Below are 49746 nucleotides of genomic sequence, written 5' to 3' on the forward strand. Positions count from 1 at the left end.
TGTATTAGGCACGCCGCCAGCGTTCGTCCTGAGCCAGGATCAAACTCTCCAATAAAGATCAAACAAAATTTGATCGACCGTCATATTATTGGTCCATCTCCTTGCGGAGCGGATAATAATATGACGAATAATGAAAAGAGCGATTCGCTCATTTTGAAACAAACTGACAAGAACATAAATGTTCTTTTTAAAAATTTCACATCATCCATTTGTTCAGTTTTCAAGGAACTTATTAATGTTTGCTGTCAAACAATGTCGTTTGCGGCAGAACATTAGTTTATCATGTTATCACTATCAATGTCAACTCTTTTTTAATCTTCTTTTGTTTAATGCTAAGTTGATTGGTTAATCAATTACTTGAAGCGACAGGTGATAATATATCATGCCATTCGACAAGATGCAAGTTTTTTTCACAATTTCTTTTGCAGTTATAAGTTAGTTGCTTTTCCAACATACTCAATCTAAGTTGAATTAAATCCTCTTTCATTACAAGAAGGTTATCAAGTAGCTCCATTCTATTACATACGATCATCCTTTAGTTGCACAAACTACATCTATTCTTATTCGCATACTTCTACTATCTTTTTTAGTTGCAAATAGTACATCTAGATTAGTGGTGAATGCCAGTTTCATTGCTTTTGCTACTTATTAGATGTTCTTTCTGCAACTATTTCCGCTAATCTACCTATTTCAGCAGATATAAGTGACCTTTATGCAACTATCCAAGAGGTGCGGGTGCGGGTGCGGGTGCGGGTGCGGGTGCGGGTGCGGGTGCGGGTGCGGGTACGGGTGGGGGCTGGTGTTGGGGCTGGTGTTGGGGCTGGTGTTGGGGCTGGTGCTGGTGCTGTTGCTGTTGCTGGTGTTGGGGCTGGTGTTGGGGCTGGTGCTGGTGCGATTGGTGCGGGTAGTATTGTAGGTTACTACCCGTTCTAATGGACCTTTTAATTCTTCACTCTCGGTTTGCTGAACCATCTAACTCTATTGATGTGATGCTGCTTACTTCTGCTACTTCTAGTATGTCTCATGGCGATACTTCTGCTCTGTCTCATGCTGTTATTACTGTTGCGCCTATTAGCTAGCCTCACCGGAGTCACCAGAACTATTGCCACTTGTGTCTCATGTCGCTACTTTACTTCTAGCGCGTCTCATAGTGCTAGCGGTGATTCAATGTGGACACTCCCTATCCTTAACCAAAAAAGGACCTAGACCAAGGTCCAGACCCTTCCCCACTTGTTAGAGTAGAAGTTAGAATGTTTTATTCATCTAATCCAAGCAATCGGATAAATTCATCTTCGTCTTCAATAACTTGAATGCCAAGGTTCTGAGCTTTAGCAAGTTTACTGCCTGCTTTCTCGCCTGCAACGACAAGGTGGGTCTTGGTAGACACACTTCCTGTTACTTTAGCACCTAGCGCCTCCAACCGTTCTGCGGCTTCATCACGAGTCAACTTATGGAGCGTGCCTGTCAAGACAACTGTCTTCCCATTAAAGAAGGAGTCTGTAATTACGACTTGCACTTGTTCAGGCGCTTTCGCTTGTACACCTAATGCCAACATCCGATCAATGCCCCCTCGCATACGTGGATCGGCGAAGAAGTTCACGATACTCTCAGCGACGATTGCCCCAACATCAGGCAGAATCACTAGCTGGTCTACGGTTGCATCCATGACAAGCGTTAGATCTCTGTAATGTTCTGCTAACATTCGTGTCGTGGCTTTACCCGTGTTCGGAATACCTAAGGCGAATAGGAATGACGCAAGATCACGCCCTTTGCTCTTCTCCAACGCTTGCAAAAGATTATTCGCCTTCTTGTCCCCAAAACGCTCTAGGTTCACTAAATCCTCATATGCTAACGTGTACAGATCAGCCGGCTCCCGCACACCAAGCTCACTATATAGTAGTTCTGCTGTCATTACACTGAATGTATCAATATCCATTGCATCGCGAGATGCGAAATGAGTGATACGGCCAATCAACTGTGGTTTACAGTTGAGACGATTGTTACAGAAGAGATGTGCACCTTTTTGCTCTAGAGGGAACTCACAGGATGGGCAATAGGTAGGGAACACGATCTCTTCTCCGTCATTCTCTTCGGTCACTTTACCAAGGATCTCAGGGATGACATCATTTGATCGACGAATAAATACTCTAGCCCCTAAAGCATACTTCAAGTTCTTCCGTTCAATATCGCCGATATTGTTCAACGTACAGTTCTGAACCGTAACTCCAGCAAGCTCAACCGCTTCTACCCGCGCGACAGGTGTTATTTTACCCGTACGACCGACTTCCCATGACACTGATTCCAATATTGTCGTCGTCTCTTCCGCTTCGAACTTATAGGCTACAGCCCAACGTGGGAACTTATCCGTGTATCCTAATACTTCTCTTGTGCGCATATCTACAATTTTAATGACGGCCCCATCAATCAGGTAATCAAGAGAAGAACGGCGTTCCACTATTCTCGCTAACTCCTGTGTGACATCATCAAAATCATCGAAATAAGCGATAAACGGATTCACTTTGAATTGATTATCTTTTAGGAAACCCATCATTTCTCGATGATCCTTAAATTCAATAGCATCGCTATAACCTATATTATAGAAGAAAGCACTTAGCCGACGTTGCGCTGTTGCCATAGGATTCAAGTTCCGAAGCGCACCTGCTGCTGCATTACGCGCATTCTTCAGTGGCTCAGCCGCTTGCAAGTTATATTGACTCAAGACGGATAGATTCATTATGCCTTCCCCTTGCACTTCAATCGTACCTTCTGTGTAAGGAATCGTCAGAGGAACGGACTTGATTGTCTTCACTTGTGCAAGAATTCCTTCACCCGTTACTCCATTCCCTCTAGTCGCTGCCTGTACTAACTTGCCATTCGTATACGTCAAATTGAGCGTTAATCCATCGAACTTCAGCTCCACGGCGTAACACAACTCCGGTAATGCATCATCGGGATGATTCTTGTTATATTCAGTTACTAGCTTCATAGCTCGATTATGCCAATTGCGAAGTTGCTCGATATTCTGCGCCTTATCCAGACTCCAGAGCGAAGCCAAATGGCGATGTGGGGCGAACCCTTCAAGTAATTGCGCACCGACTCTTTGCGTTGGTGAATCCGGATGTGTGATACCTGTATCCTTCTCAAGTTGAACCAACTGATCATATAAAGCATCATATTCCTTGTCACTTATGAGAGGTGTGTCCATCGTGTAATAATGATAATTATGCTGGTTAATCTCGGCTACGAGCAGATCCATAGGTTGAAGCGAATCCATAACAGCGTATCTCCCCTTCAATATATACTTCGTCATGACAAGATCAAAGTGCAATTTATATTATGTCTATCCCTCGACTTTGGTAATGGGTGCGAATCCTGCTAGTAACCGTTTGACACCCACAGGTGCTGGAAAAGCAATCTGTAGTTCCGTGTCATTCCCTGTGCCCTTCACAGCGACAACCGTTCCAATTCCCCATTTGCCATGGGATACTTTCTCGCCTGCTTTTAGCAAGGACAGATCGGATGAAGTACCCGCTTCTGCATTAGCTTTCATGGATGTTGTTACCGTTACACGATTCTCAGCTTTGGCGGTAGATCCACTAAGAGATGAGTTGGACGACGTTGATCGACCGAAGTTACTTCCTCCGCTACGCCCACCATAAGCACCACCACTGCTACCACCACGCTGATAGCGATCACGAGCCATGACTGTATCTTCTTTTAACTCATCTGGAATCTCATCTAGGAATCGAGAAGGCTGATTCGCCGTCGTTCGTCCGAACAACGTTCGTATCTGTGCACAAGACAGGAATAATTGCTTCTCCGCACGTGTAATACCAACATAGGCCAGACGACGCTCTTCTTCCAATTCTTCATTATCACTAAATGCACGGCTGTGTGGGAACACGCCCTCTTCCATTCCTACAATGAATACCACTGGATACTCCAGACCCTTAGCGCTATGCATCGTCATGAGCGTAACCGTGTTAACATCCTTCTCTTCCTCTGGATCGTCATTCATCGTATCAATGTCTGCAATTAGCGCTAGATCCGTTAGAAAGGCGACCAAAGATCTCTCTTCATTATTCTTCTCGAATTCCATCGTTACAGACAAGAACTCCTCAATATTCTCTAGACGAGAACGTGATTCAAGCGTTTTCTCCTTGTCCAATTCCTCACGGTACAGGGACATTTCTAGAATTTTCTCCGTTAACTCGGTCACAGAAGACTCTTCCACCATCCGATGTAAGTACGCGATCATATCATAGAAGTTAACAAGTGCATCACGAGTTCGTCCCGCGAATCCAAGATCATCTACGAATTGCAACACTCGGAAAATAGAGCTCCCCCGCTCCGAGGCTGCCGCCGCTAACTTCGCAACCGTTGTGTCACCAATGGCTCTCTTTGGCACATTAATAATTCTCGTCAAACTGATATCATCATCGGGATTGGATAATAATTTCAAATATCCGAGTAAGTCTTTGATTTCTTTGCGATCATAGAACTTGATGCCGCCTACAATCTGATATGGGATATCTGATTTGATCAGTATTTCCTCTATCACACGGGACTGAGCATTCGTACGATATAGAATGGCATGATTCTGATAGGATTGGCCGGATTTCACATTCTTAGTAATCTCTGAGGCAACGAAATATCCTTCATCATGTTCCGAATTCGCACGATAGACTTTGATCTTGGCACCTTCCCCTTGATCCGTCCATAACTTCTTTGGTTTGCGTCCTGTATTCAGATTAATAACTTCATTCGCAGCATCTAGAATATTCGATGTGGATCGATAGTTCTGCTCTAGGTATATCGTCTGCGCTTCAGGATAGTCTTTTTCAAAATTAAGAATATTCGTAATATCCGCTCCACGCCAGCGGTAGATAGATTGATCGCTATCGCCAACAACACAAATACGGTGATGCCCCTCAGCTAACATGCGACATACCATATACTGTGCGCGGTTCGTATCCTGATATTCATCAACGTGAATGTATTGGAATTTCTTTTGGTAGAAATCAAGAACTTCCGGTACTTCTCTAAATAATTCAATGGTCTTCATGATCAGGTCATCGAAATCTAGTGAGTTATTGTTCTTGAGTCGTCTTTGGTACATCTTATATATTTTGGCTGCAAGTTCCTCCATATAATCCGTTGCTTTCTGTTCGAATTGATCAGGTAACAGCAGCTCATTCTTAGCAGCACTAATAATAGCCTGAATGGCCTTAGGTTCAAATTTCTTCGTATCGATATTAAGTTCCTTCATACAATTGCGGATAACGGATAGTTGATCGGTCGAATCCAGAATGGAAAAGCTCGAGCCGAATCCAATTCTCTCAATATCTTTACGCAATATACGCACGCACATGGAGTGGAAGGTAGATACCCAAATGTCTCGACCTTCTCTTCCAACAAGCTTTGATACCCGGTCTTGCATTTCACGTGCTGCTTTGTTCGTAAAGGTTATCGCTAGAATCGCCCAAGGTGGCGCTTTACGAGTGGAAATTAGATAGGCGATCCGGTGTGTCAGCACCCGTGTCTTCCCGCTCCCCGCACCTGCCATGATTAAAAGGGGCTTGTCTGTCGCTTCAACGGCCTTTTGTTGCGGTGGATTCAGTTTCTTAATCGCTTCAAATATATCAATAGGTTGCATGCGGGCATGCTCCTTTCGAGAGTGAGTTATATTGATGGTTTGTTCACGGCCTTCACCGTCTGTAATGCTAGCGCTAGATCGTCATAAATAATATTGCCGACCACAATCGTATCACTTACCGCTGCGGCTTGTGTGGCTGTGTGAATATCCTTTATGCCACCGCCATATATGAGATGAGCTCCTGTCATTTCCTGTTGCACAGCCCTCACAACATCCATGTCTCCGAACATGCCGCTGTATTCTAAATAGACGATCGGCAAGGACATTAGCTTGTCTGCCACTTGGGCGTAAGCGACGATGCTGGATTGATCGAGATTGGTATCCGCTAATGTCAATTGCGCCACCGTCGAATCAGGATTGAGCACAATATAACCTTCGCTCACGAGCAGATCCCACGGAATCAAATAACCAAAACGATCAATCGCTTGTTGCTGATGCCCTACGATCCAAGCAGGATCGGAACTATTAAGCACCATGGGAATCAGATACAGATCGAATCCTGGGACAATAGCTTCCATATGGGATACCTCTTGCACACATGGCAATTCATAACGTCTTATCCGCGACATCAGATCTACAGTATTCTCATAAGTCACCCCAGATGATCCTCCAACCATTATAGCATCCGTACCTGACATACATATTGCATCTAGACTATCTGCATCGAGCTTGCGATCAGGATCTAACTTAAATACATGTCTCCAAGATTTCATCATTTGCTTCAACGTCCATACCTCCACGGATCATCTTAATACCCTGAATCTAGTCTAAGTTAGCGAAGGGGTGGTGTCAATCTGTTCGCCTTGAATAGGAACGCAATATAAATATGTATGATTTCGACAATATAAATATGTATGATTTCGACAATATAAATAATCCGCGGTTGGACACGTTATCTTACATGTCCAACCGCGGATTACAGTTCAAATCTAATTCTTTTCTTCTAATAATACTTTCACAACTACTTTCTTTACCTTCAAAGGCTTATCCATCATAAGCAATGGCATATGGGCATCTTCAGGTGTAACGATGCAGAATGCACCTTCATGTAGCTTGAATATATCTCCCGTACCTTCGTAGAACATAATATCCTGTTCTTCGTCTTCCTCTACCCTATGCATATTCCCTATATTGGCATAGCCCATACACTCTTTGCCTGTGACCATATATTGAATATCTGTGTACTTGTGATGAGACTCAAAGCGGCATTCATGCAGCGGTAGCGTCTCATATTCTTTTACCATGGCAAATACATTAGATCCTTCGATCTCATAATGTCCTGGAACGAGGGAATGGAAGTCCGTCTCCATTAAGTATTTCAGACCTATGGCCATTCGCGGATGGATGCCTGTGTATAGCTTCGCATTGGACAATCGATCAATAATCATATATACCTCCTGCAACATAAATCTCGTCGATGCTTGAAATTATACAATAATAATCTGATGAAGACTAGGGTATGCAACGTCTTAGATGCTTGTTAGTTATGCGTTACTACAGCACCTGAGCCGCCATACATTTCTAGCTCACCTTCAAGCTCAAGCTTGAGAACCGTTACATGCTTATGTGTATCTTCTGGTGTCATATTAATCCATGTCGTCCCCGGAATATTGAACCAAGGTACACCGCCATGAATGTCATGCGTCAGTTCTTTGCCAGAATGCAGTACCGTGATCTTATTGATCTTATTACATAGTCCTTTGAGACATACAGACTCATTGGGAATATCATATACGAAAAGATACAGCGTCAACTTATCACTTGAGATCGTGCTACCTCCTAAGAAGTATCGTGGCATAATGCCTTCTTCTGTACCAAATACAGCTTCTTCATGTGCTCCAATCCACACGCCAAGACCTAGCAGAATCGCTTCTTGTCTAGGATCTATCGTACCGTCTTCCTTAGGACCAATATTGAGCAACATATTCCCACCTAAGGTGATGCAGTCACAGAACATTCGGATGATCTGATCCAATGATTTGTATTTGGTATCTGTTGGCACATACCCCCAAGAACTATTGATCGTTGTACAGAATTCCCATGGACCCTCAGGTCGTGTAATCGGAATACCCTGCTCCGGTGTCTTGTAATCGCCATGGCCTTGTAGACGGGAGTTGATAATAATATCTGGATTAAAGGATTGAAGATATTGTTTGAATTCAGGTAGATTCCACTGGGCTGCACTTCTCTCCCAATCTCCATCGAACCATAAGAGATCAACCTTACCATAATTCGTTAATAATTCTTCTAATTGATGATTATTAAAGCTTAAGAATTGTTTCCATTTCTCTTCATCTTGGATCCCGTCTGTAGGCTCCGAGAATTTATTAACTTTACTTAGGTCCTCTGGAACAACACCATCTTGATAGACGCTTGGATAATCTGGATGCGACCAGTCGATCAGGGAGTAGTACAATCCGAGATGAATCCCCTTTTTCGTGATGGCATCTGCGTACTCTTGTACTATATCTCGCTTAACAGGTGTCTTCTTCACCACATTCAAATCACTGTATTTCGTATCCCATAGCGCTACACCATCATGATGTTTGGATGTAAGGATTGCGTATTTGGCACCAGACTTCTCTATAAGATCAGCCCATTTGTCCGCATCGAACTTCGAGGCTGTGAAGCCATCTAATTGTTTCATATAATCCTCATGAGAGATTTGTCCATTGAAGAACGACCATGATTCCGCAATCCCATTCACAGCATAAATACCATAGTGAATAAAGATACCTAATTTCGCGTTTTCAAACCAAGTCTGCATGCTATCATCCACTCCCTTGTTATCCGGATAAATCCTTATTCACTTAATCCTTTGTACATCGCATCTAACAAACGGTGTGTCTCATCGCAACCGTACTCCCAGAACATCGCACCAGCCAATCTATGGTCCAGTACATATTTACACTTATGTTGAATGGACTCTTCGTCCTCGTAGGAGATAAACGTACTTCCATCGAATAGATAAGGGGATTTCGCTTCATCATCCCAATGACGGGTATACCCATTCTTGTTAATGTAATTCGCATCAAGTTCTGTGTAGTCTGGTCCATACCCTCCAGTAGTTCCAGCCATCTGATGAAGACCATGATTGATGTCAGGAACTTGTTGCCATTTACGAGAATAGAAAGCCACACCGATCACGATCTTCTCTCTAGGAACACCTGCCCGCATAAAAATATTCACGGACGCCTCTGTGCTAATTCGGAACAAGTCACCTGTTGGTGTATGAAGATTCGTATGGTGCCCTGTCAACGTCTGGAATCCTCCGCGCATATCGTATGTCATTAACTGAATGAAATCTAAATATTGCTGGACTTGATCCATCTCCGTTCCGTCAACGTAATACTGATCCGCTCCCGCAGCGATGGTAAGTAAATAATGTCGTCCATCTTGCGTCCCTTTACGATCTAATGCCTCTCTCATCTTTCTTAAGAGTAGCGTAAAGTTCTGTTTGTCGTCAGGACTAGCTCCTATTCCCGCTTCTCCATAACAAGGATATTCCCAATCCAGATCGATGCCATCGAATGGATATTCATTCAATGCACGAAGTGCTGAGTTCGCCATTGCGTTCCTTCCAAAATCGGTTGATGCCGCTTCTGAGAATCCTCCTGCGCTCCATCCTCCAACGGACAATATAATATTGAGTTCAGGATGTCCATGCTTGATCTGTTGAAGGACTTCCATATGTTGCATGTGATCCGTACGAATCTCATGATTATGAACATGACCGAATGCTACGTTCAAGTGCGTTAATTTCTTCAAGTCCTCCTGCGTTAGATCAGGAAGCTTAGCATCCACTACATAACCAGCTACAATATTCTTCATCAGTCCCACTCTCCTATTTCTATTTATATAATTGCTGAACACTGGTGATGACTTGTAACGCTTCTCTACCGCTTCCAACTTTATAACCTGACACGGTATATCGAATACGATCTTGTTCATCCAATACGTAGACATGAGGGAAGCCTTCTTCCTTCTCACCATGCTGTGACACAATGCCTTGAAGCGTGTCATACACCGAGTCTCGAACGAACACGCAGCCAGCTGGTAGACCATCATAAGTGGTTGGATCAAATGATGCAGTCCATTGGTCATCTCCTACGATAAGAATAATAGGGACGTTGATCTGCGAGAACGGTTCAGCAAGCTCACGAAGTTCGCGAATTAGATGCTTAGACGGCTCCCGCTCCGGTTCGATCCAAGCGATTAACGCACCATTTGTACCTATAAGTTGTCCTAACGTCCTTTGCGTACCATCATTCAAAACGAACATACCATTGCGATCCACGGTGCCTAGCATTGGAATCTCTTCATCCACTTTACGGAATGTCAGCGTCACTTCTGTTTGTTGCCCCGGATATATTGTGAAATAAGTACACCGAATCTGAGCTGTCCCGTCTTTCAATCGCACACCTGTAATCATGCGGTAAGAACCCTGCTCAACTTCGAATACCTCTGTATATACATCCGATGTAAGATCTTTATAGAGCAATGTTGTATAAATGCCATTCTCCAATCTAGCAATGGTGAAGTTCTCCGCATAGGCGGCTACCGGTGCATCCTTCGCAGCATCTGGATCTAGCAGATAGCGCAGTGTGCCTTGATCACTCTCTCGTACAACTTGATTGATATCTCTACCTATTATTACATTCTCCCATTGACCATTCTTCATATATTGAGGCTTCTGCTCACTAGGATGTAGTCTGGCAGGAATCCCCAAGCTTCGGCAGATCGCAACAAAGGCAACATCAATGGACGTGTGATCGCCCTTCTTCAACTGGAAGGTTCCTTTTGCAGTCCCTCTTCCTTTTAATTCAGAGAAGTCATCTCTAATCTCCCAATTGTCAACCAGATATTGTACCAGTTCCGTTGGATTCGATCGGTATCTAGTCCGTTCTACCTCGGAGAATTCCTTTTGAAAGAATGCTTTGTTCGGCTCAATCTTCTCATATTGAACACGGGGACATAGAATATATGGAATAAAGATATCTATTGGAACTTCATTCTCATAGGCAAGCGATCCCATCAAATGATCATCTAACGTCTCGCGCAAAGTATCCAGCATATCCTTCTCACTCATGCTTTCTAATAGACGTAATGGCCATTCGCCATATTCAAGACTTCGCTCTTCTAGGAACGCTGTAATCTCGTGACTATTACCTCGTGCTTTACTCAGTACATCCCATACACGTTCAGAAGGTAAATTCAGTCTACGAGCAAGTTCACCAGATTGCTCTTCATTCACAAATGTCTTCTCATGGTCGCCACGAATCGCGATACCTTCTTCGAGACGTTGTTGATGTTGCTCTAACTCTTCTTCGGTGATCGGTTCAATTGCCTCGCCTTCACGTTCAGGTGGCGGTACCAGATCATAATCCTTCATCCCCAATGGCTGTTGTGTCTGATTCATAATGATCTCGATACGATCTTGAGCTTCCACGGTGATCTTCGCCTCACCCCATCGGTCTACATCAACCGCACGAACGATAAGCTCACCTAGACCTGTCTTGAAGGACACTTCTCCATGTGTATTCGTTGGTAGTACAGCAATGGGGAATAATTCCGCCATATTGTACAATTCGAAATATACCTTCGCACCTGTAACGGATTGCCTATGTTCGTCTGTCACATGAACTGTAATCGTGCGTGTTGGCGCATAATTATCGAGTAGATTAATCTCCGTGAACCATTCATGTGCCAGCGTAATATCTTCAGGACCTGGATAGTTCGCAGGAACACGCGTATTAATGAGCATCGCTCTACGGGCAGGTGGACTGAACCAGCCCTGATTGAATCTTGGCTCTGGTTCACACGCTCCGATGTATACCCATTTGCCATCCGCCCACGCTTCCACCCAAGCGTGGTTATCATCGCAGTGTGCCCAACGCGGGGTATAACATTGCCTTGCTGGAATGCCTATGCTTCGTAAAGCTGCGACGGCAAGGGTTGATTCTTCACCACATCGACCACGACCATTCTTTATCAATGTTAGTGGTGAGATTGTTCGGAAATCACTTCCGATATAAGCTGCCTTCTCATGGCACCAATAATTGGTCTCTAGAATCGCATCCCCCATCGATAAGTTCTTCGTACGATCCTCTAATGCAGCGAATAAGATTCCACGAGAATCCTCGATATTCTCGGTATTCACCCGATAAGGCAGGATGAAATGTAGAAACAGATGGTCCGGAACACGATCTCCCCATGGCATGCGCTTGCGGATTTCTAAGGTCTGGCGAACATGACTTAAGAATAATGATCCGTCATGATCAGCCATATCATTCAAAGGCATATACGCATATAAGAACTTAAGAGACCATGTCTCTTCTTGCGTCAGTTCCTCTTCAAATATCTTAAACAATTGGAGCCCTCTCGCTTGTGCAATTAACCGTTTCTCGCTGAACTTACGCTCTATACGTTCCATTGTGCTCTCATCCATGGAGAACACCGAGGATTGATTAGTCATTGGTTATTACTCCTTCCACAACTTACCGTCTTCTCTAATATATAAGGTTGCATTACCATCCGTTGATGGCGTTGATATCAAGAACATTCGGCTATTCATCTCGATCGTTGGCGTGAAGCTCCACTCTTCCTCGCCCATCAGTATCTTCAAGTCTGTCGTAAATTCGCCGTGGGATTCGAAATAATTACGCTCGCGATAATACAGTCTGCGTAGTTCCCACTTCAGACGCTCATCTAATGAAGGTTCAAAGTGTTGCGGGCCTTCTTTATCCGAGAACACGACATACCCCCATAATTCTGGATAATGCATATTAATAATTCCCATTGGTGACCATACCCAGTTGTTCTCAGGATACGGCTTCCCTGTCTGCGGATTCAGTACCTTACGGTATTCATCCTCTTTCACCTCTACCTGCCAATCGACACGGGAGAAGTTCACACGCCAGAATTCACCTGTTACCGGTGGACGACCTTCATGGGCACATTCTCGCAAGCTACTCCAAGGCATTGCAACCTCAACACTCCATTTTCTATTCGAAGCACCAGGACAATTTAACTCTCCATCAATATATACGGCTGTCTTAAGCCCTTGAATATCCCACCCATTCACTGGAGGTCCACCATCTCGGTACGGCTTAACCAACAGTAAATCCCATACCGTGTTCAATGCATTGATCTCAAACTCATAATATTGGTGTGAATCCCCATCAGGATCGATAAAAATCTCGAAATCATTATCATAGAAAATAATCGAATCCCGCTCCGTCAACGTAGCCCATATTTCTTCTTCCATTAATTCAGCTGCAAAGTAAAAGTAATCTTCATCCCATAACATCTTCACACGAGTTCGCTTCGTAGGTAACGGACGGAGATCTCCTTCGATATCTACGAAATCTTGGGTCCATTCCGCTTCATCCCAGAACGACTTATCTATGCGTCCATCCAGATGAAGTGGTTGTGTAGCTTTTCTGCAAATATAATGTTTGGGAGCATACGCTATATTTGGTTCTGGTACGCCACTAAGTGTCACATCATTTCCTCCAATCATTCATATGATTAATTACTTTAGGGTCATTCCTCGTATTTCATAGGTTTTCTTGATATCATATATGCATATAGATGCTTCATATTTATCTAGATGATGTAGGGGGCTCGATAGATGAAACCGCAATACTTCAAATCTAAATTGTTCTTAAAATACTTCTGGTCTCACTTATTCATATTGATCATCCCATTAATACTCATAACAGGATTTATCTATGAAAATGCAGTTAGCAACTTAAGGAATGAAATTCAACGTTCACATCTCAATCAATTAACGCAGACGAAGAATACTATTGATGACCGTATGAAAGAATTAAATGATATCGCTTCACGTGTATCCTTCGATGAGAGACTTACTCCTTATCGAGTTCATGATCCATATTTCAGTAGAGAAGCCATACAAGCACTTGATCAATATGGTGCAACTAGTTCGATCATTGATGAGCTATTCTTATATTTTCACAATGATGATCAGATTTACTCTTCCCAAGGAATGTCTGATCTGGAAGTATTCATGGATAGATACAATTTCCAGAATTGGACACTGAACGATCTCACACATGATCTGAATGCTGTTCAATTCCCTAAGATGCGTCCAGCTGATTCTATGAGTTACAAAGCCTTTCAACAATCGACATTGGCCTATCTTGTACCGATTAAACCAAACCATCCCAACCCACATGGAACGGTCATGTATTTCATCGAGGAAGCTAAGCTCACGGAATTGATTGATTCCATTCTCGGTAATTACAGTGGGATTTCTTACATCTTTGACGAGAACGGTCAGATTCTAGCCAATAATCATCAGGATGAATCCCTATTAAAGGAAGAGGCAGAATCCACCTTGGGCATGGGCCTAACGCCAGGAATTCATAGTCAGGATATTAATGGAAAGCCCCATTTTATCGTATCTGTTACATCTGAGTTGAATGGATGGACTTATGTGACATTAATGCCTAGCTCGCAATTCTTCAGTAGTGTATTGCATGTTCGTAGCTTCATTATCATGTTATTCATCATTATCGTACTTGTTGGTGTTGCCATAGCCATATTGTTAGCACGTATTCAGTATCAGCCCATATCCCTTCTAGCAGAATTCGCTAATTCAAATGCTAACCTTGGTACCTTAACGAATGAATCTAATGGAACTGGCAACGAACTTGAAAGAATTCGTAGCGCTCTACTTGATTTCATGTCCAAGGTTGATATACAAGAGCCCTATGCAAGAAATCACTTTCTATTCATGCTATTGAAATATGGCAACCTGCAAAGCCAATCCACAGATCATTTAGAAACATTCGATCTACGATTCAATCGAACACATCACTTCGTCATATTGTTCAGTTGGAGGGATGTGAATGCCGATCACAACGATCCAGAGGCCCGAGAGATGTTATTAAATCTTCTATCTCGGTTAGATATGCCTCAGCTTGAAGCACAAGCCTATCTTGTTGAGTTACCTCAACCTGATCAATTGGCTCTTATTGTGAGCTTCGACTTGGATGACACCACGGAAGAGTCGGAACATCTCCAGCTCGTGGTAGAGTACATTCGTAACTATATTGTGAGCCATACTCATGTCGTTCCAACGATGGGGATTGGCACCATCTATGCTAGTCCTGACCAACTTAATCAGTCTTTCATCGAAGCCTATTCGGCCTATGATTTACGATCGTCCATCGAAATGGATACGATCACCTTTTTCAAACAAATATCTTATAAACCAGACCATTCTTTCTGGATACCAGATAATGTGTTACAGAAGCTATCCCAGAGTCTGAAGCTAGGTAGCTATGATGTCGCAGAACAAATGATTCGACCAGCCATTCGTAATCTATACACAGCGGATATCTCGCCATTACTGATGCGTTGCATCTACTTTGATATTCTGAACACGATGTTGAAGACTGCGACGGAGATTGGTGTTGATAACACCATCTTAGATACGACACCACAACTCTTGTTCAACTCCTTAGATGAGTTAGAACTTAGCTATCTCAATCTGGCTTCACTGATCTGTGCTCAAGTTGAGCGAGATCAGATGAATAAAGAGCATTCTATTATCGATCAAGTCATTGGCTATATTGATACACATTATATGGATAATACACTTAGTCTTGAATCCATATCATCCGAATTCGATATCTCTCCTTCACATATTAGTCGTTCATTCAAAGAGAAGATGGACATTAACTTCATCCAATATATTTGGCAGAAGAGATTGGAACTGGTGATTCACTATTTAACAACAACCAGCGATCCATTGAAGGACATTATTATACGTGCTGGTTATCTCGACGCACCTAACTTCATCCGTAAATTCAAGAAGGAAACAGGACATACACCAGGTCAATACCGTAAGCTTTACTCTGAGAATAAACTTAGGGATTCGAATCCCAATTCTGACGATTTATAATTAGAATGCTAACCCAATCATGAATAACATGAGCGGGTTAGCATTCTTTTTTTATTTTATTTCGTGTTCCAACGATCATATGCAGCTTGATAAATCTCTACTATACGATTGCCGCCCATCTTTTCAACTTGTGCTTTATATTTGTCCCAGTTCGTAAGAGGTTCTTGACCTGTCACGAATTTCGCTTCCATCTGTTTAGCATACGTATCTAGATCAGAACGTAGAGCCGACACTTCGGATTGCTCTTCATTTGTCAAAAAAACACTTGGAAATGGAGATTTGGCGAACGGGATCAATTTCTCTTCATTTTGCTCTTCAAGCCATGAATCGAAATCACTTTTCAATCCGTTATAAAGATCAGATCTGTTCATACCTGGGGGTACGATACCGTTATTCGGTGTAAGTGTTCCACGGAACTCATCACGCTCGACACCACCTGGAACGGGAAGCCATTCTTTCACACGATTTTCTTTGTCCGTGTATTTCCAAAGGACATTCTCAGGTCCTTGACCGAATAGCGATGCTCCATCGTAACTATATTGGTGATCCGCCCAACGCATGGATGCTTCTGGCGCAGGGTTACTACTAGTGATTGCATAGGTACCATTCGTAGATAGACCCGGGTGTTTACCATAGACAGGAGAATCAGCGATCTCACTCTTCACGAGCGTCATCATTGGATGATCACTGTTAGGCTCTCCACCCATGGTGAAGCTTGGGAACCAGTCATTGAACAAAGCAAGTTGCTTGTTCGCTCCCTTAGCTTTCTTCTGATCATTCGTTTGAGAGAATGTCTCGTGATCTAGCAACTTCTCATTCCATAAGCGATTCATGAATGTAAGATAACCTTTATAGCCTTCTTCCATAAATGGATAGTGAACCACATCTTCCTTATCTACATAGATGTCCTCACTATACAACCCCCAGAATCCGAAGAAGTACATGCGCAGATCGTCAAGCTTAACGGATGATAGTGGAATCTCATCTTGCTTCCCGTTACCGTTCGGATCCTCTTCCTTCACTCGCTTCAGATACGTGTACAATTCTTCGGTTGTCTTAGGCTCTTCTACACCTAACTTCTTAAGGAACTCTCCGTTATACCACATTGGTCCACGGTACCAGACCGCAGATAAATCGATATTTGGCAATGCGTAAATATGACCATCTGGCGTTGTAATTGACTTGCGAATATCTGGATTCTCGTCGAGAATCTTCTTGAGGTTAGGAGCGTAATCTTCAATTAGACCATCCAGTGGTACTAATACACCTTGCGTTCCGTATGTTACTTGTTCAGCAGGCTTAAGATCTGCAGCATAGAATATATCAGGTAGCTCGGAACTAGCAAATACAAGATTCTTCTTCGTTAAGAAACTGTCTGGTGTTGCGTTGTTATATTCCATCTTAATCCCTGTTAACTTTTCCATCTCTTGAAGTACAGGCATTTCGTTCCAATCTTGAATACCTAAATCCTGTGACATCATCTTCAATGTAAGTGGTTCACTAACGATCGGGAAGCCTTCTTTGGCTACACCTTCAGCTGATTTGGAAGGACCTTGTGCTTCCGGTGCTGTATTATTATTGGAACTACAAGCCGATAACACGGACAACGAAAGTGTAAGACTCAACAGAATAGCCGATGCTTTACGAATCTTTTTCATGATTACATACTCCCCTTTTCTTTTACATCATATTATATGGATAAGATCAGCCCTTCACGGACCCAATCATGACCCCTTGCACAAAATAGCGTTGTAAGAATGGATAAACGGCAATGATCGGTAACGTAGCTACGATGATGACTGCGTATTTCACTAGTGCAGCGACTTCTGCCTTGTTATTAAGGGCCAATGCTGTTGTTGCATCCATGGAACCCCCTGGTTGTGCCGACATTTCCTGTAGAACTAGAATCTGACGCAATATTAACTGTAATGGGAATTTATCCTGATCATTCAGATATATAAGTGCTGAGAAATAACTGTTCCAGTTCCCTACACCGTAGAACAATCCCATAACAGCAATGATGGGCATAGAGAGCGGTAAGACAATTTTGAAAAATAAACGGATATTCGTACATCCATCGATCTGAGCCGCTTCTTGCAGTTCAGTTGGTATCGTGGATTGGAAAAAAGTTCGAGATACAATGATATTCCAGATCGAAGCCGCTGAAGGAATCACTAGCGCCCACATCGTATCGATCATACCAAGATTCTTAATCAGTAGATAACTAGGTACAAGACCTCCACCAAAGAACATCGTGACCATGAACATACCCATGAAGAAATTACGTCCAACGAAGTCCTTACGACTCAATGCGTATGCAGCAGGTAGTGTCACAATGAGGTTAATCAACGTTCCTACCACCGTATAGATAATGGTGTTCCCGTATCCTCTCCATATATCCGCATTCTCAAATACTCTGCGGTAACCATCGAACGTAATTCCTTTAGGAAATAACCACATCGCTCCCGAACTAACTAGCTTCGGATCACTGATGGAAGCACTGATCATATAAATAACTGGATAGGCGACAATAACAAAAGCAATAAATACATAGATATAGTTAAATATTACAAAAGCCTTGTCTCGCCCAGTATCCTTAGATGCTGTAACCATGAGAACCCACCCCCTTTACCATAAACTATTCTCATTCGTACGACGTACAAACTGGTTAACCGTGACCAATAGTATTGCATTAATAACTGAGTTGAACAGTCCAATGGCTGTAGAGAAACTATATTGTGCATCCACTAGACCTGAACGATATACAAATGTCGAGATGACGTCTGAAGATCCAATGTTCAGCGAGTTCTGCAATAGTAGTATTTTCTCAAATCCAACACCCAGTAGGTTACCAACCGTCAGAATCAATAGAATCGTCATCGTCGGTACAATGGTTGGAATGTTAATATGCTTAATACGTTGAAAACGGGTTGCTCCATCAATGATGGCTGCTTCATGCTGTTGTGGGTCTACACCCGATAATGCTGCTAAGTAAATGATGGTACCCCAACCTGCACTTTGCCACACGCCCGATAATACATACATCGTCTTAAACCATTTCGGGTCTGTTAAGAATTGTGGTGCGTTGAAGCCAAGCCATTCAATAATATGGATAACGATACCTGTTGTTGGGCTTAAGAAGGTGATGATCATCCCCCCCATTACAACGACAGATATAAAGTGTGGAGCATAGGTTACGGTCTGAACCGTCTTCTTGAATGCACCATTCTTCAATTCATTAAAGGCTAAAGCTAGTATGATCGGAATTGGAAAACCAACGAGCAATTCATATAGGCTAATACTTAATGTGTTCCAAAGCAAATCCCAAAAGTAGTAGGAGTTGAAGAAACGAACAAAATGATCGAATCCAACCCACGGGCTACCCATAATACCTTTAGTAGGAATAAAGTTCTTAAATGCAATTTGTATACCGTACATCGGTCCGTAACTAAATATAAGGAAGTATAAGAATGCAGGTGCTATGAAAATATACAACTCCCAATTCTGTCTCATCATCTTCCAGACATTTCGTTTCCCCTTCACATCCATAGCGGCCTTGTTCGATAAGGTAGTACTTGTATCCTTCAAAAAGTATCACTCCTTCCTGATTCAGTTATTGTTTATGTTGTCAGCGCTTACACATACAATAGCTAACTCAGGTCCACTTCGTAAATATGTCAATTAAAACATGAAAAAACCGCATAAGGGCGGGCTTTGGTGACGCTTACCGAAAGCGCATACATAAATAACATGTGTCATTCTTGCTCCGTTGTTAATGAATTGTGCAATACGCAAGATCTACCTATCCGATAAATGTGATAAGCCAGGCGTTAGTTCAGAAGTTTCTTCGAGGGAATCAATAACAACATGTCATAACACAAAAAGAACGTCCATAAGGACGTTCTGAGATACGTTTACCCACAATTATTTCAAGTTGCAACTGTGCAATGAGTACCTTTTTATATATAACAATACTCGTTCCTGAATAATCTGTGGGAATACAGTTATTTAAATAGGCTATCACTATACTTTATCTCGACCCTAATACAAACCATCTTTTCTGGTTCTTCGAATCCAATACCATTCTAGTGATATCATCGGTATAGAATCCATCAATGCCCATCTTTTCATACTTGTTCATCAATGCTACATCATTAATCGTATGAACATAAGTCAACACACCCGCATTATTGAGATTGTTAACAAAATTAGTCTTCACTCGATGCTCTGGCATCGTCACTGCAGCAATATGATTTCGTTGAACGAAATCAATCACCTCTTCATCCGTATCCTTTGAAGCATATAATGTATAAATAATAACGGGAAAGTCATATGTACTCATCACCATTGGCAACATCTGCTGGTTATAGATTTGTGGAACAATACGATTTAACAGATTCGGATTACGCTCTCTTGCTTCGCTAACCATTAGATTGAATATTTTGGCTTGATCTTCAACCTTTGTATCCGTCACAATATATATATCTGGATAATCTTCAAGGAGATTAAGAATATCTCCCCAATCCAGTGGTGTTAACTTCCCTAGAATGGGGCTTTCCTTAAATTCCTTCGATGTTAACTGAACCGCCTGTCGATCTTCTGGAAGCTTATCTTCCTGTTGAAGTGTCTTAGTCATATCTTGAGACCATTCATGTCGAGCCACCACTTGTCCATCTTTTGATAACAGTAGGTCAACCTCAAATACTCGGTTGCCTTGCTCATAATTGGCAATGAAAGCTTCATAAGAGTTCGTATACGGTTGATTATAGATCCCCCCCATCGCATGGGAGATCAATGTGTAATCTGCGAAGTTATCCTCAGATTCCACACTATTATTCATGGTGTTATTGGAGAGTTTCAATGTAAACATAACGAGCACGGTGGTCGTTACGATGAGTAAAAGTACGGCTATGATTTTTTTCAATGTGACCACCTCCAATAGTATAAAGACACTCCTTAATGATATTAACCTCATTGTTTGAAATTGACCCTTTTCGATTTATTATTGATGGACTGCCTTATTTTATAGTTCGTAAATTTAGATTTCTGATGTTATATATGTAAAATAACGTATTTAAGATCGCCTGTTGTATATTTCGCTCCCTAAGTGGTAATATCATGTATATAAAGCAATATATATTGGAGGAGATCATATGGCAGCGGTTAAAGGGATTAAGAAATTACCAGCTGTAGTACCACAAGCAGATGTCTATGATATGTTGATGAAATTATCGGGTGTAACTGAAAAATTAGGACGTTTAGATGAGAAATTCAAAAAATCTATTTTACGTACAGATTTTATAAATACATTGGCATTAAAGGAATCCGTTCAATCTACGAGGATCGAGGGGACACAAGTTACTTTTACCGATATGGTTGAACAGGCACATAAACAGCATACAAAATCAGAACATAAAGAAGTTCAGAATTACCAGGATGCCTTAAGAATAGGTCATGAACGAATTCTCAATGGTTATCCCATCTCAACCAGACTGATTCTGGATTTACATGCTGTATTAATGGACGGAGCAAGAGGTACTAACGTATCTAAAGGAGAGTTTCGTAAGATTCAGAATTTCATCGGTCCTACAAATCGCATAGAAGACGCTGTATATATTCCTGTACCTGCCCATCAAATAGGAGAGTATATGGAGAATTGGGAGTTGTACGCGAACAGACATCCATATGGTGACAAGCTTCCTTCCCCCGAGTTGAAAGAAAGTGAAGTTGCTATTGATGAAAATGCACAAGCCTTACTCAAAGTAGCCATTTTACACGCTCAGTTCGAGTCGATTCATCCGTTTCTTGATGGTAATGGACGCTTAGGTAGGATATTAATAGCTCTATACATGGTTCAAACCCAATTGGTATCGAGCCCTATATTCTTTGTGAGTGAGGAATTAGAGAAGCAACGTGCGAGATACTATCATTTATTGAATGGTGTTAGAGGTAATCATCCGGATTGGATTAGCTGGATCAATTTCTTCATTCATGCTAGTGATCGCATGGCAGATAAACTCTCTGCACTACTAGACAGAGCTGAAGAATTAGCTGAGGAGGGTATCTCTAAGTGTGATCGTCAACTACAAAAGGATGTCTTTATTTATACTTTCAGGGAACCCAACACAACAGCTATGCAAGTATCCGTGCACTTCAAGGTAGCGGTCACTACTGCAAGAAAGGCGCTAAATGAATTAAGTGATTTAGGTTTGATATTCAAGAATAGTAGCCAATTAAGAAACATTGAGTATTTCAACTATGATGTTCTAGATTTATTGAATTAGAAGGTTAAAACGAGTAAGTGTAGGTTTAAAATGAAATTGTACCGCAAACGGGCCATATTGTGGAGTAACATAGTTATTGAGGGATAGCTAAGCGATTTCCGCTGTTCTAAAAGAAATGAGAGCCCTTATATCGTGATATCAGTATTGCTTATATTTGTAACGGAAGTGGCAACGCTTATTTTTACTTTTCAGGTTTACAATCATTAATTTCAGTCCAATAGTGTCACCCAGTTCCGTAAGAATTCTAGTTGCTTCAATATCAAGTAAATAGTGCCTTCTGCTTCCGTTAGAATTGGAACACCAACAAAAGTGGTGGAAATCATGCCATATGGCGAAATGGCATGATCATAGTACAAGAGAAGAGCTATAGAAAAGTATCAATCTTTTTAAAAAAGATGAACATTAATTCAAAAGAAAACAATCCATTTTGATCAATCTCCTTTCAAAATGGATTGTTTCTAACTGCCTAAAAGTATAGGTTTGCGAGTTCTATTGAATCAAAATTTACTCTAAATTTACAATAAGCTTGTATTAGATTATCACTATCATGTTAATACGCATTATTATTGTTAAAGCCATTCTTTATCGTCTTCATAATAATCTTAATATCTAACAAGATAGTCCAGTTCTCAATATAGAAGATATCATAATTAATCCGGTCCTCTATGGAAGTGTCCCCACGTAAGCCATTCGTCTGTGCCCATCCCGTAATACCGGGACGAACATGATGCTTGACCATGTACTTCGGAATCTCGTCTCGGAATTGCTCTACATAATAGGGTCTTTCTGGACGTGGTCCAACGACACTCATATCCCCCATCAACACGTTGAAGAACTGAGGCAGTTCGTCTATACTTGTCGATCGAATGAATGTACCGAATCGAGTACGTCGAGGATCATTCTCTACTGTCCATCCTGTATCCTCTTCATCTTCCTTCTGCTGCTTCATGGAACGAAATTTATACATCATGAATTTTCGACGATTTAATCCCACACGCTCTTGCTTAAATATAATTGGACCTGGAGAAGTACATCGAACACCTATTGCTACAACTAGCATAATCGGTGAAATCAGTATAATCGTTAAGAAGGAGAATACGATATCGAATAATCTTTTGACCATCTGGTTCCCCACGATATCTAAAGGTATATCTCTTACATTAATCATAGGCATCCCCGCAAAGTTATCGAAGTAAGGTCGAGCTGGCAAGTAATCGAAGAAGTCAGGTATGATCAGTGTCCGTACACCCGCCTTCTCACAGAGCATAATAATATCCTTATATTTAGAGTGAGCCATTAAGGGTAGCGCCAGAACAACTTCATCAACTAGCTCTCGGTTTAGAATATCAGCTAAGTCATCCAAGCTACCTAGAATTGGACTATAATGTTTAGCTTCAATATTATCCCACTCTTGATTATCATCTAGAAAACCAATGACTTCATACCCCAATTCAGGATATTGCTTCAAATTATTGAAGAACCGTTTACCCAGACTACCCGCTCCCACAATTAATACGAATTGTCGGTTATACCCCTTCTCACGGAAATGTTTGAGCGAAGCCTTAAGGAAGTAGCGATAGAATATAATAAAGAACATATTCAATCCTAGATATATGGCTAGATATACTCGGGAGATATCAATCTCTTTCATAATAAACATGATACTAATGAGAACGAACATCGTAATGGAATGAACTTGTATCACTTTAACAAATTCATCTGCGAATCTCTTCTTTCTCTTAGGTGAATAGAGTGTCATCAACAAACCAATAACAACAGCAATTCCGCCATATACTAAGCTCCATAGCGTATATTTCTCAATAGGTAGAGGGGTCTCGTATGCAATCAAGCCACTATTGAATTTAATCCACCAAGCCAGCAGGAAGGAGATCTGAATAACGAGGAAATCAGAAATAATATATAACTTGGTCAATATACCTTGATTACTACGAATCATAATCTCACCTCCAGCTGTTGATCTGTTGAGTTCGAGTGACGCTTAGATGGTGTCAATTTGTTCTTCAATAATGCCATTGTAAATTTCACACCTATCCCCGTATAAACAACCGTGTTCACGATCCAATTGTAACGTTCTTTGTAATGTTTCTGATGAAATATGAACATAGCACGGTGAAATTCATAGATGATTCTTGTAGGTCTACGTCGAGCGCTGCCACCCTTCAGATGAACAATCGTCGTACGAGGGTAATAATATATCTCCCACCCTGCTTGCTTGATCCGATAACACCAATCCACATCCTCACCGTACATAAAAAAGGTCTCGTCCAACCCACCCACTTGAGCGATTGTCTCACGACGTAACATCATAAATGCGCCAACCAGACAATCTACAGGATACTCCTGATTAGGATCTAAATGACCTAGTTGGTATTGATTGAATCTCTTATGATCTGGGAATAATCTCGAAATCCCAAATGCATAATAAAAAGATGCTGAAGGCGTTGGGAACCCTCGGCGACATGCTTTATCCAAATTACCGTTAGGGAGAATCACTTTGCAACCTGAGGCGCCTACGGTAGAATTCTCATCCATGAAAGAAATCATCGTCTGTAACGTATCTGTCTGAATAATCGTATCTGAGTTAAGAAGAAGAACATACCGTCCAATCGCAATGTCCATTCCTTGATTATTTCCTCGTGCGAACCCCACATTATCATCATTAGCAATAAGTGTAGCTTGTGGGTACTCTTTCGTAATTGTCTCTACGGATGAATCAGTAGAGTGATTATCTATGACAATCACTTCATATTGGTAACTTGTATGCGAAGCAAACACCGACTGCAGACAGTCCATTGTTAACTTACAAGTATTATAATTTAGTATAAGTATGCTTAAATCCATATCCAAGGCACTTCCTGACAACTATAGTAATCTATCGACAATATTATACCATATTGGAGGGGGGGAAAGAGTGGAACCTTAGGTGAATGGATAATATTAACGCGAATCTCTTTTATCCTCAATTGCTCTTTTTTTGATTCTCAGATAGGGTAATTGCTGAACAAATGCACGCCATGCACCTAGCACTTTAGGTTCTCTGATTAGGAAGTATCCGTTACTGGCTATCTCATACGGTAAGATACGAATGATAGTTCTAAATAAATCTGCACGATCGATATTCTTATACATCATTTTATAACGATTAATATATGATGCTCTTCTTATAAACAGTGGCTGAGTCGTACGACTTCCTTGTTTCCAGCCCCTAGCATGATAACCTATCGCTTCTGCTACATAGTAAGACTTCCAACCCAATAGATCTGATCTCCAAGAAACGTCGACATCTTCTTTATATGCAAAAAAATCACTGTCAAAGAATTCCCCATTTATGCTGATATCCTCAATCATTCTTCTAGAGTAGAGTGCAGCAGCCCCCGACACGCCAAATACCTCTCCAGATTTATCCCACTTGGAAGAGAGTTCACCCGAACCACGATCAAATGCCCGACAATGAAGATTCATAATTATCCCTGTACTATCCACTATCTCTGTATTCGAACTTAGAAGTAGCTTCCCAGTAGCACTCCCCATATTGAGTTGATTACCTAGTTGCTCGACCAATAGCTTGATATAATCTGGATGTAATCTTACATCTGGGTTTAACACGAGTGCGTAATCAGTAGAAGTAAGCAAAATAGCTTGATTATGTGCTGGAGCAAATCCAACGTTTACTTTATTCTTCACCAATTTAATATTCTGTCTATATCGTTGACAATGTAAATCTATTTGTTGCAAAGTATTATCGGAGGATGCATTATCAACAACGATGATTTGCTGTATAGGATATGTTTGGGCTTGTAATGCTTCTAAACATGTTGATATATCTTCTGAGCTATTATAAGTTACGATTTGTACACTGACAGAACTATTCATAAGCAAATTATCCTTTACGTTGTATATTTACTCTCTATTATAGACGAAACCCTCAATCAATAGGAACCAGATTGAGGGTTTCAAGGTATATCTATTTAGATTTAGTTCCATTCCATTGTTGGAGGAAGTCCCTAAGTCCTTCCTTCCATGGTTGTAAATCTTGAAATCCATTGGTACGAATGGATAGATGCTCCATAACCGAGTTAGCCGGACGATGTGCAGGACGAGGGAATTCATCTGTCGTACAAGGTTCTGGTTGCGCGATGATGTTGAGACCTAAATGAGAAGCCTCTTCAAATATGGCTTGTGTAAATTCATACCATGTACATGAGCCACTATTGGATGCATGGTATATACCATACATCTCAGTAGCCATTAGTTCTAGTAAGAAGTTAGCTAGATCAACCGTATAGGTTGGAGAGCCTTTCTGGTCATCTACAACTTTTAGAGTTGGCTTCTCTTGACCTAGACGCAACATCGTCTTAACGAAATTATCTCCATACACACCATATACCCAAGAGGTTCTAACTATGAAGTATCGTGAAGACAGGCTTTGTACTAATACTTCGCCTGCACGTTTAGACTTCCCGTAAATGCTTTGAGGATTGGTATTATCGTACTCATGGTATGGTTCCAAATTAGTACCATCAAATACATAATCCGTACTGATATAGATCAGTTTAGCACCTACATGCTCTGTAGCCACTACTATATTTCTCGTACCTACGGCATTTACAGTGTATGCAGCATCTATATCTGTCTCGGCAACATCAACTGCTGTGTAGGCTGCACAGTGGATAACAACATCCGGTTGATACTGACCTATCACTTGTTGGCACTGTGTTAGATCTGTAATGTCCAGCTGATGTCGATCACAACCAAGAACATCATGACCGTTATTATTCAGAATAGTAACAACATCCATTCCTAGCTGACCACTTGATCCTGTCACAAGTGCTTTCACAAGGAATCTCCTAGACGCTTCCCGTATTGTTTCACCTGATAGTCTTGGTATTCTCCCGATTGAATACGTGTCCACCAATCTTGATTATCTAAATACCATTTAATCGTCTCTTTAATACCCGTCTCGAAGTTGTGTTTGGGCTTCCATCCCAATTCTTGTGTAAGCTTCATTGGGTCAATCCCATAACGACGATCATGACCTAGTCGATCCTCAACATAAGTAATAAGAGATTCTGGCTTATTCAACTCTTGTAGAATGGTCTTCACGATATGGAGATTATTCCGCTCGTTATTTCCCCCAATATTATATACCTCACCAAGGCGTCCTTGGTGAATGACAAGATCGATCGCACTACAATGATCTTCAACATAAAGCCAATCACGAATATTCAATCCATCACCGTAAATCGGTAATGCCTGATCGCTCAGTGCACGAGATATGATTAAGGGTATAAGCTTTTCTGGGAACTGATAGGGACCATAGTTATTAGAACAGCGAGTAATATTCACAGGAAGCCCGAATGTTTCATGATAAGCACGAACTAATAGATCCCCACCAGCTTTACTAGCGGAATATGGACTATTGGGTTCTAGTGGTGTACTCTCCATAAATAGCCCGGTCTCACCAAGCGAACCATACACTTCGTCCGTAGATACCTGTACATACTTCGTAACACCATATTTCTTCGAAGCATCAAGTAGCACCTGTGTACCTAATACATTGGTCTTTACAAACACCTCAGGTTCCAGAATACTTCGATCCACATGCGACTCTGCTGCAAAGTTCACGACAACATCAATACCTTGTTGAAATACTTGATCGATCGCCTGAGCATCGGTAATATCCGCTTTAACAAACGTATAGTTCGGGTGGTTCTCAACAGACTTTAGGTTCTCTAGATTTCCTGCATAGGTTAATGAATCCAAATTGACAATCTGGTAATTCGGGTGCTGTTGTAACATGTATATAACAAAGTTACTACCAATAAATCCGGCTCCGCCGGTGACAAGCAGTTTCATTTAACAATTTACCCCCTACTCAAAATTAAGTTCCGCATCTTGAAGTAGCGGATGACGTTGATCTTTATCCGAAAGAATGGGACTTGTTGTAGGCCAATCAATTCCTAGTGCTGGGTCGTTCCATAGTATGCCACGATCATGCTCAGGAGAATAGTATTCATCTACTTTGTAGAATACCTGTGTATTCGGTACAAGGGTGCAGAATCCATGGGCGAATCCTTGGGGAACTAGAAGCTGACGATGGTTATATTCGCTTAAGATCACGCCTACCCACTGCCCGAATGTTGGTGAATTACGACGAATATCTACGATCACATCATAGATTGCGCCAGTAAGAACACGGATTAGTTTCGTCTGAGCCTTGGGGTTAAGTTGATAATGAAGCCCACGTAGAACACCTGGCTCTGCGGAAAGGGATTGATTATCTTGGATGAAGTTAAATTTGATTCCCTGTTGTTGCAATACAGCGTCGTTATAGCTTTCCATGAAGTAGCCTCGGCTGTCTCCATGAACGTTCGGCTCGATTATACTCGCACCTAGTAACTGAAGAGGAGTGACTTTCATGCTTAGAATTCCTCCTTATATTTATAGTTTCAATTTCCCGAATGATTCTCCAAAGTCTAAATCTTGGGACAATTCGTTAGCTCGCGCTAATGAAGCATGTGTACCTGCATCCGTCCACCAACCCTGAAGAATATCGAAACTAAGTTCATTACGATTAATATATGCATTATTCACATCAGTGATTTCCAATTCGCCCCGATTAGAAGGTTTCAAAGTCTTAACAATATCAAAAACATTTTGGTCAAACATATAAATTCCTGTTACCGCGTAATCAGATTTCGGATGTTCCGGCTTTTCTTCAATAGAAATAATTCGTTCTCCTTGAAGTTCAGGTACTCCAAATCTTTTAGGGTCTAGCACTTCTTGAATCAGAATCTTAGCGCCAACCTTCTGCTGTTGGAAATTCTGAACGAATGGCGTAATGTCGTCTTCAAAGACATTATCACCTAAGATAACAACCATCTGATCTTCACCAACAAAATGTTCTGCTAGATCAAGTGCTTGAGCGATTCCACCAGCTTCATCCTGTACTTTATATGTGAAGGTCACTCCCATTTCTCTGCCACTACCAAGAAGGTTAACGACATCTCCCATATGGTCCTTACCTGTAACAATGAGAATATCCGTAATACCGGCTTGCTTGAGTTTATAGACAGAGTGAAAGATCATAGGGTATTTCCCTACAGGTAGAAGATGTTTATTAGTCACTTTTGTTAATGGAAATAGACGTGAACCAGTACCACCCGCCAAGATAATACCTTTCATATAGTCAAACCTCCCAATATATTATATAGAAATTTCTTTGCTCGTTAATTTGTAGTACTCATTCCCGTCATTCTTCAGAATTAATCCTATTCTATAATTCCCTTTCGGAAATTCCCCCTTTTGAAGTGTGATATTAAACCCTGAATTCCTATAATCCTTTATATTTTTATAATACTCAGTAACATCAGGTCTAGGAACTAGATTTGTTCCAATCTTGTATCCTTGCAATCTATTCTCTGGGACCAAAACAACATATGTCAATTGATTCTCACTCGATTCTTCTTTATTTATCGCCCACCCATTAATAATAAATTCATTTCTTGTTTGAACTATTTCATCCAATGCATATTCAATGTTTTTATCTTCCACTGGAATATCTACTATTTTAGACTTTTCTAATACCTCCAACTTGAAATCACGAATATATTTAGACAACCGGGCTGTTAAATTGTACTCTAATGTGATATCCGAGATTCGCAATGTTTCATTTGCAATTTTTTTACCAGAATCACAGACAGTTATATCAAATTTTGAAACATCTTCAATAGATTGACAAGTTCCATTTGTATTATCAAAATACATATCTTCATTGATGAATGAACCATTTCTGAAAACCACCAAATTATCTTCATTCCCATCACTCAATAAATTATTCCCCATAAAGAATGCTTCCTTTGGATCAATCCCCAACAAATGTAGCATTGTAGGCGCAATGTCGATTTCTCCCCCAAAGTCAGTAACCACTTCTGAAATTTGGGTCTCAGGAATATGGAATATAAGAGGTATTTGATTTAACATGAAAGTCTGATTTTCATTAACAAGATTTAACTGATTCACTTCTCCCAATGGAATACCCGAATCATGATCTCCATAAATAACAATTAATGAATTTTCATATAGGTTTCTAGATTTCAGGAATTCTATGAACTCACCCAATGCATAGTCCGCATAATTCGCTGAATGAAGATAATCTCCTAACAATGAATTTTCATACTCTCCTAGATTAAGTGTTTTATACTTTTCTGGTATTCTATTATAGGGAGTATGATTAGATAATGTAATTAAGAATGAAAAAAACTTGCCGTCTAAGTTATCTAACTTATTTGAAACTTGTCTAAAAAATGATTCATCCGATAAACCCCAACCAACAATTTCATCGACCACAAAATCATCAATAAAGGCCGATTGATTAAATCCATAGTTTTGGTGCATCTTCAATCTATTCCAATACCCTCCATCGTTTGGATGCGCTGAAAAGGATGTATAACCTTGTTCTTTAAGTAGCTTTGGTAACCCGGAGAATTGGTTATTCGCATATCTAGAACTTACCGCTCCATCACTTGTGGGATACAACGAAGCGAGCGCTAATAGTTCAGCATCTGATGTCCTACCGTTAAATGTCTGTTGGAATATATTATCAAAATAAATGGATTTGTCCAAGAAGCTGTTTAGAATGGGCGTTACTTCCTCCCCTTCAATTTCTAGACCTATCAGGAAGTGTTGTAACGATTCTTCTTGAATCACAATAACATTTTTACCCTTAGCAGATCCAAAGTATTTACCCTTTGGATCAAAGGATTCATTGGATGAATACCAATCTTTCACTTCATTAAATTTCTCTTCTGATAATTCGCTTTTATCTAATAACTTTACAATATATTTATTTATATCGTACACATGATAATTAAGTATACCGAGTTTCTTCACTATTAAAGGTTTATACATAGAACTACCATAGATGTTTTCTTTGTCTAACAATATATCATAAATCTTTATTGACACAAACAAGATACTTATTATAATCATTATAATGACAATGTTTCTTTTAAATCTTATTCGTAAATTAACTCTATTTAATAATAATAGTACTAATATCAAATCAAAAAAGTAGAATGCGTCACTTATTTTGGATATTGACAGAATTGTATCTATTAGACTAACAGCCTGATCTGCGTAAGCCATTGAGAATAAAGAAAGAACATCACCAAAAAAACGAAAATATAATAGATCACCCCATATTATTATACTTCCCAAAAAGTTAACAAATATCAAGATAGTATTTCTTAGAAATCTCTTTCTAATCAGAGATATTAAAAGACACAACAAAAAGACTGATGCAAAGGATGTGAAAATTGCAATTACGTCAAGCTCCATTTTGCTGGAAAATGAGTATGTAATAACCTTTAAAAATAAAGATAAAACAAACCATGGCAATATCCAGTCATTAAGACCAAGAAGTTTATTCCTGCAAGTTGAACCAGTTGTTCTCTCCATGTTTCCTCCTGATGTACTTTCAATTAATTATTATTACTCTACCTTAAATTCTCAGTTCCTAACAATCTAATTATACCATTTACTATTTTGACGACCTTCTACGATTACATTCATTTAACGGTATCGGTTATCTTTATTCATAATCCCATCCCGCCAAACCAGCAGATGATTCCAAGCGCTACAATACAATACTTGGTGAATAATAAGACACACCAAAAAGTATTTCTTTACATTAACAGTTCTGACGCACAAGGTGTAAGTAAGTGGATTTTTATGTTTTTCGACATACACTCCAAGATAAGTAATTGTTCTATATCTATTTGGAATTCCCACTTCTCAATACACTATTGTAATCATTACGTTCAGCAAGACTATAGTTAGAAGGAAAGGGTATTAATTCCTTATATCCTTATTAACAAGGACATTGGACCCAAGGTTACTTTTTAATTTCACCTTAAACTTTAAAGCCTGTTTCTCTACTAGATGCCACGATAGGAATGCAAAGATCAAAATTATTGGTGTGGAAATCATAAAATTAATAATCGGTGAAGATTGATTATTTAATTTCCATTGAACAATTTGCTGTATAGGAAATGCATAGATATATACCCCATAAGAAAAGTCTCCATATTTTGAAACTTTGCTAAATTTACCTTTACCATAATAACCAACAAATATAATCAAGTAAGAACCAAAAAATAGAAAGGCACCCTTAAAGTGTCCTAATTGCATCGTAATCACCAAAGTGAATAAGCAGATCCACGCCCATTTACGGTTTAGTTCAACTTTCTCACGGTATGAATATAATACAGCGCCCATCAAAAAGAATAGAGTTAGTTCCATCAAACTTCCCAACAAAAAGCCATGTACATTTGTATTCAAATATTGAACAGGCATTACATTATTCAAGACAAACACTAGTATAAATAGAAAAAGTACCCCCCTCTTTTTTGGAAGAGACCATAATAACCAACTATTGCTATCCCAATATAACATAGCACCTCATATGGGATTGTCCATATTGAACCATTTACCGCATTTGGGTATAAATTCTGTTCAAAGACACCTGGTAAACTAAACTGTACATCCATCAAGAAGGCATTGTTTATATAGCTCAAAGTAGAATGATTCTTAAAATATTCTGACAAAGGTATCGTTGTTAATAATGGACCTAAAACAATTACAGATAACAATGTGACCACCACTAAACCTGGAAATATCCTCAATAATCGGTTCTTTATAAATTGTGTTATACTTGAATTCTCAAAACTTCTGCTAACTAAAAATCCACTGATTACAAAAAATATAGCTACAGATATTCCACCCAAAGTCCATTGTCCTCCTGAAATCAAGGAGAAGATTTCCGTTTGCTGTCCAGTAAGCGGATAACTGTGAGATAGTATCACTGAAATAGCTGCAATCAATCTAATAAAATCTAAATTATTGGATCTACCTTTTAATTTATTAACTAGAAGCTCCTTATACATTAATCCATCTCCCAAACTATACAAAGATTTATTTCAATATCCTTTTAGCATAATAAAACACTTTATTTCTAACTTTAAATAAAAATGTTTTAAAACTCATTCCCTTAATTTTATAAATTACAGTTGGAGGCTTATTCAATAAATATTCAGCATCTTTAAATATCGATGCCATATTTATCTCGAATTTATTATTAAAATGCTTTTCTCTTACAATTAATAAATACTCATCAAATAACTTTTGTCTTTCTACATTATTAGTTATACTTGCTGGTATTCGATATAACGACGTTAGTTTTTCTACATATAAAAAGTCATATTTCAGGGCATATCTCAACCACAAATCCCAATCTTCCAAAACTTCCAGAGCAAGATCTATCCCACCCAGATCATCATAAATCTCTCTATTAAATAGGACCGTTTGTATCGGGAAATAATTGTGATGCATAAGAACAAGACGATTGAAGGGCTGTCTATGTTGAACATTATGAAACAATTCATTATAAACATATGGCTCTTTGGAGATGATTTCCGTGGGTACTTCAAAACTAATTGAATAGGCCGCTTTTTTCTTAGGATTCTTAAGTAATTGGTCAACCAAGACTTCAATATGATCCGCATAGAGTAGATCATCATCATCTAAAAAATTGAAGTATTGTCCACTCGCAGTCTCTAACGCTATATTGCCAACAACACATCTTCCCACTTTATCTTCAGAAGCTTTATAAACAATATTAAGGTCTGAAAACTCTCGAGTTATTAAACCTTCAGAAATTGCAGGACCATCTTCAACTACCACTACTTCAATGTTTTTATATGTTTGATTCCTTACACTAATTAAAGCTTCTCTCAATACGTTAGGTCTCCCACAAGTCCGGATCAATATCGATACTAAGGGAGTCTCTTCCGGTCTTTCATTAATATAGAATGCTCCTTCTCTAATAATTTCATAATCCCACAATTTGAAATTAGCTTTGAATTGGCTCTTTGTTTTTCTTTTCCAACTTCTAAATTTATATCCTTCTAAGGGGCTTCGTAATAGTCTTGTTATTATCTTCGTCTTATGATTATTAGAAGGACCCTTCACGAACATTAATCCGCTATACATTATTTGGCCTTTAATTATATCTTTTACATTTCCAAACTTATAACGAAGCATTAGGTTCATATAAGTACTGTTATAGAATTGGTTTGGTTTTACTTCTCCAGCACTCATATAGGTAAAGTGGTAGATTATACTTTTAGGTACGTAAATCAATTTATAACCATGAGCTCTGAATCTCCAACTAAGATCAACATCTTCACCGTACATAAATATTCTTTCATCAAACATGCCTATTTCCATGAAGTAATCTCTTCTTACTAGGCAACATGCCCCGCTAGACCAGCTTGTTTCCAACGTAACAGGATTATATACTTTAGGGTGTTCATATGGAAATTGTCGCGCTTCCCAAAGACCAGCATCCTTTGTGCTGCTTCCAACCGCCTTCATTAATTCCGTTATAGAGTCGGGTTCAAGTTCGGTATCAATATTTAAAAAGAAGACATAATCTTGTTCTGACTTTCTAACACCTAAATTATTTGCCTTTCCAAAACCCAAATTATTATCGGACTTAATAATTTGAAAACATCCAAATAAGTCTTTGTTGGAGTATTCTTCTGCTAAATTCACGGTTCTATCGGAAGAGTTATTATCAACCAATGTGATATAAATACTTCCCAAGTCATATTCAACAAGTTCTAAACTCTTTAGGCAATTCTCTATCCACATTTCGGAATTATAACTGACTAAAATAATATCAAGCTTCAACACTCTAGCACCCTCTTAACTTTGTTAGTGATAAAATTACTGTCTATTCTTGAAGAATTGGCCAAGATAACGAATGGGAGCAGTAAGCTTCCAGGATAAGGATCCCTTCAATTCCTTTAATTCTGATCTATAAGTATTTATCTCTTTGTCGTAGACTGCCTTTTCAGATTCAACTATATTTATTCGCTTCAAATAAGCATCAACTTTTCTTGAGTAATGGATATTTTCAAGCTTCGACTTATCTAATGCCTCTTGATAAACACCTATCTCACCTTGAATACTTTCAGTTTTTCTTCTAAGGATCAGTTCCACATATGGAGTAATATTCAAATCTATTCTCATTCTTAGCGTCAATAGTCTTTGAATAGTTTTTGAATTAATATTCAAAAACAATTGAGGATCTTCACCGGTCGATAGAAAAAGGGATTCCCCCTTTTCCTCCAATTGAATAATATTATCGTTATAGGTTATATCCTTCACATTGTAATCTAAGGTGTAACTTGAATCCGTTTCAGATATCTCATGAATTTGAATGGACTCAAAACAGATTACCCCTGGCCGTTCTAGAAGATCGATCCGAAGTGGAAATTCATTGGAATAATTAGAATCCAGAATAAAACTAACCTCCATTATGCCTGAAGATCTAGCACATACCTTAGAGATTATATTATCTTCCGAATATCCCCTCTCACTTGGAAAAAACAACTTCATATTAATCATACTTTGTTCCAATAAATTAGTCACTTTGTTCAAAGAATGTACTTCCTTTACATATCTCCCAAAAAAACCAGCCTTATACCAATCTCCATTGACATAGAGCTGAAAATGCTCTTCTTCCATTATTAAAAATATATCCTTGAGTTCTGAATCTATTTCAAACTTGATTAATATATCTTCAAAGCTAATTAAAGGTTCAATATAATTGTTATATTTCACCCAAAAGGCATATATACTACGAAAAAGGATGTACTTAATAGGTATTTTGAAAGGGAATACCCACTCACAATCCAACAATACATTAGTTCCACGTTCTGTAAAAAACACATTATCAAAGATAAAGTCAACATTCGCAGGGTGTACACATAGTTCATTTTTTAATAATAGGCCTTGTCCAAATATTGTATTGAATTCCTCAGAAGATATAAAGTCTTCCCTATCAGCTGGTTTCAATCCAGTTAATAGATCATTAAAGGATTCCAGAAGTTTGATAAAGCCTACTAAATTACCGTTTAATACCTCGGTTAATAATCTTTGATCCCAGCTTGTACCCTGTATAAAGTCATATACTAGGCATCCATCGATAATCTCCCCAGTCAAGACTTCAATATTTTGATAAACGTCTTTAAGTAAAAGACTATTGTCGTGTATAGCTTTTATATGATTAATTGCCTCACCTGTTAACGGTATCTTTTTCACTTTCGTTACAGAACCATTTTGATAATGAATCGTAGCAATTTGAAATTGTGTTTTTCTTTCTCTATTATATTTAGAATATATAACCTTATTGCTCATTGTTTTCACCTGCTCCATTCTTCTCACAAAGAACTAAAAATGAATTAGCAAAGAAGGGGAACTGTCCATTTTTTATTATGTTTGAATATACCAAGGATTCATTAAACAGCTTCAGACGGTCCATATCATAGTTTGGTGATTCTCCATTAAATCCAACACCTGGAAGAGATTCATCGGAATAAACTTGCTTAGGCATTTTATAATCAGGAAAAGGGTAATGAAATTCCAATTTGCTAAAGCCGCAACTATAAAGTAGGTCTTCCAACTCTATTTTACCAAAGGTTTTAGCTTTTGCGTCTCGCGGATAACCTTCTAAACCATCAAAAAATATTCCTGTATGATCTTCCCTAGCACCCGCCCAATACTTAAGACCAAATTTATTCTCAATAGCCAAAATCAATGTGCCCTTAGGGGCTAATGTGTTGAATATCTTTCCCAGAAAGGTTGAAAATGGCTTGCTACCCTGGGTGAACTGCTCAGCATATTCGAGAACCCCTATTAAGGAAACATAATCATAGGTATTATCAGCTAATGGAACATCGTTTAAATTTCCAACAATCACTTCAAGATTATCACAATTTTTATGTCTCTCAGCTAAAATCTTAGCTCTTTGCAAGGATAATTCAATAGAAGTCACTTGCGATGATTTTTCGCAAAGCAGACCAGTTAAAGCCCCACAACCTGCTCCGATTTCAAGTGTTTTACTACCCTGAGAGAACTCCATCCATTCCAGTAGATTCCTTCTTGTTGGAGATAAATGATAAAGAACTGCCCAGCGATCCTCCATACGAAGAAGTTTGTCAATATCTAAGCCCTTTTTAAGATACTCAAATATTTCATTCTCGACAGTACCGTCACTATATAAATCTTGTCCTGAATAGTAATCAAGATTAACGCTCACATTTCCAATCTCCACTATTATCCTCCATACTCGGTTTATTTATTTTAACTTCTTTAATTCCACACTGGAGTTCACATCAAAAAAACCAACCGTATTTTTTTCGGAAATTACAATTAAGTTCAGCACATCATATAAGCGATGATAGATCTGCAGTTCACCCAATTCGTATCCTGTACACCCTAGTGATATCAGATATTCTCCATTTTGTAGCGGTAGCTTTTGTTCAAAAGAAATCTCGTATATACTTCCTTCAATTGCAGATCCGGTATTCACACTCTCAAACAAAGTGTTAGTTCCAGTTAAATCATTTCCCTTAACATCTTTGATAGTGTACGCAAATATTGGAGATTGAACCTCTACAGCGAATTTAACTCTTAATTTAATTTGAAACAGTTGATTTTTGACGACATTTGTTACAATTTGATCATCCAGATTAAACACACCATAATCATAGATTTCAGCCTTTTTATTTCCGTATTCAACATGATTAGGATTTTTATTAGGAATTCTGTTAATCCATTCTGCATTATTATAATCATCAACAGAAGTAATATCTTCTTGCTTGACATCTTTATAATATGAATCGCTAACTATTTTTTTATAGAGGTCGACCATTTCCTTTGATGGTCCCTCTGCAATAAACTCACCTTCATGCAATAATATTGATCGATTACAGTATTTTATAATACTTCCCATATCATGACTCACAAACAAAATAGTTTTTCCCTTTTCGGCAAATTCCTCAAACTTATTGTAGCATTTACTTTGAAAGAAAATGTCCCCTACAGATAACGCTTCATCTACTATTAGGATATCAGGGTCCACATTTATAGCCACTGAAAATGCTAGTCGTGCAAACATACCGCTACTATATGTCTTTACAGGCTGGTTTATAAAATCTCCTATATCTGCGAAATCGATAATGCTCTGCAGCTTCCCTTGCATCTCGTCACTTGGATAGCCCATCATAGTACCTTGAAGATATATATTCTCCAAACCAGTAAATTCGGGATTAAAGCCTGCTCCTAACTCAAGTAGGGCAGAAATTCTACCATGACTACTAATCTCACCCGTAGTCGGATACAAAACACCTGTAATTATCTTCAAGAGAGTCGATTTGCCTGAACCATTTTTCCCTATTAGTCCAATTGTTTCACCCTTAAACACATCAAAATTGATATTGTTCAGAGCATAGTGTTCCTTATGATACTTTTTCCCGGTTATATTCAACGACTCTTTCAGTCTGTAAATCGGTTTTTCATATAATTTATATACCTTTTTTAAATTCACAACAGATATTACCTTTTCCATTATTACTGCCCCCTATAATACATCTGAAAAGTGGGATTTCAATCTCTTATTAACAAATATGCCCAGCAAAAACAAAAGAACACTAACCAACCAAAAATAAGCTGCATACAATGGTTTCTCCGTGAACCAATGATGATATAAAAAGGAATCTCTAAATCCATCAATGATATATACCATAGGATTCAATTGAAAGAAATTAGCTAAAAATTTTGGTGCGTCATCAGTATTCCACACTATAGGAGTAAACCAAAAGCCGAATTGTAGTATTATACCTATTATCTGATTAAGATCCTTGAAAAATACTGATACAGTAGATGTTAATAGTGTGAGACCCATACATAAAAAAATAAGGCATACTAAATAATAAAATATTTGTAGATTATATAACGAGAATGACCCTCCATATAATAAATATGTTGAAATTAAAATTACAATAAAAAAGGTATTAATAAGAGATATAGAAAGCAATTTAACAAAGGGTAACACATTTATATTAAAAACAACTTTCTTCACTAAATAGCTATATTCAACAAATACATTCGTAACACCACTTAAGGCTTCGGAAAAATAGAACCAAGGCACAATACCCATCATAAACCATAATATAAAGGGAATGTCTTTAATGTTAGAAGTTTTGAAACCAATCTCAAAAACAAACCAATAGACACCAATCGTTAATAAAGGCGAAAGAATAGCCCAAAATATACCAAAAAACGAACCGGAGAATCTTGATTTAAAGTCATTTTTGGCAAGCTGTAGTATCATGCTTCTTGAGCGGTATATGTCAGAAAAAAAGTAAATAAGATATTTCTTTCCAATGGCTTTCAGTATTAACGCAATCATCGAGAAATATATAACTGATAGCACGATGATAAAGACAAACTTTAATCCCCCACCTTGTATTACCCCTGAAATAAATTGTAAGTCTCTAGGAGAAGGTTCTTGAAATTTGTAAATATATAGTAAACTTAAAACGCTACTCAACAAAATAAAAATTACTAACTTCATTTTTCTAATCTGAATCATATTTCTAAATTTCATCCATATACCCCTTTGATAAAATACGCAATTGGAATTTAAAACCAATTTATAATTAGTATTCTGTATTATTTGCAACCCTTATGCTAAAATATTGTTCATATCTACACATAAAGGAGATTGAAAACTTTGTCTAAACAAGTATACGGTAAACAGGCTAAAAGGTCGATAGATGTTGCCAAATTACCACTATTATCATGGGTTCTCATTGTTTCTATCATTCTATATTTAGCTTGGACACCCTTTCAAGTAGCCCTATTTAACGGACAGACACTGAGCTTTGAGAGTCCAATCATGTGGGCGTCTGTGCTGGCTTGTGTGATCCTGTTCATCTGGATTGCTAAAGACTACAAGTCGATTGAATTCGATAATCAACGAGATTGGATGGCCATTTGGGTATTATTGCTACCTATTACATTTGCACTTGCTCTCTTCAATGCTGCCTCACATGCGTTAGCGATGAATATGGTCATTATACATTGTTCTTATGCGATCATGTTCATCATTGGATTGTTCTTATTGCGGGACAGACGAGCTAACCAAGTGATCCAAACGGCGATCATGACGATTTCCTATTTCATTATAGGATTCGGATTCCTTCATTGGTTCGGACAAGGTACTTTTGCAGGAAAGCTAGTTACCTGGTTCTCTAGTGGGGTATTAAATGGGATCTATACGGATGCTGTAATGACGGACTCGAACGGATTACGTCTGACATCGGTGTTCCAGTATGCTAACACGTATGCTGCCTTTCTAATGGCTTTCTTATTCGCTGCGGTGTTCTTCTTAATAAAGTCCAAGACATGGGTGGGTCAAGTGATTCACGGATTCATGTTAGTACCGATCATTGTATCTATATTATTAACGCTTTCCCGTGGTGGATTAGTTATGCTACCCGTGGTATTCGTTCTACTCTTATTGTTCTTGAAGCCAGCCAAACAGATTCTGTGGGTTGTGTACACAGTTATTGCTGGAGTCGCATCCCTACTGATCTCAAAGTCAGTAACCGATCTAGGACTGCATCTGAACAAGAGTTATGAAGGCGGTATGGCTGCAAAGGCCTGGGGAACTTTACTAGCCACTTCGGCAGTTGTCGCTATATTCGCTTGGTTGTTACAACGGTGGTTCCTTCCACTGCTAGAACGTAGTCTTCAATCTTGGTCGAATCGTAAGACTTCCAATCTATGGATTCCTCTAGGATCTGTCATCATTGTTGGTGCACTTGCTTTTCTATTTATTGGGACAGGGGCACGCAATATTCTTCCTGAGAATATGAGTACTCGTCTAGATAATATTAACTTTCAACAGCATAGTGTTCTGGAACGTTTAACATTTTATAAAGATGCGATAAAGGTCGTTAAAGATTATCCTGTACTGGGTGCGGGTGGTGGTGCTTGGGGTTCATTATATGAGAAGTATCAGAATAACCCTTATACGAGTCGCCAGGCTCATAACTTCTTCCTTCAGTATCTGATTGAGGTGGGAATTCTTGGATTTGTTATATTCATGTCGTTCCTGATCTTTATATTCTATAAATATATTCGTTTGTACATGAAGACAGATGAGGATGGACGTGAATCTCATTTCTTATATCTTATTCTCGCATTATCTATTCTTATACACAGCATCTTAGATTTCAATATGAGTTACATGTATATCGGTATTCTTGTCTACCTTGGACTTGGTGGTATGGCTTCAGTGATGGAGAGTCAACCCATGCGTCTAACACAACTTCGCTTACGTGGTAGTGGTCCTAGTATCTTATATAGTCTAGTGATAGGGATATGTGGGGTCGTCGTATTATTCACTTCATTCCGCTACGCTCAAGCTAGTAACAGCGGGTTAGATGCTAGAAAAGTAGTACAGACAAGTACATCGTATGAAGAGATTAAGGCCCCACTGGATAAAGATCTGAGCTTACGCAAGAATCATCCAGATTCCGTATTGTTGTTAGCTAATCTATATCTTGAAGTGCACTCTCAGTCACAGAACGAAGACTTCTACCAAGAGGCATACCATCTGATTGATGAAGCACTTAAGGATGAGCCTTATAATAAAGGAATGATTAATCAATTCATTGCTTTGCATGAACTTAAAGGTAAGCAAGCAGAAGCATTCGATCTATTGCTAACGAATTCTCCTAATTTCAATTGGGATATCGAATGGTATGAGCGCATTATTGTACAAGCGCATCAACTGGGTATGGGTGCTATTGGTAACCAGGATACCGCTTCTAGGGATAAATATTTCAATGCAGGGATTGAAGCGTACAATAAGGTACAGGCTGGGCTAGTTCATCTATCTACACTCCCTGAAGGACAAATGGCTGGTCGTCCTTTTGCGAATACACCTGCAATGATTCTGAATACGGGGAAAATGCAGTTCCTGCTTAATCAACCTGAATTAGCTTCAGATGTCTTGAAGTTAGGACTAGTGGAAGACTTAACTGATCCGCTCAGCCGTGAAATCTCACGTTGGTATGTTGCTTCCTTAATGAAGCAAGGATTGAATGATCAAGCCGTATTGGATCGATTGATTCAGATTGATCCTACGGAGAAAGAACAGATTGATACGATTGTGAAGAACACGAACGATTAATAGTTATATTGCTGAATCGACAAGAGCAGCCATCCTAGGGGTGGCTGCTCTTGTCTTCACTACACATATAATATATTATAATTGCTCTGCTTGATGGATCATCTGCTTCATATATGTTAACAATTCTTCTCTTAGCTCGTGACGTTGTAACGCATAGTGGATGGAAGTCTCGATAAATCCGAGCTTCTCTCCCACATCATGTCTCTGACCCTCGAAATGGTATGCGATGATTCGCTCCAGCTCGCCAAGACGTGAAATGGCGTCCGTCAATTGGATCTCGCCGTTCACACCCGCATGATGCTCTCCAAGTATCTCAAATATCTGCGGTGTGAGAATATAGCGCCCCATGATAGCTAAGTTCGATGGAGCAATCTCTTGTCTCGGTTTCTCTACCAATCGATTAGCTTGGTAGACTCTATCGTCTAATAACGAGCCATCGACAATCCCATACCTAGAAACTTCATGCCATGGTACAGGTTGGACACCAACAACGGACGATTGGTATTGTTCATATACATTGATCATTTGCTTGAGACAGGGTTGTTGCGCCTCTACAATATCATCCCCAAGTAAGACGGCAAAAGGCTCATCTCCTATGAACTTACGTGCACACCAAATGGCATGTCCTAGTCCCTTCGGTTCTTTCTGGCGGATATAATGAATGTCTGCCATCTCCGATGACTTGCGAACTTCATTGAGTAGATCCCACTTCCCTTTCGATTCAAGATTATGCTCTAATTCGAAGGAATAATCGAAATGGTCCTCGATCGCTCGTTTGCCTTTTCCTGTGACGATGATAATGTCTTCGATTCCCGAGGCAACCGCCTCTTCCACAATATACTGAATGGTAGGCTTATCCACGATCGGCAGCATTTCCTTCGGCATGGCCTTGGTAGCAGGTAAGAATCGCGTTCCTAAGCCTGCAGCTGGTATAATGGCTTTACGAATCTTCATTCACATGAGTCTCCTTGTCTAACATTCTCAAAAAAGATATGTTTCTAGATTCCTATGTAATAATAGTAACAAAAAAACTCACGAAAGACTATCTAGCATACTCTAGTTCTAATTCCACCTCGAAACTTGCTATCAGAACAGACGGTTTCATTTGTAGTGCTTTGGCTAGAGAGACAATGATCAGTAACGAGGGCGCCTTCTCCCCATTCTCCAATTCACTAATGTAAGACCGATCAACACGAGAATATAGGTTGAGTTGCTCTTGGGTTAGCTGAATCTCTTTACGCGCTTTACGTAGTGCTCTACCAAATGCGACAAGCTCCATACATTTCACTTCATTATTTGACAACTCAAAAAACCCCTTAAGTGTAGTTAATGACATCATATGTTGTAAGGGTATGTATTATCCGTAGGCTATTGCCTACATTTATTGTGTTGTGATAGGATACAAATATTAGAACATTTAGTGTTCGACTGGTATTGTACATCACAAAGTTAGGAATATACCACACCTATATTACTATAATTAAGAGACAAGGGGACTCCTATGATTAGAGACACCAACGGTTCAAATGGAACTTCGAATCTACTTACCCATTACCAGCATTACAATGAACTTTCCAATTCCTATATGAAAATGGGTCTGATATTTCTAGAAGAGGGTCTCATGCAGCCATGTTTAGTATTGGGTCATATGTCCATAAAGGTGATGCTCGATGGCATCTATCTTCATCTAAACGAAATGACTAGTTCTCTCATTCCTATCTCCTTCGATACATTACTACTATTTGCTAGTGAACAAAGAATCGTCGATACAGAAACAGCCATATTCCTAAATGAAATCTATTTTCTAATTAATCAGAATTATCCATCCAATACACTGGAGTTGGAGCAGGCACACGTCACGTTACTTATGGATAGAATCCAAGAGATCATAGGTACGTTGTCGGTAGAATTACACAAGTAACTCCTTATTTCTACAATACATATAAAAAGGATGATTCACCCTTCTTCCGAGGATGAATCATCCTTTCTTCAAATCCAGAACATACTTGCGTGTGTATTACTTCACCAATTGTCCTCGCGTAACGCCCAGCTGATTGGTTGCCTTCAACGTACGCCATACTTGCGAACCACTAATCTCACCACGTAATGCTCTTGTATATAGATCAATAACTTCACCCACTTGTTCAGGTGTTTCTTCTAGGAACTCAATCCGGTATGTGGACACGCCTAGCTCCATGAAATCGCTAAGATACTCAGCACCAGACTGCTCAATCGCATTATATACGGTATTACGACAACCTTCATCTACACGAACAGGATGGGACATACCGATCCGATCTTGTAGAGAGATATGGTGCTCTTCGCAAGGACGACCACAATTCGTAAAGTCCGTACCTTCACTTAGGAAGGTGCAATACACACAATGTTCGGTATGGAACATTGGTAAATGCTGATGGATAACAATCTCCATCTTCGATGTATCTGCACGCCCAAGCATATCGACCATTTGCTGAATATTCAGGTCATATGAAGGTGTGATCATATCGCAACCTGCTTGGATGAACAGATCTGCTGCTTTATGATTGGCGATATTCAATGAGAAATCACCAATCAGTTGCGGATGCTGTGCATCCGGATGTTCTTGACGATGGCGCAGGTAGAAGTATAGTGCACCTGTGTTACGCACTAACACCGCATCAGGCTGTAAGCGAAGAATGTTATTGTGATAACCATTCTCTCCTGGCATATGGATGCGTGGCGTAGCCAACGCAATCTTAGCGCCAGCCGCACGCACGGCTTCCACCGCTGCGGGGAACTGCTTAATGAATTCGAAGTCGGCGTAGATCATCCCTACGCCTGCTTCGAGCGCAGCCTCCACTTGTGGCAGGCTGCGGCACAGCGCGGTGAGCTCTGCTGCACCACGCTCCACAGGACGCGATGCGCTCGGCGCTACCGCATCGTCGTACACCCCGATCGCCCGTTTCACGTATACGGGCGGTTTCGGACGCTCGCCAGCAAGCAAGTCCACCGCACGGCGGCGGATGCTGTTCAGCTCGCGCATAGGCACGATGACGTCTCCTTGCAGTTCGACATCCAGCTTCTCCAGCTGGAAGACAGTCCCGCCTAAGCGGCCAAATTGTTCTTCCAGCAAAGCATAATCCATCGGACGCTTCTGTGCCGCTTCCAATTCCATCTCAGAATCCACACGAACCGTTGTACCTTTGTCTATATCTGTCCAGGTTGTGGTTAATAGCCCACCCACATGACCTACGACCTTCACTTGAACAGGGAATACTCGGTATGGCTTCTCCGTCTCAAATGTCTGGCGCAGACGCTTATCTAATGCAGGATCATTCGTCTTCCAGATGCGATCTCCCACATGTAATTTGTGTAGATTAACATCATTACGACCAGGGATAATGTCAATGATCCAACCTTCTCCCGCTTCACCTTCAATCTTCACGCCTTTACGACGAATGTCGTAGACACGTCCACCCTCTTCTTTCTTCGTAGGGTCCCCTGCGTCGAACACAATACCGTCTCCCCGCTTCAGCGGTGCATCAATACGACACACTACGCCATCACGTAGAATCTGCTCCACCCGGCCCATATACACACCGCGGCTCTTAGGATACGTACCTTCCACCAGCTTCTTGTTGTTCGTACCATCTAAGAAGCCATGTGTTAGACCCCGTGAGAAACTCTGTTCAAGCTCCCGAATCTCTTCCTTACTCGGTGGTGTTGAATCCCCTTCGAAATAACGATCAATGGCTTTACGATACTTACTCACGACATTCGCCACATATTCTGGCGTCTTGAGACGTCCTTCTATCTTAAAAGAAGTCACGCCCGCTTCTATTAATTCCGGCATAATATCTATGGCAGCTAGATCTTTGGGTGATAGCAAGTAAGATATATCCCCCATTGGCTTCTGCACGCCATCCACCATCAAGTCATATGGCAAACGGCAAGCCTGTGCACATTCACCACGGTTGGCTGAACGACCGCCCCACATCTCAGATGTCAGACATTGTCCCGAGTAAGAGACACACAAGGCACCATGCACGAATACTTCCATCGGCAATTTCGCTTGATCCCCGATCTTCTTGATCTGCTTCAAGTTGTTCTCTCGACCTAGCACCACTCTCTCTAGATCCCATGGCTTCGTAAATTCAACGGCCTCTGGTGACGTAATTGTCATCTGCGTTGATCCGTGAATCGGGAAATCTGGCGAGATCTCACGGATCATCTTCACAAGACCCAGATCTTGTACGATCACCGCATCGACACCTGCATCCACGCAAGCATCAATAAGCTCCTTCGCATCCTCCAACTCATTCTCAAACACCAGTATATTGAACGTTAGGAACCCCTTAACGCCATAGCTATGAAGAAATGCCATGATCTCTGGTAACTCCATCATTCGGAAGTTATTGGCACGTGCGCGGGCATTGAATTTCTCCACTCCAAAAAAAACAGCATCTGCTCCATTCGCAACCGCCGCTCTCATACAATCCCAATCACCTGCTGGCGCCAGTAACTCGACGTCTCTTCTGTGTAAACCTTGCTTCATTCTATATATCCTCCCAAATTAGCCTCACGGCCAATGAACTTGTTCCCTATCATAACTAGCGCTTAACGCTATAACTTATCTATTGTAGCAAATATCATAGCAGGCATCTACTATTCCTATTCATTACGCCAAAAAAAGGGTCCGATCATTATGAGCGGACCCTTCTACTTGGATATCAAAGAAGTAAGACTTAAAATTAGTTAATCCTCAATATAATCATTTAAAACCTCAATAAGTTCATATACTGTTGTTACTGGATTTGAATTACAAAAATCATGATACCCTTTTGCATCAAATTGAAACTTTCTTAGCTTCTTAGCTCTTTTTATCGCTTGTTCTTGTTTATCCTTGAGTAACTCATAAATATCTTTTTGGTTCTTCTCATACTTTCTTCCAAGTTCTAGTGATAATTTCTCGCTGTATTGATCTCTAGACATTGCTGAATCATAATAGTTATAGTGCAATAAATACCACAGTTCAAACGATTCATTTGTAACAGCATATTTAATACCGCTACTATCACAGAGATTAATAGCTCGTTGGAAATTCCTTATCGGAAAACTATCTCTGTCAAACACTACCCATACTTGAACATAAGGTTTACCTAGTTTTTCTGCGGCAGACTTCCTTCGGATAGCCTCCATTACTAGGCTATCCGTGTTTTTCCCCTCACCGAATATATCTACCTCTATGATGTCCCTTTTGACAGGAAACTTATAGAAGTAATTAGGTTCTGTTCTCTCGCCTTCACATACAATGAGGAATGTCTCCCTCAGATCTTTAGTTCCAATTTTTTTGCTATTTTGGCTCCGACTGAAAAATTCATGGGTTCTCATCATTTCCCTCCAAAGCTCTTTGCCAGGAACGAAATTTTGGGATAGCCCCATATTTCCCTAACAAATAATCTTTAGCATATGTTGCATCTTTTCTAATCTTCTTGCTATCATCATCGCGAAAATCAGCTAAGGAGAATAATTCAGATGAACCTTTATCGTCCTTCTCCACAAACCAGAGTTGATCACGCCTAAATAGTTTATTACTTAAATTTGTAACATCATGTGTAGCATAGATCAGTTGGGCATTACTTTTATTGGTATCATAAGAATTAAACAATTCAACAATTTGCTTAGTCATAAGTGGATGCATTTTGGCATCCAGCTCGTCGATTACCATCACTCCGCCATTCTCCAATTTTTCAATGATTGGACCAGCTAACGCTAATAGCTTTTTAGTTCCTTCGGACTCCGATTCATCGACCTTAAACATTTCATAGCCAACTTCATTTTCATTTTCATCATATTTTCTTCTACTGCTGAATAATACCTCTGATGACCACTTACTCCCAAAATTTTTACTGAGGATTTCTTTCAATAATAGATCTTTTCGGAGATTTATATTTGCTTCAATTTTTTCCACAATCAAATCTTCAATTCCAACATCGGCCGCTTGAAGTAATTTAATAATTTTATTCTTGTTGCTTTCCTTCTCAAGCATTTTTGATGTATGCCTCATCGTACTGTTTGCAACACCAGACATAAAGGTGAATTCTTCAAACCATTGTTGTATTTCTTGTGAGATTAATCCATTAAAGTTTGCTACAACAGAGAGAAATAACGCATTATGTCTTGTTTTATCCTCTAGACCTGAGCCTTCATCGTAAAAATCATTCTTTTTAGGGATATCAATTTTTCCTTTATCTCTGGAAAACAACTTGATTTCTTTACCCTTTCCATCTAACCGTTTACGATATAACCATTCATCATGTATGTGGGTAGTATCTACACTAAATCCATATCGGTACCATTGACCACTCTGAATGATCTCTATCTCAAAAATAGTTGGTAACTTTTCTGTTAGTGTGCTCAAACGAAATGGAGTAACATCAATATCCTCCGTTGCGTTTGATTCTTTGGATGAATTAAGGACTAGCTCCTTCATAACTCCCATTGCTTTTAAAATATTACTTTTCCCGCTTGCATTCGCTCCATATATAACTGCTGACTTCAATAATTTTAGTTGATCCACTTCAAATGTATGAGTATCTTCGTGTTCTGTAAGTGGTGCAGACTCCAAATCTAAACTTACTCCAGTCATGAAAGACAAATAATTTTGTACATTAAATCTAACGAGCATATCATGCGCCCCCTTCTCATTAAACTATCACTATTATATACCTTAGAGCGATAATTATACAGTATGATGAGGAATTATCACACAGATGGGCAAAATCCACGAATCTCATTGTCATATGTAAGATTCATTCCCCAACCACTTATACCTTTATCTCCACCGCATAGGTTTTATCCTCAATACTACAAATGACAGTATTCTTTGATTTCTTATACTAGTTCATTGTAGAATCCTCTAAAACATTTAACCATTTCTTCATAGGAGCTATCCCTATTCGCTGATATCAATACTCGTCCACCTTGGAATTGGTAATCTAGTATTGAATCCTCGAATTTATCAATTAGAAATATTGATTCATGCATGCTTCTCAAGTATCACTTCAAACCACAAGACTGCCGACCGTCATCGTTATTGTATGCAATCCATTTTTCGGTTATATATTATCTATATTATGTATGAATGACAGAAATCCCTTGATATAGCTAAATTTACTCTGTACGACTAACATTGTACACTTAATAAGACACCTTGCTGCAGCTGCAGCAAGGTGTCTTATTAAGCGATACTGTTTACGTGTTGTTCCTTATGATCTTAACTAAGCCATCCTAATACCATGGCATAATCTGAGTACAGAAATACCAACAAACTCACTACGCTAAATCCGATAGCGAAGAGGTTCTTCTTAGGTTGAGTTACTAAGCGCACGACCCCGATAAAGATAAGTATCGTGAACAAAATCATAAATATATCAAACACATGAAATTTAGATACAGTCTCAGCAGCCTCTGCTAACAGCATACATTTGTACCTCCCCTATGTAAGTTCACACATTTTACTTATTTACATCTATGTATCTATGTTATCCTGCGAACCCAGCTTATGCAAGTCTTTAATACGAAAAAAATTAGATTTTTACATTTATATATGACAAAACGCATTGAAAATTTCAACCGGTCCGATCCAACTTGCGATTCGAGTTCTTGTTTGAATTGTAACAGCAACATCTAATTTACTCCAACACCACTTTTCCACGTTTGCGCCACTATTAACTGTTGTTTGTGCAACTAATTCTGC

Annotated in this window: 39 protein-coding genes; 6 read left to right on the top strand and 33 right to left on the bottom strand. The window is 39.6% G+C overall.

The window, feature by feature from the left end:
- Together ACH8E3_RS04595 and ACH8E3_RS04600 are read left to right on the top strand one after the other, a co-directional pair.
- A partial coding sequence (locus ACH8E3_RS04595) for a hypothetical protein (RefSeq protein WP_458631436.1) occupies window positions 1-276 on the top strand: 276 nt, incomplete at its 5' end.
- A gap of 501 nt (window positions 277-777) precedes the next feature.
- On the top strand, window positions 778-933 hold the full coding sequence (locus ACH8E3_RS04600) for a hypothetical protein (protein WP_458631437.1): 156 nt from the start codon (window positions 778-780) through the stop codon (window positions 931-933).
- A gap of 322 nt (window positions 934-1255) precedes the next feature.
- Here the strand turns inward: ACH8E3_RS04600 and ligA are convergent, their stop codons facing one another.
- The 8 genes from ligA to ACH8E3_RS04640 all read right to left on the bottom strand — a co-directional run bounded on the left by ligA (window position 1256) and on the right by ACH8E3_RS04640 (window position 13160).
- Window positions 1256-3274, bottom strand: coding sequence for an NAD-dependent DNA ligase LigA (ligA, locus tag ACH8E3_RS04605; RefSeq protein ID WP_458631438.1), 2019 nt, complete (start codon window positions 3272-3274; stop codon window positions 1256-1258).
- Between the two features lie 66 nt (window positions 3275-3340).
- The gene (gene pcrA, locus ACH8E3_RS04610) at window positions 3341-5656 is read right to left on the bottom strand and encodes a DNA helicase PcrA (protein WP_458631439.1); all 2316 of its coding nucleotides are present in this window, start codon (window positions 5654-5656) and stop codon (window positions 3341-3343) included.
- A 26-nt stretch (window positions 5657-5682) separates the two neighbouring features.
- The gene (pcrB, locus tag ACH8E3_RS04615) at window positions 5683-6372 is read right to left on the bottom strand and encodes a heptaprenylglyceryl phosphate synthase (RefSeq protein ID WP_458631590.1); all 690 of its coding nucleotides are present in this window, start codon (window positions 6370-6372) and stop codon (window positions 5683-5685) included.
- A gap of 213 nt (window positions 6373-6585) precedes the next feature.
- On the bottom strand, window positions 6586-7044 hold the full coding sequence (locus ACH8E3_RS04620) for a YhcH/YjgK/YiaL family protein (RefSeq protein ID WP_458631440.1): 459 nt from the start codon (window positions 7042-7044) through the stop codon (window positions 6586-6588).
- Window positions 7045-7136: 92 nt separating this feature from the next.
- Complete coding sequence (locus ACH8E3_RS04625; protein ID WP_458631441.1) at window positions 7137-8423, bottom strand: alpha-L-fucosidase; 1287 nt, start codon at window positions 8421-8423, stop codon at window positions 7137-7139.
- Window positions 8424-8458: 35 nt separating this feature from the next.
- Window positions 8459-9487 (bottom strand): glycoside hydrolase family 18 protein, encoded by a 1029-nt coding sequence (locus tag ACH8E3_RS04630; RefSeq protein WP_458631442.1) that lies wholly within the window; start codon window positions 9485-9487, stop codon window positions 8459-8461.
- A 19-nt stretch (window positions 9488-9506) separates the two neighbouring features.
- A complete protein-coding gene (locus ACH8E3_RS04635) occupies window positions 9507-12131 on the bottom strand; it encodes a transglutaminase-like domain-containing protein (RefSeq protein ID WP_458631443.1) in 2625 nt (874 codons plus the stop codon).
- A gap of 6 nt (window positions 12132-12137) precedes the next feature.
- Entirely contained in the window at window positions 12138-13160 is a 1023-nt protein-coding gene (locus ACH8E3_RS04640) for a carbohydrate-binding family 9-like protein (protein ID WP_458631444.1), read from the bottom strand.
- 129 nt (window positions 13161-13289) lie between these two features.
- Between ACH8E3_RS04640 and ACH8E3_RS04645 the strand changes: the two genes are divergently transcribed.
- Complete coding sequence (locus ACH8E3_RS04645; protein WP_458631445.1) at window positions 13290-15590, top strand: helix-turn-helix domain-containing protein; 2301 nt, start codon at window positions 13290-13292, stop codon at window positions 15588-15590.
- Between the two features lie 56 nt (window positions 15591-15646).
- Here ACH8E3_RS04645 and ACH8E3_RS04650 read toward each other — a convergent pair whose 3' ends face one another.
- The 4 genes from ACH8E3_RS04650 to ACH8E3_RS04665 form a co-directional block, all read right to left on the bottom strand.
- Complete coding sequence (locus tag ACH8E3_RS04650; protein WP_458631446.1) at window positions 15647-17248, bottom strand: type 2 periplasmic-binding domain-containing protein; 1602 nt, start codon at window positions 17246-17248, stop codon at window positions 15647-15649.
- A gap of 46 nt (window positions 17249-17294) precedes the next feature.
- Window positions 17295-18203: a carbohydrate ABC transporter permease gene (locus ACH8E3_RS04655; protein WP_458631447.1), complete on the bottom strand. Its 909-nt coding sequence runs from the start codon at window positions 18201-18203 to the stop codon at window positions 17295-17297.
- Between the two features lie 15 nt (window positions 18204-18218).
- Window positions 18219-19139, bottom strand: a complete 921-nt coding sequence (locus ACH8E3_RS04660; protein ID WP_458631591.1) for an ABC transporter permease — start codon at window positions 19137-19139, stop codon at window positions 18219-18221.
- Between the two features lie 481 nt (window positions 19140-19620).
- Window positions 19621-20514, bottom strand: coding sequence for a phosphatidylinositol-specific phospholipase C/glycerophosphodiester phosphodiesterase family protein (locus ACH8E3_RS04665; RefSeq protein WP_458631448.1), 894 nt, complete (start codon window positions 20512-20514; stop codon window positions 19621-19623).
- A 229-nt stretch (window positions 20515-20743) separates the two neighbouring features.
- On the opposite strand from ACH8E3_RS04665, the gene ACH8E3_RS04670 reads away from it, so the two are divergent.
- The gene (locus tag ACH8E3_RS04670; protein WP_458631449.1) at window positions 20744-21874 is read left to right on the top strand and encodes a Fic family protein; all 1131 of its coding nucleotides are present in this window, start codon (window positions 20744-20746) and stop codon (window positions 21872-21874) included.
- Window positions 21875-22424: 550 nt separating this feature from the next.
- On the opposite strand, the gene ACH8E3_RS04675 is transcribed toward ACH8E3_RS04670, so the two are convergent.
- The 15 genes from ACH8E3_RS04675 to ACH8E3_RS04745 form a co-directional block, all read right to left on the bottom strand.
- Window positions 22425-23831 (bottom strand): undecaprenyl-phosphate glucose phosphotransferase, encoded by a 1407-nt coding sequence (locus ACH8E3_RS04675; RefSeq protein WP_458631450.1) that lies wholly within the window; start codon window positions 23829-23831, stop codon window positions 22425-22427.
- Complete coding sequence (locus ACH8E3_RS04680; RefSeq protein WP_458631451.1) at window positions 23828-24736, bottom strand: glycosyltransferase family 2 protein; 909 nt, start codon at window positions 24734-24736, stop codon at window positions 23828-23830. The genes ACH8E3_RS04675 and ACH8E3_RS04680 overlap by 4 nt, the downstream gene beginning before the upstream one ends.
- A 96-nt stretch (window positions 24737-24832) precedes the next feature.
- Window positions 24833-25768, bottom strand: a complete 936-nt coding sequence (locus ACH8E3_RS04685; protein WP_458631452.1) for a glycosyltransferase family 2 protein — start codon at window positions 25766-25768, stop codon at window positions 24833-24835.
- A 91-nt stretch (window positions 25769-25859) separates the two neighbouring features.
- Window positions 25860-26732, bottom strand: a complete 873-nt coding sequence (rfbD, locus tag ACH8E3_RS04690) for a dTDP-4-dehydrorhamnose reductase (RefSeq protein ID WP_458631453.1) — start codon at window positions 26730-26732, stop codon at window positions 25860-25862.
- Window positions 26729-27751: a dTDP-glucose 4,6-dehydratase gene (rfbB, locus tag ACH8E3_RS04695; protein WP_458631454.1), complete on the bottom strand. Its 1023-nt coding sequence runs from the start codon at window positions 27749-27751 to the stop codon at window positions 26729-26731. The genes rfbD and rfbB overlap by 4 nt, the downstream gene beginning before the upstream one ends.
- Window positions 27752-27766: 15 nt before the next feature.
- Window positions 27767-28315, bottom strand: coding sequence for a dTDP-4-dehydrorhamnose 3,5-epimerase (rfbC, locus tag ACH8E3_RS04700; RefSeq protein WP_458631455.1), 549 nt, complete (start codon window positions 28313-28315; stop codon window positions 27767-27769).
- Window positions 28316-28336: 21 nt separating this feature from the next.
- Window positions 28337-29080, bottom strand: a complete 744-nt coding sequence (locus ACH8E3_RS04705; protein WP_458631456.1) for a sugar phosphate nucleotidyltransferase — start codon at window positions 29078-29080, stop codon at window positions 28337-28339.
- Window positions 29081-29101: 21 nt separating this feature from the next.
- Window positions 29102-31354 (bottom strand): LTA synthase family protein, encoded by a 2253-nt coding sequence (locus ACH8E3_RS04710; RefSeq protein ID WP_458631457.1) that lies wholly within the window; start codon window positions 31352-31354, stop codon window positions 29102-29104.
- Between the two features lie 393 nt (window positions 31355-31747).
- Window positions 31748-32197: an acyltransferase family protein gene (locus tag ACH8E3_RS04715; RefSeq protein ID WP_458631458.1), complete on the bottom strand. Its 450-nt coding sequence runs from the start codon at window positions 32195-32197 to the stop codon at window positions 31748-31750.
- A 74-nt stretch (window positions 32198-32271) separates the two neighbouring features.
- On the bottom strand, window positions 32272-32841 hold the full coding sequence (locus tag ACH8E3_RS04720) for an acyltransferase family protein (protein ID WP_458631459.1): 570 nt from the start codon (window positions 32839-32841) through the stop codon (window positions 32272-32274).
- Window positions 32842-32869: 28 nt separating this feature from the next.
- Window positions 32870-34651 carry a glycosyltransferase family 2 protein gene (locus ACH8E3_RS04725; protein WP_458631460.1) on the bottom strand — a complete coding sequence of 594 codons (1782 nt, stop codon included), beginning with the start codon at window positions 34649-34651 and terminating at the stop codon, window positions 32870-32872.
- A gap of 33 nt (window positions 34652-34684) precedes the next feature.
- Window positions 34685-36160 carry a hypothetical protein gene (locus ACH8E3_RS04730; protein WP_458631461.1) on the bottom strand — a complete coding sequence of 492 codons (1476 nt, stop codon included), beginning with the start codon at window positions 36158-36160 and terminating at the stop codon, window positions 34685-34687.
- On the bottom strand, window positions 36150-37076 hold the full coding sequence (locus tag ACH8E3_RS04735) for a class I SAM-dependent methyltransferase (RefSeq protein WP_458631462.1): 927 nt from the start codon (window positions 37074-37076) through the stop codon (window positions 36150-36152). The genes ACH8E3_RS04730 and ACH8E3_RS04735 overlap by 11 nt, the downstream gene beginning before the upstream one ends.
- 24 nt (window positions 37077-37100) lie before the next feature.
- Window positions 37101-38372, bottom strand: coding sequence for an ABC transporter ATP-binding protein (locus ACH8E3_RS04740; RefSeq protein WP_458631463.1), 1272 nt, complete (start codon window positions 38370-38372; stop codon window positions 37101-37103).
- Window positions 38373-38384: 12 nt separating this feature from the next.
- A complete protein-coding gene (locus tag ACH8E3_RS04745) occupies window positions 38385-39413 on the bottom strand; it encodes an ABC transporter permease (RefSeq protein WP_458631464.1) in 1029 nt (342 codons plus the stop codon).
- A 126-nt stretch (window positions 39414-39539) separates the two neighbouring features.
- Between ACH8E3_RS04745 and ACH8E3_RS04750 the strand changes: the two genes are divergently transcribed.
- Window positions 39540-42008, top strand: a complete 2469-nt coding sequence (locus tag ACH8E3_RS04750; protein ID WP_458631465.1) for a PglL family O-oligosaccharyltransferase — start codon at window positions 39540-39542, stop codon at window positions 42006-42008.
- Window positions 42009-42083: 75 nt separating this feature from the next.
- Here the strand turns inward: ACH8E3_RS04750 and galU are convergent, their stop codons facing one another.
- Both galU and ACH8E3_RS04760 read right to left on the bottom strand, forming a co-directional pair.
- Window positions 42084-42962 (bottom strand): UTP--glucose-1-phosphate uridylyltransferase GalU, encoded by an 879-nt coding sequence (gene galU, locus ACH8E3_RS04755; protein ID WP_458631466.1) that lies wholly within the window; start codon window positions 42960-42962, stop codon window positions 42084-42086.
- 88 nt (window positions 42963-43050) lie between these two features.
- On the bottom strand, window positions 43051-43311 hold the full coding sequence (locus tag ACH8E3_RS04760) for a helix-turn-helix domain-containing protein (RefSeq protein WP_458631467.1): 261 nt from the start codon (window positions 43309-43311) through the stop codon (window positions 43051-43053).
- 198 nt (window positions 43312-43509) lie between these two features.
- Here ACH8E3_RS04760 and ACH8E3_RS04765 point away from each other — a divergent pair, with 198 nt between their 5' ends.
- Window positions 43510-43929: a hypothetical protein gene (locus tag ACH8E3_RS04765; protein ID WP_458631468.1), complete on the top strand. Its 420-nt coding sequence runs from the start codon at window positions 43510-43512 to the stop codon at window positions 43927-43929.
- Window positions 43930-44025: 96 nt separating this feature from the next.
- On the opposite strand, the gene ACH8E3_RS04770 is transcribed toward ACH8E3_RS04765, so the two are convergent.
- The 4 genes from ACH8E3_RS04770 to ACH8E3_RS04785 all read right to left on the bottom strand — a co-directional run bounded on the left by ACH8E3_RS04770 (window position 44026) and on the right by ACH8E3_RS04785 (window position 49470).
- Window positions 44026-46542: a U32 family peptidase gene (locus ACH8E3_RS04770; protein ID WP_458631469.1), complete on the bottom strand. Its 2517-nt coding sequence runs from the start codon at window positions 46540-46542 to the stop codon at window positions 44026-44028.
- Between the two features lie 200 nt (window positions 46543-46742).
- Entirely contained in the window at window positions 46743-47378 is a 636-nt protein-coding gene (locus tag ACH8E3_RS04775; RefSeq protein ID WP_458631470.1) for an RloB family protein, read from the bottom strand.
- Window positions 47365-48675, bottom strand: a complete 1311-nt coding sequence (locus ACH8E3_RS04780) for an AAA family ATPase (RefSeq protein ID WP_458631471.1) — start codon at window positions 48673-48675, stop codon at window positions 47365-47367. Before ACH8E3_RS04780 ends, ACH8E3_RS04775 begins: the two co-directional genes overlap by 14 nt.
- Before the next feature lie 588 nt (window positions 48676-49263).
- Window positions 49264-49470: a DUF2759 family protein gene (locus ACH8E3_RS04785; protein WP_458631472.1), complete on the bottom strand. Its 207-nt coding sequence runs from the start codon at window positions 49468-49470 to the stop codon at window positions 49264-49266.
- Window positions 49471-49746: the final 276 nt, after the last annotated feature.

The organism is Paenibacillus sp. CMAA1364 (assembly GCF_054373195.1).

Excerpts from the sequence above, each read along its gene's own strand:
- ACH8E3_RS04780 (WP_458631471.1), bottom strand. The coding sequence starts at position 48,675 with ATGCTCGTTAGATTTAATGTACAAAATTATTTGTCTTTCATGACTGGA.
- ACH8E3_RS04705 (WP_458631456.1), bottom strand. The coding sequence starts at position 29,080 with ATGAAAGGTATTATCTTGGCGGGTGGTACTGGTTCACGTCTATTTCCA.
- ACH8E3_RS04655 (WP_458631447.1), bottom strand. The coding sequence starts at position 18,203 with ATGGTTACAGCATCTAAGGATACTGGGCGAGACAAGGCTTTTGTAATA.
- ACH8E3_RS04785 (WP_458631472.1), bottom strand. The coding sequence starts at position 49,470 with ATGCTGTTAGCAGAGGCTGCTGAGACTGTATCTAAATTTCATGTGTTT.
- galU (WP_458631466.1), bottom strand. The coding sequence starts at position 42,962 with ATGAAGATTCGTAAAGCCATTATACCAGCTGCAGGCTTAGGAACGCGA.
- ACH8E3_RS04675 (WP_458631450.1), bottom strand. The coding sequence starts at position 23,831 with ATGATTCGTAGTAATCAAGGTATATTGACCAAGTTATATATTATTTCT.
- ACH8E3_RS04635 (WP_458631443.1), bottom strand. The coding sequence starts at position 12,131 with ATGACTAATCAATCCTCGGTGTTCTCCATGGATGAGAGCACAATGGAA.
- ACH8E3_RS04720 (WP_458631459.1), bottom strand. The coding sequence starts at position 32,841 with ATGTATAAGGAGCTTCTAGTTAATAAATTAAAAGGTAGATCCAATAAT.
- ACH8E3_RS04730 (WP_458631461.1), bottom strand. The coding sequence starts at position 36,160 with ATGAGCAATAAGGTTATATATTCTAAATATAATAGAGAAAGAAAAACA.
- ACH8E3_RS04740 (WP_458631463.1), bottom strand. The coding sequence starts at position 38,372 with ATGGAAAAGGTAATATCTGTTGTGAATTTAAAAAAGGTATATAAATTA.
- ligA (WP_458631438.1), bottom strand. The coding sequence starts at position 3,274 with ATGGATTCGCTTCAACCTATGGATCTGCTCGTAGCCGAGATTAACCAG.
- ACH8E3_RS04765 (WP_458631468.1), top strand. The coding sequence starts at position 43,510 with ATGATTAGAGACACCAACGGTTCAAATGGAACTTCGAATCTACTTACC.
- rfbC (WP_458631455.1), bottom strand. The coding sequence starts at position 28,315 with ATGAAAGTCACTCCTCTTCAGTTACTAGGTGCGAGTATAATCGAGCCG.
- ACH8E3_RS04660 (WP_458631591.1), bottom strand. The coding sequence starts at position 19,139 with ATGGATGTGAAGGGGAAACGAAATGTCTGGAAGATGATGAGACAGAAT.
- ACH8E3_RS04745 (WP_458631464.1), bottom strand. The coding sequence starts at position 39,413 with ATGAAATTTAGAAATATGATTCAGATTAGAAAAATGAAGTTAGTAATT.
- ACH8E3_RS04670 (WP_458631449.1), top strand. The coding sequence starts at position 20,744 with ATGGCAGCGGTTAAAGGGATTAAGAAATTACCAGCTGTAGTACCACAA.
- ACH8E3_RS04715 (WP_458631458.1), bottom strand. The coding sequence starts at position 32,197 with ATGGAACTAACTCTATTCTTTTTGATGGGCGCTGTATTATATTCATAC.
- ACH8E3_RS04775 (WP_458631470.1), bottom strand. The coding sequence starts at position 47,378 with ATGAGAACCCATGAATTTTTCAGTCGGAGCCAAAATAGCAAAAAAATT.
- ACH8E3_RS04620 (WP_458631440.1), bottom strand. The coding sequence starts at position 7,044 with ATGATTATTGATCGATTGTCCAATGCGAAGCTATACACAGGCATCCAT.
- rfbB (WP_458631454.1), bottom strand. The coding sequence starts at position 27,751 with ATGAAACTGCTTGTCACCGGCGGAGCCGGATTTATTGGTAGTAACTTT.
- pcrA (WP_458631439.1), bottom strand. The coding sequence starts at position 5,656 with ATGCAACCTATTGATATATTTGAAGCGATTAAGAAACTGAATCCACCG.
- ACH8E3_RS04770 (WP_458631469.1), bottom strand. The coding sequence starts at position 46,542 with ATGAAGCAAGGTTTACACAGAAGAGACGTCGAGTTACTGGCGCCAGCA.
- ACH8E3_RS04630 (WP_458631442.1), bottom strand. The coding sequence starts at position 9,487 with ATGAAGAATATTGTAGCTGGTTATGTAGTGGATGCTAAGCTTCCTGAT.
- ACH8E3_RS04650 (WP_458631446.1), bottom strand. The coding sequence starts at position 17,248 with ATGAAAAAGATTCGTAAAGCATCGGCTATTCTGTTGAGTCTTACACTT.
- ACH8E3_RS04680 (WP_458631451.1), bottom strand. The coding sequence starts at position 24,736 with ATGGATTTAAGCATACTTATACTAAATTATAATACTTGTAAGTTAACA.
- ACH8E3_RS04645 (WP_458631445.1), top strand. The coding sequence starts at position 13,290 with ATGAAACCGCAATACTTCAAATCTAAATTGTTCTTAAAATACTTCTGG.
- ACH8E3_RS04685 (WP_458631452.1), bottom strand. The coding sequence starts at position 25,768 with ATGAATAGTTCTGTCAGTGTACAAATCGTAACTTATAATAGCTCAGAA.
- pcrB (WP_458631590.1), bottom strand. The coding sequence starts at position 6,372 with ATGATGAAATCTTGGAGACATGTATTTAAGTTAGATCCTGATCGCAAG.
- ACH8E3_RS04625 (WP_458631441.1), bottom strand. The coding sequence starts at position 8,423 with ATGCAGACTTGGTTTGAAAACGCGAAATTAGGTATCTTTATTCACTAT.
- ACH8E3_RS04710 (WP_458631457.1), bottom strand. The coding sequence starts at position 31,354 with ATGGAGAGAACAACTGGTTCAACTTGCAGGAATAAACTTCTTGGTCTT.